The sequence below is a fragment of the Roseovarius gahaiensis genome, assembly GCF_011601345.1.
GTDB classification, from domain to species: Bacteria; Pseudomonadota; Alphaproteobacteria; order Rhodobacterales; family Rhodobacteraceae; genus Roseovarius; species Roseovarius gahaiensis.
The window spans coordinates 1-53,005 of the sequence record NZ_JAAORB010000017.1 but is presented as its reverse complement, the minus strand read 5'-3'; the positions used below and the strand labels follow the sequence as shown (position 1 = coordinate 53,005).

At 61.1% G+C, this 53,005-nt stretch carries 45 protein-coding genes; 19 read left to right on the top strand and 26 right to left on the bottom strand.

Translation table 11 applies throughout. The features are described 5' to 3' along the window. Positions 1-73: 73 nt before the first annotated feature. From HAT86_RS09915 to HAT86_RS09895, 5 genes are all read right to left on the bottom strand, one after another. Positions 74-439, bottom strand: coding sequence for a hypothetical protein (locus tag HAT86_RS09915; RefSeq protein ID WP_167196656.1), 366 nt, complete (start codon positions 437-439; stop codon positions 74-76). Between the two features lie 137 nt (positions 440-576). Further along, entirely contained in the window at positions 577-1,602 is a 1,026-nt protein-coding gene (gene choV / locus HAT86_RS09910) for a choline ABC transporter ATP-binding protein (RefSeq protein ID WP_167196653.1), read from the bottom strand. Next, positions 1,599-2,435, bottom strand: coding sequence for a choline ABC transporter permease subunit (choW, locus tag HAT86_RS09905; protein ID WP_167196650.1), 837 nt, complete (start codon positions 2,433-2,435; stop codon positions 1,599-1,601). The genes choV and choW overlap by 4 nt, the downstream gene beginning before the upstream one ends. Before the next feature lie 82 nt (positions 2,436-2,517). Further along, positions 2,518-3,441, bottom strand: coding sequence for a choline ABC transporter substrate-binding protein (gene choX / locus HAT86_RS09900; RefSeq protein ID WP_167196646.1), 924 nt, complete (start codon positions 3,439-3,441; stop codon positions 2,518-2,520). A gap of 101 nt (positions 3,442-3,542) precedes the next feature. Then, positions 3,543-5,099, bottom strand: coding sequence for an ABC transporter substrate-binding protein (locus tag HAT86_RS09895; protein ID WP_167196643.1), 1,557 nt, complete (start codon positions 5,097-5,099; stop codon positions 3,543-3,545). Between the two features lie 294 nt (positions 5,100-5,393). Between HAT86_RS09895 and betI the strand changes: the two genes are divergently transcribed. The 5 genes from betI (at position 5,394) to HAT86_RS09870 (ending at position 11,019) form a co-directional block, all read left to right on the top strand. Then, positions 5,394-5,975, top strand: coding sequence for a transcriptional regulator BetI (betI, locus tag HAT86_RS09890; protein WP_167196640.1), 582 nt, complete (start codon positions 5,394-5,396; stop codon positions 5,973-5,975). A 1-nt stretch (position 5,976) separates the two neighbouring features. After that, positions 5,977-7,491 carry a choline-sulfatase gene (gene betC, locus HAT86_RS09885; protein ID WP_167196637.1) on the top strand — a complete coding sequence of 505 codons (1,515 nt, stop codon included), beginning with the start codon at positions 5,977-5,979 and terminating at the stop codon, positions 7,489-7,491. Positions 7,492-7,531: 40 nt separating this feature from the next. Next, complete coding sequence (gene betB, locus HAT86_RS09880; protein WP_167196633.1) at positions 7,532-8,992, top strand: betaine-aldehyde dehydrogenase; 1,461 nt, start codon at positions 7,532-7,534, stop codon at positions 8,990-8,992. Positions 8,993-9,016: 24 nt separating this feature from the next. Then, positions 9,017-10,675 (top strand): choline dehydrogenase, encoded by a 1,659-nt coding sequence (gene betA, locus HAT86_RS09875; protein ID WP_167196630.1) that lies wholly within the window; start codon positions 9,017-9,019, stop codon positions 10,673-10,675. 107 nt (positions 10,676-10,782) lie between these two features. After that, positions 10,783-11,019, top strand: coding sequence for a YdcH family protein (locus tag HAT86_RS09870; RefSeq protein ID WP_167196627.1), 237 nt, complete (start codon positions 10,783-10,785; stop codon positions 11,017-11,019). A gap of 60 nt (positions 11,020-11,079) precedes the next feature. On the opposite strand, the gene HAT86_RS09865 is transcribed toward HAT86_RS09870, so the two are convergent. The 7 genes from HAT86_RS09865 to gpmI form a co-directional block, all read right to left on the bottom strand. Next, on the bottom strand, positions 11,080-12,480 hold the full coding sequence (locus HAT86_RS09865) for a helix-turn-helix domain-containing protein (RefSeq protein WP_167196624.1): 1,401 nt from the start codon (positions 12,478-12,480) through the stop codon (positions 11,080-11,082). 86 nt (positions 12,481-12,566) lie between these two features. Next, complete coding sequence (locus HAT86_RS09860) at positions 12,567-15,446, bottom strand: error-prone DNA polymerase (RefSeq protein ID WP_167196622.1); 2,880 nt, start codon at positions 15,444-15,446, stop codon at positions 12,567-12,569. Positions 15,447-15,505: 59 nt separating this feature from the next. After that, the gene (locus tag HAT86_RS09855) at positions 15,506-15,997 is read right to left on the bottom strand and encodes a hypothetical protein (protein ID WP_167196619.1); all 492 of its coding nucleotides are present in this window, start codon (positions 15,995-15,997) and stop codon (positions 15,506-15,508) included. Then, positions 15,994-16,476, bottom strand: coding sequence for an RNA pyrophosphohydrolase (locus HAT86_RS09850; protein ID WP_167196616.1), 483 nt, complete (start codon positions 16,474-16,476; stop codon positions 15,994-15,996). Before HAT86_RS09850 ends, HAT86_RS09855 begins: the two co-directional genes overlap by 4 nt. A 72-nt stretch (positions 16,477-16,548) precedes the next feature. Then, positions 16,549-17,886, bottom strand: coding sequence for a S41 family peptidase (locus HAT86_RS09845; RefSeq protein WP_167196613.1), 1,338 nt, complete (start codon positions 17,884-17,886; stop codon positions 16,549-16,551). Between the two features lie 3 nt (positions 17,887-17,889). Further along, positions 17,890-19,026, bottom strand: coding sequence for a murein hydrolase activator EnvC family protein (locus HAT86_RS09840; protein WP_167196610.1), 1,137 nt, complete (start codon positions 19,024-19,026; stop codon positions 17,890-17,892). Then, positions 19,023-20,540, bottom strand: a complete 1,518-nt coding sequence (gene gpmI / locus HAT86_RS09835; protein WP_167196607.1) for a 2,3-bisphosphoglycerate-independent phosphoglycerate mutase — start codon at positions 20,538-20,540, stop codon at positions 19,023-19,025. The genes HAT86_RS09840 and gpmI overlap by 4 nt, the downstream gene beginning before the upstream one ends. Positions 20,541-20,784: 244 nt before the next feature. On the opposite strand from gpmI, the gene lepB reads away from it, so the two are divergent. From lepB to recO, 6 genes are all read left to right on the top strand, one after another. Beyond that, positions 20,785-21,621 (top strand): signal peptidase I, encoded by an 837-nt coding sequence (lepB, locus tag HAT86_RS09830; protein ID WP_167196604.1) that lies wholly within the window; start codon positions 20,785-20,787, stop codon positions 21,619-21,621. Between the two features lie 10 nt (positions 21,622-21,631). Continuing rightward, on the top strand, positions 21,632-22,315 hold the full coding sequence (gene rnc / locus HAT86_RS09825; RefSeq protein WP_167196601.1) for a ribonuclease III: 684 nt from the start codon (positions 21,632-21,634) through the stop codon (positions 22,313-22,315). A 117-nt stretch (positions 22,316-22,432) separates the two neighbouring features. Then, positions 22,433-23,341, top strand: coding sequence for a GTPase Era (gene era, locus HAT86_RS09820; protein ID WP_167196596.1), 909 nt, complete (start codon positions 22,433-22,435; stop codon positions 23,339-23,341). Positions 23,342-23,343: 2 nt separating this feature from the next. Continuing rightward, positions 23,344-23,676 carry a DUF1491 family protein gene (locus tag HAT86_RS09815; RefSeq protein WP_167196593.1) on the top strand — a complete coding sequence of 111 codons (333 nt, stop codon included), beginning with the start codon at positions 23,344-23,346 and terminating at the stop codon, positions 23,674-23,676. A gap of 78 nt (positions 23,677-23,754) precedes the next feature. Beyond that, entirely contained in the window at positions 23,755-24,282 is a 528-nt protein-coding gene (locus HAT86_RS09810) for a universal stress protein (RefSeq protein ID WP_167196590.1), read from the top strand. Positions 24,283-24,817: 535 nt separating this feature from the next. Next, a complete protein-coding gene (gene recO, locus HAT86_RS09805; RefSeq protein ID WP_167196587.1) occupies positions 24,818-25,576 on the top strand; it encodes a DNA repair protein RecO in 759 nt (252 codons plus the stop codon). 21 nt (positions 25,577-25,597) lie between these two features. Here the strand turns inward: recO and HAT86_RS09800 are convergent, their stop codons facing one another. Together HAT86_RS09800 and HAT86_RS09795 are read right to left on the bottom strand one after the other, a co-directional pair. Beyond that, complete coding sequence (locus HAT86_RS09800) at positions 25,598-26,578, bottom strand: GlxA family transcriptional regulator (RefSeq protein ID WP_167196584.1); 981 nt, start codon at positions 26,576-26,578, stop codon at positions 25,598-25,600. A gap of 129 nt (positions 26,579-26,707) precedes the next feature. Continuing rightward, entirely contained in the window at positions 26,708-27,322 is a 615-nt protein-coding gene (locus HAT86_RS09795; RefSeq protein WP_231125875.1) for a TetR/AcrR family transcriptional regulator, read from the bottom strand. A 139-nt stretch (positions 27,323-27,461) separates the two neighbouring features. On the opposite strand from HAT86_RS09795, the gene HAT86_RS09790 reads away from it, so the two are divergent. Then, the gene (locus HAT86_RS09790; protein ID WP_167196581.1) at positions 27,462-29,960 is read left to right on the top strand and encodes a GcvT family protein; all 2,499 of its coding nucleotides are present in this window, start codon (positions 27,462-27,464) and stop codon (positions 29,958-29,960) included. A gap of 33 nt (positions 29,961-29,993) precedes the next feature. Here the strand turns inward: HAT86_RS09790 and HAT86_RS09785 are convergent, their stop codons facing one another. Then, entirely contained in the window at positions 29,994-30,881 is an 888-nt protein-coding gene (locus HAT86_RS09785; protein ID WP_167196578.1) for a LysR family transcriptional regulator, read from the bottom strand. Positions 30,882-31,006: 125 nt separating this feature from the next. Between HAT86_RS09785 and cuyA the strand changes: the two genes are divergently transcribed. Then, positions 31,007-32,029, top strand: a complete 1,023-nt coding sequence (gene cuyA, locus HAT86_RS09780) for a D-cysteate sulfo-lyase (RefSeq protein ID WP_167196575.1) — start codon at positions 31,007-31,009, stop codon at positions 32,027-32,029. Between the two features lie 48 nt (positions 32,030-32,077). Here the strand turns inward: cuyA and HAT86_RS09775 are convergent, their stop codons facing one another. The 8 genes from HAT86_RS09775 to HAT86_RS09740 form a co-directional block, all read right to left on the bottom strand. Further along, complete coding sequence (locus HAT86_RS09775; protein ID WP_231125874.1) at positions 32,078-32,689, bottom strand: DUF937 domain-containing protein; 612 nt, start codon at positions 32,687-32,689, stop codon at positions 32,078-32,080. A 203-nt stretch (positions 32,690-32,892) separates the two neighbouring features. Beyond that, positions 32,893-33,234, bottom strand: coding sequence for a carboxymuconolactone decarboxylase family protein (locus HAT86_RS09770; protein ID WP_167196571.1), 342 nt, complete (start codon positions 33,232-33,234; stop codon positions 32,893-32,895). 104 nt (positions 33,235-33,338) lie between these two features. Next, complete coding sequence (locus HAT86_RS09765; RefSeq protein WP_167196568.1) at positions 33,339-33,998, bottom strand: DUF938 domain-containing protein; 660 nt, start codon at positions 33,996-33,998, stop codon at positions 33,339-33,341. Between the two features lies 1 nt (position 33,999). Then, positions 34,000-34,932 carry an aldo/keto reductase gene (locus tag HAT86_RS09760; RefSeq protein WP_167196564.1) on the bottom strand — a complete coding sequence of 311 codons (933 nt, stop codon included), beginning with the start codon at positions 34,930-34,932 and terminating at the stop codon, positions 34,000-34,002. Positions 34,933-35,603: 671 nt separating this feature from the next. After that, positions 35,604-36,683 carry a BMP family ABC transporter substrate-binding protein gene (locus HAT86_RS09755; RefSeq protein WP_167196562.1) on the bottom strand — a complete coding sequence of 360 codons (1,080 nt, stop codon included), beginning with the start codon at positions 36,681-36,683 and terminating at the stop codon, positions 35,604-35,606. Positions 36,684-36,716: 33 nt separating this feature from the next. Next, positions 36,717-37,637, bottom strand: coding sequence for an ABC transporter permease (locus tag HAT86_RS09750; RefSeq protein WP_167196559.1), 921 nt, complete (start codon positions 37,635-37,637; stop codon positions 36,717-36,719). Beyond that, positions 37,637-38,725, bottom strand: coding sequence for an ABC transporter permease (locus HAT86_RS09745; protein WP_167196556.1), 1,089 nt, complete (start codon positions 38,723-38,725; stop codon positions 37,637-37,639). The genes HAT86_RS09750 and HAT86_RS09745 overlap by 1 nt, the downstream gene beginning before the upstream one ends. Positions 38,726-38,839: 114 nt before the next feature. After that, the gene (locus HAT86_RS09740; RefSeq protein WP_167196553.1) at positions 38,840-40,360 is read right to left on the bottom strand and encodes an ABC transporter ATP-binding protein; all 1,521 of its coding nucleotides are present in this window, start codon (positions 40,358-40,360) and stop codon (positions 38,840-38,842) included. 189 nt (positions 40,361-40,549) lie between these two features. Between HAT86_RS09740 and dnaE the strand changes: the two genes are divergently transcribed. Continuing rightward, entirely contained in the window at positions 40,550-44,053 is a 3,504-nt protein-coding gene (gene dnaE / locus HAT86_RS09735; protein ID WP_167196549.1) for a DNA polymerase III subunit alpha, read from the top strand. A gap of 3 nt (positions 44,054-44,056) precedes the next feature. Here dnaE and HAT86_RS09730 read toward each other — a convergent pair whose 3' ends face one another. Continuing rightward, a complete protein-coding gene (locus HAT86_RS09730; RefSeq protein ID WP_167196546.1) occupies positions 44,057-44,251 on the bottom strand; it encodes a SlyX family protein in 195 nt (64 codons plus the stop codon). 120 nt (positions 44,252-44,371) lie between these two features. Here HAT86_RS09730 and hisS point away from each other — a divergent pair, with 120 nt between their 5' ends. From hisS to hisG, 3 genes are read left to right on the top strand one after another with little or no spacing between them, the layout of a single operon-like run. Then, the gene (gene hisS, locus HAT86_RS09725; RefSeq protein ID WP_167196543.1) at positions 44,372-45,862 is read left to right on the top strand and encodes a histidine--tRNA ligase; all 1,491 of its coding nucleotides are present in this window, start codon (positions 44,372-44,374) and stop codon (positions 45,860-45,862) included. Further along, the gene (locus HAT86_RS09720) at positions 45,859-46,944 is read left to right on the top strand and encodes an ATP phosphoribosyltransferase regulatory subunit (RefSeq protein ID WP_167196539.1); all 1,086 of its coding nucleotides are present in this window, start codon (positions 45,859-45,861) and stop codon (positions 46,942-46,944) included. The genes hisS and HAT86_RS09720 overlap by 4 nt, the downstream gene beginning before the upstream one ends. After that, complete coding sequence (hisG, locus tag HAT86_RS09715; protein WP_167196536.1) at positions 46,941-47,636, top strand: ATP phosphoribosyltransferase; 696 nt, start codon at positions 46,941-46,943, stop codon at positions 47,634-47,636. The genes HAT86_RS09720 and hisG overlap by 4 nt, the downstream gene beginning before the upstream one ends. A 191-nt stretch (positions 47,637-47,827) precedes the next feature. On the opposite strand, the gene HAT86_RS09710 is transcribed toward hisG, so the two are convergent. Beyond that, positions 47,828-48,421, bottom strand: coding sequence for an outer membrane protein (locus tag HAT86_RS09710; RefSeq protein WP_167196534.1), 594 nt, complete (start codon positions 48,419-48,421; stop codon positions 47,828-47,830). A gap of 278 nt (positions 48,422-48,699) precedes the next feature. Beyond that, the gene (locus HAT86_RS09705) at positions 48,700-49,128 is read right to left on the bottom strand and encodes a DUF1489 family protein (RefSeq protein ID WP_167196531.1); all 429 of its coding nucleotides are present in this window, start codon (positions 49,126-49,128) and stop codon (positions 48,700-48,702) included. 96 nt (positions 49,129-49,224) lie between these two features. On the opposite strand from HAT86_RS09705, the gene HAT86_RS09700 reads away from it, so the two are divergent. Both HAT86_RS09700 and HAT86_RS09695 read left to right on the top strand, forming a co-directional pair. Further along, positions 49,225-51,504: an adenosylcobalamin-dependent ribonucleoside-diphosphate reductase gene (locus tag HAT86_RS09700; RefSeq protein ID WP_167196528.1), complete on the top strand. Its 2,280-nt coding sequence runs from the start codon at positions 49,225-49,227 to the stop codon at positions 51,502-51,504. Positions 51,505-51,845: 341 nt separating this feature from the next. Continuing rightward, entirely contained in the window at positions 51,846-52,244 is a 399-nt protein-coding gene (locus HAT86_RS09695) for a hypothetical protein (protein WP_167196525.1), read from the top strand. Positions 52,245-53,005: the final 761 nt, after the last annotated feature.

Here is a 53,005-nt window from a genome sequence, read left to right as displayed (position 1 = left end):
TATATGCCTCAAAAGCATGGAATCACAAAGCAAGCATCATGGGAATCCTGAATCTGATCAGGGGCGACACGCTCTAGTGCAGGGTCGTATTTCCGGCCGGGGTGTCTTCGAAAAACGGTGTCATCTGGGCGACGATCACCGCGTTTTCATCCAGGGCGCGTTGCATCAGGCCGCGTTCTTCCTCGCTGATATCGTGGCCTTCGGCTTGGCGCTCCTCAAGCGTGCCGTAGCCCGTGACATCCAGCGGTGCGGTGTCGGCCTGTTTCAAAACGGCCACTGTTTCACGCACGGCTTCTTCTTCGTCCACGCCCGAGGCATAGACCATTAGCGCCGCGCCCGTGGCCTTGTCGGGCAGGCCATCGCCGTCTTTGCGGCCGATCTCGACCAGAAGCGTATAGACTTGCTGCCGTTTGGGCGTTTTCGGTTTGCCGGTGCTCATGTGATGTCTCCGTGATCTGTGCCCTTGCCCTGCAATCCCCGGCGCGGGAAGTCAAGCGCGGTTGATCATCGGCGCACCTGCGGTTGCTGTTGGGCAGATTTGAGTATTTGAAGAACAATGAAGCGGGCAGGACGCTGTCAGCCGCGTGGGTCAAGTAGTTTGGCAAGGATGCCATTGCGGGTGATCTGCCCGACAAGCGCGTCACCGTCCGCCACGCCGATCGGGCCGTCATGGCCTTGGCTGGCTTCCATGACCTGCCGGATCGTGGTGCCGGGCGAGACGGTTTTATCGGGTTTACCGGTGGCCGTCTCCATCACATCGCGTGCGCACAGCACACCGAGCGGATTCATATGGGCCACGAAGTCCGCCACGTAATCGGTGGACGGGTTGGTGAAGATGTCTTGTGGGGTGCCGCATTGCACGATGCGCCCGCCCTCCATAATGGCGATACGGTCGCCCAGTTTGAACGCTTCGTCGAGATCGTGGCTGACGAAGATGATCGTGCGGGCCAGCTTTTGTTGCAGGTCCAGAAGTTCATCCTGAAGGTGGTTGCGGATCAGCGGATCAAGCGCCGAGAACGGCTCGTCCATCAAAAGGATCGGCGCCTCGGTGGCGAAGGCGCGGGCCAAGCCGACGCGCTGCTGCATCCCGCCGGACAACTCCCCCACCTTGCGGTCGGCCCAATCCGACAGGCCGACAAGATCAAGTTGATGGGTGATCCGTTCGGCGCGTTCGGTGCGCGGCAGACCGGCCAATTCAAGGCCCAATCCGACGTTGTCGCGCACGCTGCGCCATGGCAGAAGCCCGAATTGCTGAAACACCATGGCGACGTGGTTTTGCCGGATGCGGCGCAGGGTGGCGGCATCGGCCTTGGTGACATTGACCATGGCGTTGCCATCATTGACATGCACCGCGCCGCGCGTCACCGGGTTGAGCGCATTGACCGCCCTGAGAAGCGTGGACTTGCCCGAGCCCGACAGCCCCATAAGCACAACGATTTCGCCCTGACCGACCGTCAGGTTGCAATCATGCACGCCCAACACCTGTCCGGTGCGCGACTGGATTTCGGGGCGGTCCATCCCCTGATCCATCAGGGGCAGGGCGCGGTCAGGCCGATCGCCGAACACGATCGAGACGGCGTCGAACTGCACGGCATCGGTCATTTGTTGTCTCCCAGCCGCAGCATCCGGTCAAGGATCACGGCCACCACCACGATCATCAGGCCGGATTCGAACCCAAGCGAGATGTTAACGGTGTTGATCGCACGCAGCACCGGAACGCCAAGCCCGTCCGCGCCCACCAGCGCCGCGATCACCACCATCGACAGTGATAGCATGATCGTCTGGTTCAGCCCGGCCATGATCTGTGGCAGGGCGTAGGGCAATTCCACTTTCCATAGGGTCTGGCGTGGCGTTGCGCCAAAGGCCTGCGTGGCCTCAAGCAGGGGCTTGGGGGTGGAGGCAATGCCCAGATATGTTAGCCGGATTGGCGCCGGAACAACGAAAATCACCGTGGCGATCAGCCCCGGCACCATGCCGATCCCAAAGAAGACGATGGCCGGGATCAGGTAGACGAAGGGCGGCAGGGTTTGCATCAGGTCCAGCACCGGGCGTAGGCCCCGGTAAAAGCGGGGGCGGTGCGCGGCGGCAATGCCGATGGGCACGCCGATGGCCATGCAGAACACGCAAGCTGACAAAACCAGCGTGAGGCTTTCGGTCATTTCTTCCCAATAGTCTTGGTTGAGCACCAAGAAGAACCCAAGGGCCACGAAAACACAGGTCTTCCAGTTGCGCTGAAAGATCCATGTCAGCGCGACGAAAACCGCGATCAGGATCATCGGGTGCGGGGTTTGCAGCACCCAGAGAAAAGCGTCGATCAGCGCCTCCATCACCGCAGCCAGTTGGTCGAAAAACGCCGCCGCGTTGTCCTGCATCCATTCAAAGAAAACCTCGGCCGCGTTGCCGATTGGAATCTTGGTGTCGGTAAGCCAGGTCACGCGCTATCCTTTGAATGGGGGAACCGTTGGTCATGGCCGCGCCCCGAAAAGGGGCGGGCCGGTCTTTATGGCAAGTGAAGGATCACAGATCGAGGCTGGATTTGACCGCCGTCATGGCATCGCCACCGTCGCGGGTGGTCACGCCGTCCAGCCAGTCGTCCAGAACGCCGGGATTGGCGCTTAGCCATGTGGTGGCGGCTTCGGCCGGGTCGGTGCCATCGTTCAGGATCGCGCCCATGATCTCGTTTTCCATGGCCAGCGTGAACTCAAGATTTTGCAGCAGCTTGCCCACATTGGGGCAGCTTTCGACATAACCAGCCGTGGTATTGGTATAAACGGTCGCGCCGCCCAGATCGGGGCCGAACCAATCATCGCCACCGGTCAGGTAGGTCATGTCGTGGTTGGCGTTCATCGGGTGCGGTTCCCAGCCTAGAAAGATGATCGGCTCTTCGCGGCGGTCAGCGCGGCTGACCTGTGCCAGCATCCCCTGTTCGGAACTTTCCTTGACCTCGAACCCTGACAAGCCGAACGCGTCGGCCTCGATCATGTCCATGATCAGGCGGTTGCCGTCATTGCCCGGCTCGATCCCGTAGATGGTTTCTTCAAGCGCCTCGGCGTGATCCGCGAGATCGGCGAAATCGGCGATCCCAAGCGCGGCGCCCGCGGCGTTGGTGGCCAGCGTATACTTAGCCCCGGTGAGGTTGGCGCGCACGGTGTCCACTGTGCCGGCCTCACGGTAGGGGGCGATATCGCCTTCCATTGTGGGCATCCAGTTGCCAAGGAACACGTCGATATCGCCTTCGGCCAGCGACGTGTAGGTCACGGGCACCGAAAGCACCTTGATGTCGGTGTCATAGCCCAATGCCTCAAGCACCGATGTGGTGGCGGCGGTGGTGGCGGTGATATCGGTCCAGCCGACATCGGAAAAAGTCACGGTGCCACAATCGGCAAGGGCGGGGCCAGCGGCCACAAGCGCGGCTGCGGTCAGGGTGTATTTCATGGACATTCGAATCCTCCTGTTGGGTCGCGTATGGATTTGACAGTTGCGCCGACGCAATGGTCTGCGTCGGCGCGTTTCATGTCAAACGGGTTTAATACCGCTGAAAATCAGACGAACCACCAACGCTCGATAAAGCGCATGCCGTCCACATCCCAGTTCGAGCTCATCTGCTCGGTGTGGCCGACCTTGGTGGAATTGCCGAAGACCCAGTTGGCGAACATCGGGATGACAACCCCACCCTCGTTTGCCACCATATCCTGCATTTCCCAATACATCTCGCGGCGCTTGTCTTCGTCCAGTTCCGAGCGGGCCTTGACCATCAATTCGTCAAAGCGGTCATTGCACCAGAAGCTGTCATTCCACGACGCGCCACATTTGTAAGCGGTCGAGAACATCTGGTCTTCGACCACGCGGCCCGACCAGTAGACGGAGACGAAGGGTTTCTTCATCCAGACATCCGACCAATAGCCGTCGTTCGGCTCGCGCACGGGCTTGAGGTTGATGCCCGCGGCCTTGGCCGAGGATTGATACAGAACTCCCGCATCAACCGCGCCGACAAAGGCGGCATCTGCAGCCGACAGCGAAACATCAAGGCTGTCCAGCCCGGCCTGCTTGAGGTGATACTTGGCCTTGTCGGGATCGTAGGTTTTCTGCTCAAGCTCGGAATTATAGAACCGCTGCCCGCGACCAATCGGGTGGTCGTTGCCGACCGAGCCGTAGCCAAACAGGATCTTGTCGACCAATTCCTGACGGTTGACGCCGTATTTCAGCGCCTGACGCACATGATTGTCCGAGAACGGATCGGCGCGTGTGTCCATCGCAAAGGTATAGTGCTGCGTCCCGGCGACCGAGTTGATCTGGATGTTTTCGTTGCGGGCCAGCATGCTAACGGTTTTCAGGTCAAGCCGGTCGGCCACATCCACATCGCCCGAGACCATGGCCGTGGTGCGCGCGTTCTGATCGACGATGGCGAACACCTCGGCGCTGTCGAACCATGCGACATCATCACGCCAGTGGTTTTCGTGGCGTTCCACGGTGTAGGACACGCCGGGGTTGAAATCCATCAGCTTGTAGCTGCCGCAGCCATCGCCCGATTTCCAGTCGATGCTGTCACCGTCGGCCTTACAGATCGCGATGTGATAATCGCTGAGCGTGAACGGGAAGTCGGCATTGCCGCCATCAAGCGTGATAACGATGGTGTCGTTGCCTTCGGTCGCGATATCTTGAATCGGGGCCACGATGGGACCGGCAGCCGAGGTCGAATCTTCGCCGCGGTGGAAGTTGATCGAATTGACCACGTCCTGAAGCTCAAGGGTTTTGCCTGAATGGAAGGTCACGCCTTGGCGAATCTTGAAGCGCCAGACCTTGGCGTCGGGCGAGGCTTCCCAGCTTTCGGCCAGTTCCGGGATCAGCGAACCGTCCTGTGCAACCTCGGTCAGGTGGCCGTGGATGGTATAGGCCAGCGACGTGGTAAAGCTGTTTTCATATGTGCCGGGGTTCAGCGTGTCGGTTGTCTGGCCGTGGCCGATTGCGACACGCAGATGTCCGCCGCGTTTAGGGGCGGCCATGGCGCCGCCCATGGGCAAAGATGCGGCCATCGCGGTGGCTGCTGTGGTTTTCAGAAATCCGCGGCGATTTAACATGCCGTCTTTGAATAATGCCATCGTGTAATTCTCCCTATTGTCACTTGGCGTTCGAATGTCCCGTTCCCCGATATGCCGATCAAGCGACAGGGTGGGCTGCAAAATGTCGGTCAAGATTGCCGTTCAATTGGCCTCAATACGACACCTTCGATACATTTCCGACAGTATGATGACGTGGCGATGACGTGCAACGCTATAATTGCCGAGATTTCTTTTGGTGTTGCTTGGTTTCTCATTTCTGTCCGTTTTTATTGATTGACGAGTCAATTAAACATGAATACCCCCAACAGGGCAAGGCAGTTTGGAGACGGAATGATGCCCAAGCTCGGAATGGAGGGAATACGCCGCGCGGCTTTGGTCGAGGCGACGATTCACGAAATCGGCGCGCGCGGCACTCTGGATGTGACCGTCAGTCAGATCGCGCGCCGCGCTGGTATGTCCAGCGCCCTTGCGCATCATTATTTTGGGTCCAAAGAGCAGATTTTTGCTGCCGCGATGCGCCACATCCTGACGCTTTATGGCGCGGAGGTGCGCGGTGCGCTGACGATGGCCAAAACCCCGCGCGACCGGATCGAGGCGATCATTCGCGCCAGTTTCGGCCCGGCCCAGTTTCGGCCTGAAATGGTATCGGCATGGTTGAATTTTTACGTGCAGGCGCAGACCTCGCAACCGGCGCTCAGGCTGTTGCATATCTATCAGCGGCGCTTGCGGTCAAACCTGCATTACGCGCTGCGCCAGATTGCACCCGACCATGCCAATCACCTGACCCGTGGTTTGGCGGCGATGATCGACGGGTTGTATATCCGGCAAGCGCTCCGCGCCGAGGCTTTGGCCCCGGACGGGGCCATCGACGTGCTGCTGCACTATCTCGACACATCCCTGACAGCGGAGGCGTAACATGACGCGACCCAACATTTTGATTTTGATGGTTGATCAGTTGAACGGCACCTTGTTTCCGGATGGTCCGGCGGATTGGTTGCACACCCCCAACCTGCGCGCCTTGGCAGATCGTTCGACCCGGTTTGCCAACGCCTACACCGCCAGCCCGCTTTGTGCGCCGGCGCGGGCCAGCTTTATGTCAGGGCTTTTGCCGTCGCGCAGCCGGGTCTATGACAACGCCGCCGAATTCAGCGCCGATATCCCCACCTATGCCCATCACCTGCGGCGGGCGGGATACCAGACGAGCTTGTCGGGCAAGATGCATTTCGTCGGCCCCGATCAGCTCCACGGGTTCGAAGAACGCCTGACAACCGATATCTACCCTGCCGATTTTGGCTGGACCCCGGATTACCGCAAACCCGGCGAGCGGATTGATTGGTGGTATCACAACCTTGGGTCGGTCACCGGGGCCGGGGTGGCCGAGATTTCCAACCAGATGGAATATGACGATGAGGTGGCCTATCACGCGACCCGCAAGATTTACGATCTGGGCCGGGGCCATGATGACAGGCCATGGTGCCTGACCGTCAGTTTCACCCATCCGCATGACCCTTACGTCGCGCGGCGCAAATACTGGGATCTTTACGAGGATTGCGCGCATCTTGAGCCAACGGTTCCGGCGATGGACTACGACGATCACGATCCGCATTCCAAGCGCATTTTTGACGCCAATGACTGGCGGTCGTTCGAGATCACCGATGTCGATATCCGCCGGTCACGCCAAGCTTATTTTGCCAATGTTTCCTATCTGGACGACAAGATCGGCCAAATCATGGAGGCGCTTGAGGGAACACGACAACAGGACGACACCATCGTTTTGTTCGTATCCGACCATGGCGATATGCTGGGCGAGCGCGGTCTGTGGTTCAAGATGTCGTTCTTCGAAGGCTCCGCGCGGGTGCCCCTGATGGTGGCGGCGCCGGGAATGGAGGCGGGGCTTGTCACCGATCCGGTCAGCAATATCGACGTTTGCCCCACGCTGTGCGATCTGGCCGGCGTGTCGATGGACGAGGTCGCGCCGTGGACCGAAGGTCAGTCGCTGGTGCCGCTCGGGCAGGGGCAAACGCGCGCGGCCCCGGTCGCCATGGAATACGCCGCCGAGGCGTCATATGCACCGCTGGTTTCTCTGCGTCAGGGCCGTTGGAAATTCACCCGTTGCCCGCTTGACCCCGACCAACTGTTCGATCTTCAGGCCGACCCGCATGAATTGACCAATCTGGCCGCTGACCCGTCCCATGCCGAAACGTTAAAGCAGTTCAGCGACATGGCGGATGCCCGTTGGAGCCTCGATCAGTTCGACGCTGAGGTGCGCGAAAGTCAGGCCCGCCGATGGGTCGTCTACGAGGCGCTGCGCAAGGGCGGCTACTACCCTTGGGATTACCAGCCGCTGCAAAAGGCCAGTGAACGCTACATGCGCAAGCACATGGACCTGAACACGGTCGAAGACAGCCAGCGGTTTCCGCGTGGCGAATAGCCCTTTCATTGTTCCCCAAATACTCCCGCCGGAGGCAAACATGACCTATGCAACCCAACCCGAGGCCAGCCATTTCGTGAACGGGGCCTATCTGGAAGATAAAAACGGCCCCCCGATAGAGGTGATCTACCCGGCCACGGGCGCGGTGATCGCCACGCTGCACGAAGCCACGCCCGAGGTGATCGAACAGGCGATCAGCGGCGCGCAGGCGGCTCAAGTGGACTGGGCGAAACTGTCGGGCATGGAGAAGGGCCGCGTGTTGCGGCGCGCAGCCGATATCATGCGCGACCGCAATCACGACCTGTCGGTGCTTGAAACCTACGACACCGGCAAGCCGTTGCAGGAAACCTTGGTGGCCGATGCCACCAGCGGGGCGGATGCGCTGGAATATTTCGGCTCGGTCGCGGCGGGTTTGACCGGCGAGCATATTCCGCTACCGGGCGGGGATTGGGCCTATACCATCCGCGAACCGCTTGGCGTGTGCGTCGGGCTTGGCGCATGGAACTACCCAACTCAAATCGCGTGTTGGAAAGCTGCGCCTGCGCTGGCCTGTGGCAATGCGATGGTGTTCAAGCCGTCTGAAACCACGCCGCTATCGGCCTTGAAACTGGCCGAAATCCTGATCGAGGCAGGCGCGCCTGCGGGGCTGTTCAACGTCGTGCAAGGGGCCGGGACCGTCGGGGCACCGCTGGTCACCGATCCGCGCGTCGCCAAGGTGTCGCTGACCGGATCGGTGCCAACGGGCCGCAAGGTCTATGCCAGTGCGGCCGAGGGCATGAAGCATGTGACGATGGAATTGGGCGGTAAATCGCCGCTCATCATCTTTGACGATGCCAGCCTCGAAGATGCGGTTGGCGGGGCCATCCTTGGCAACTTTTATTCGTCTGGTCAGGTGTGTTCGAACGGCACACGGGTGTTTGTGCAACGCGGCCTCAAAGAGGCGTTTCTGACGCGATTGGCCGAACGCACGCAGCAGGCCGTGATCGGCGATCCGCTGGACGAGGCCACCAATTTCGGCCCCATGGTCAGCGAAGGCCAGTTGCAGATCGTGCTGAACTATATCGAGGCTGGCAAAGCCGACGGCGCACGGCTGATCAGCGGCGGCCACCGGATCGACGGGGCCGGGTGTTGGATTGAGCCGACGATTTTTGCTGATGTGACCGATGACATGACCATCGCGCGCGAGGAAATTTTCGGCCCCGTCCTCAGCGTGCTGGATTTCGACGACGAAGCCGAGGTGATCGCGCGCGCCAACGCCACCGAATACGGGCTGTCGGCCGGGGTCTATACCCGCGATGTGCAGCGCGGCCACCGCGTGATCGAGCAGTTGCAGGCGGGCAGTTGTTTTTTGAACTCCTACAATGACGCGCCGGTCGAAGTGCCGTTCGGCGGGGTCAAAGCGTCGGGCGTGGGGCGCGAAAACTCCAAGGCGGCGATCGAGCATTACAGCCAACTCAAATCGGTGTTTGTCCGTATGGGCGAAACCGAAGCGCCATTCTGAAGGCTTGTTTCAAGGAAACGTGACATGGAAGCGGATTACGTCATCGTGGGCGCGGGCAGTGCCGGCTGCGCCATGGCTTACCGGTTGGCCGAGGCGGGTAAATCCGTGCTGGTCATCGAACATGGCGGCACCGATGCCGGGCCGTTCATCCAGATGCCGGGCGCGCTCAGCTATCCGATGAACATGAAGCGCTATGATTGGGGCTATCAAAGCGAACCCGAGCCGCAGCTTGGCGGGCGGCGGCTGGCCTGTCCGCGCGGCAAGGTAATTGGCGGCTCCAGCAGCATCAACGGCATGGTCTATGTGCGCGGCCATGCCCGCGATTTTGACCACTGGCGCGATCAGGGGGCCGATGGATGGGGCTATGCCGATGTGCTGCCCTATTTCAAGCGCATGGAAAACTGGAGCGATGCGGGCCATGGCGGTGATCGCGACTGGCGCGGCAAGGATGGCCCGCTGCATGTCACGCGCGGGACAATGTCTAACCCGCTAACGCGGGCTTTTATCGAAGCAGGCGGGCAGGCCGGGTATCAGCTGACATCTGACTATAACGGCGAACAGCAAGAAGGGTTTGGCCCGTTCGAGATGACGGTCAAGGACGGTCAGCGTTGGTCGGCGGCCAAGGCCTATCTGCGCCCCGCGTTGCAGCACGAGAACTGCGATCTGGTGCGTGGTCTGGTGCAGCGTGTCGTGATCGAAGAAGGCCGCGCCGTCGGTGTCGAGATGCTCCGTAAGGGGCAGCGAGAGGTCGTGCGCGCCCGCGCCGAAGTGATTTTGGCGGCGTCTTCGATCAACTCGCCCAAGCTGTTGATGTTGTCGGGCATCGGGCCTGCGGCGCATCTGGCCGATCATGGGATTGATGTGGTGGCCGACCGGCCCGGCGTGGGCGGTAATTTGCAAGACCATCTTGAGGTCTATATCCAGATGGCGGCCAGCCAACCGGTGACCCTGTTTAAATACTGGAACCTACCAGGCAAGGCATGGGTTGGGGCGCAGTGGCTGCTTGGCAAGCGCGGGCCGGGGGCGTCGAACCAGTTTGAAAGCTGCGGTTTCATCCGCTCGGATGCGGGCGTGGACTATCCCGACATCCAGTTTCATTTCCTGCCGATTGCCGTGCGGTATGACGGCAAGGCCGCCGCCGAGGGGCACGGGTTTCAGGCGCATGTCGGGCCGATGCGCAGCGCGTCGCGCGGGCGGATCAGCCTGCGCAGTGCCGATCCCGGCGATGATCCGGTGATCCGCTTCAACTACATGAGCCAAGACAGCGACTGGCGCGATTTCCGCAAATGCATCCGTCTGACACGTGAAATTTTCGCGCAAGAGGCATTTGCCCCTTACCGGCGGCATGAAATTCAGCCCGGTGCGGATGTCCAAAGCGACGACCAGTTGGACAGCTTTATTCGCGAGCATGCCGAAAGCGCCTATCACCCCTGCGGCACCTGCCGTATGGGCCGCCGGGATGATCCCGATGCCGTGGTCGACAGCACGGCGCGGGTGATCGGAGTGGATGGGCTGCGGGTGGCCGACAGCAGCATTTTCCCGCGCATCACCAACGGGAATCTCAATGCGCCGTCTATCATGGTCGGCGAAAAGGCGGCGGATCATGTTTTGGGGCGGTCGCCATTGCCGTCGGATAACGCGCAGCCTTGGATGCACCCCGACTGGCAAACCGCACAACGCTGACAGGGCTGAAAATAGTCAAATGGCGTAGTGGTTTGATCCGGATCAAAGCCACACAGGGCAGCGCCCTTTAGCGTCGTGTCGGATGTAATGAAAAGGAACGCCGCGACATGTCCCATACCCCCCACGAACTACACGAAGAATTCCCTGAACTGGCTGACAAGATCACCGAGCTTAAAACCTCGGACGCGCATTTTGCCAAATTGGCGGATGAGTATCACGAGTTGAACCGCGCCGTGCACCGCGCTGAAACCAATGTTGAACCAGTCGAGGAGCTGGCCGAAGTCGAGATGCGCAAGAAACGTGCGGCCTTGAAAGATCAGCTTTACAGCATGCTCAAAGCCTGAAGCGTTCGACCTTTAGGGTTCGTGAGGCGGCGGTCGGATAGTCCGGCCGCCGTTTTTGTGTCAGCCGACGGTGTAGGGCAGGACATCGCGCTCATCCGGTTTGACTTGCAGGCGGCGTTCCAGTGGCGGAACCGAGCGTTGATGACAATCAGTGCGTTCACAGATCCGGCAGGAAATGCCGATGGGTTCATAGGCGCGCGCATTGGTCAGGTCCAGATCATCGGCATAGACCAACGCGTCGGCATGTTTGACCTCGCAGCCAAGCGCGATGGCAAACCGGCGCACAGGCGCGCCGAAACTGCCGCCCGCTTTACTGACATCCCGCGCCAGATTGATATATCGCACCCCGTCAGGCGTTTCGGCCAATTGGCGCAGAAAGCGGCCCGGCGTCTCGAACGCGCGATGCACGTTCCACAGCGGGCAGGCCCCGCCGAACCGGGCGAATTGCAATCGCGTGGCCGAATGCCGCTTGGTGATTGTCCCGGCCTGATCGACCCGGACGAAAAAGAACGGGATGCCCTTGGCGCCGGGGCGTTGCAAGGTGGACAGGCGATGGCAGACCTGTTCGATCGAGGCCCCGAACCGGTTGGTCAGAATTTCAAGGTCATGCCGGGTGTCCTGCGCGGCTTGCAAGAACGCGCCATACGGCATCAAGGCGGCCCCGGCGAAATAATTGGCCAGACCCATCTTGGCGATGGCGCGGGCGGCGTCGGATTGAAACCGTGCCAAATCCAGCGTGGCGTCCAGCAGTTTGTCCTGCGTCAGCAGCGCCAGTTGCAGAAGCATCTGAAAGGTGCGGGTTTCCGGCTCGGCCCGCGACGATAGATGCAAGGTTTTGGTGTCACGATCAAAATGGCGCAACTTGCCGCTGTCCGATCCTGTGACGGTGATGCCAAGATTGGCCAGTTTCTCGATGGCCAGATCGTGGATTGGGCGCTGCGCCCCCGCGGAGGTGGCAAAGCGTTCGGCGGCATGATCGACCGCGTCGATGTAATTGTCGCAGTAGTGAAAGAAATCGCGCACTTCGTCCCACGGGCTGGGTTGGGTCCGCGAATCTTCACGCCCCAAGGCCTCGTCCAGACTGGCCAGCCGTTCATGGGTTTGCCGATAGGTGCGGTGCAGTTGCAAAAACGCACGCGCCAGCGCCGGCGCGTTCGAGGCGGTCAGCCGCAGATCGGCCAGCGGTGGCGGGTCGTCGGCAAAAACCGGATCGGCCAGCGCCTCGCGCATGTCGCTGACCATGCGTTCGGCGTCACCGGTGGACAGTTCGGTCACGTCAAAGCCAAACTCCTGCGCCAAGGCCAGCACCACGGTTGTGCTGACCGGGCGGTTGTTGTTCTCCATCTGGTTCAGATAGGGCAGCGAGACGCCCAGTTTGATGGCGAAATCCTTTTGCGTCAGGCCAAGGCGTTGGCGCGTTTCGCGCAGTTTGGCCCCGGCATATAGTTTCTGTGTGGGCATGGGACTCCGGCTTGTGCAGATGTGGGCTTTGCAGATTTGCGGCTGCTGCATGGTATGTTTGCAAACCCATCTGTGCAAGCGGTGGATCAGCCTGATCCCGGCGGTGTCAGGTGATCGCGCAACAAGGCCATCGGATGCGCCTTGAGCGACAGGCGCATGGCCACGTAATCCTCGACCACTTCTTCGCCCAGTGTCATGGCGGGTAGATGCGCGGCGGGCTCGTCAATCGCTTCGCCATCCATGTCGCCCTCGAACAGCGGCAGGGGTTTGTCCCCGGCCAAGGCCTTGGCTTGCCACAACGCCTCGCGGCGCGACAGGCCAAGCGCGGCAAAGCTGTCGGCCTCGGCCAGACGGGTGACAGTGGCCGGGGAAACGCCCGCCCGGCGCCAGACATCGCCCACTTGCCGATAGCCATTGCCGCGCGCGGCGGTGATCCAAACGGCATCCTCTTCGGACAGGCCTTTGATTTGCCGAAACCCCAACCGCAGCGCCAAACCGCCCGCCTCATCGGGTTCCATCACATTGTCCCAGAAACTGGCATTGATGCAGACCGGGCGCACCGTCACCCCATGGTCGCGGGCATCGCGCACGATCTGCGCAGGCGCGTAAAAGCCCATCGGCTGAGAATTCAGCAGCGCGCAGGCAAAAATGCCGGGATGGTGGCATTTGATCCATGCACTGGCATAGACCAGCAGCGCGAAACTTGCGGCGTGACTTTCGGGAAAGCCATAGCTGCCAAAGCCTTCGATCTGCGAAAAGCAGCGTTCGGCAAATTCCATGTCATAGCCATTGCGTTTCATGCCGCGCAAAAACCGATCGCGAAATTCACTGACGTTGCCGTGTTTCTTGAACGTGGCCAGCGACCGGCGCAAGCGGTCGGCCTCATCAGGGGAAAACCCCGCGCCGGTGATGGCGATCTGCATCGCCTGTTCCTGAAACAGTGGCACGCCCAGTGTCTTTCCCAGAACCGCGCCCAAGGCGTCCGACGGAAAGCTGACGCGTTCCTCGCCATTGCGGCGGCGGATATAGGGATGCACCATGTCGCCCTGAATGGGGCCGGGGCGAATGATCGCCACTTCGATCACCAGATCGTAAAAACAGCGCGGCCGCATCCGGGGCAGGAAATTCATCTGCGCGCGGCTTTCCACCTGAAACACGCCGATACTGTCAGCGCGGCACAGCATATCGTAAACGCGCGGGTCTTCGGGGGGCAGGGTGGCCAGCGTGTCATCGCGCCCATGATGGTGGCGCAACAGGTCGAACGCTTTGCGGATGCAGGTCAGCATACCAAGGCTAAGAACATCGACCTTGAGAATGCCAAGCGCGTCGATGTCATCCTTGTCCCAGCAAATGACGGTGCGCCCGTCCATGCTGGCGTTTTCGATGGGCACCAGTTCGTCCAGCCGCCCCTCGGTCATGATGAACCCGCCGACATGCTGCGACAGGTGGCGCGGAAAGCCTTCGATCTCGTGCACCAGTTCCATCGTTTGGCGCAGGCGCGCATCATCCGGATCAAGCCCGATCTCGCGCATCCGGTGGCGTTCCAGTTGCCCGGCGGCATGAAACCCCCAAAGCTGCGAGGACAGCGCCGAGATAGTATCGCCGCCAAGCCCCATGGCGCGGCCCACCTCGCGGATGGCGCGTTTGCCGCGATAATGAATGACCGTGGCGCATAGCCCGGCGCGGTGTCGCCCGTAGCGTTCGTAAATCCATTGAATCACCTCTTCGCGGCGTTCATGTTCGAAATCCACGTCGATATCGGGCGGCTCGTCGCGGGCCTCGGAGACGAAGCGTTCAAACACCATTGTGCCGATCTCGGGGCTGACCGAGGTCACGCCGAGGCAATAACAGACAACCGAGTTGGCCGCCGACCCGCGCCCTTGGCACAAAATCCCACGCGACCGCGCAAAGGCGACGACGTCGTGGACGGTCAGGAAATACGGCTCATACCCCAGTTTGGCGATCAGAGTCAGTTCGTGTTCTAGAAGGGTATGCACCTTGTCGGGGGCCCCCTGCGGATAGCGCCAGTGCAACCCGTCCAGCGCCAAGCGGCGCAAGCGCTGTGACGGTGTTTCGCCTTGCGCCACCTCGCTTGGGTATTCATAGCGCAATTCGTCCAGCGAAAAGGTCAGCCTGTCGGCCAAGGCCCCGGCCCGGTGCACGGCGCTTTCGTGACCGGCGAACAGGCGCAGCATCTCGGGTTCGCTGCGCAGACGGCATTCGGCATTGGCCAAGGCCGCCCGGCCCAGATCGTCCACGCGCCGCCCCGTGCGAATCGCGGTCAGGACATCGGCGAGCTTGCGGCGTTGGCCATGATGCATCCGGGGGCAAGCGGTTGCGAGTGTGGGTAGGCCTAGGCCGTGGGCCAGATCGGCCAGACGATCAAAGCGCGCGCTGTCCTGCCCATCATAGCGCGGGGCCATCAGCAGATGCATCTGCCCACCAAGCTGCCGCGTCAGCCGGGTGGCCTGCGCCGTCCATTCGGCGGCATCCAGCCCCGCTGGCGGGTGCAGTAAAAGATGCACGCCCGCCGCGCCTGCCAGCACGTCATCCAGCGTCAGGTGGCAGTGCCCTTTGCTCGCACGCCGCTGACCAAGCGTCAAAAGGCGGCACAGGCTGGCCCAGCCGGTGCGATCTTGGGGCAGGGCCGTCAGCACCAGCCCGTCGTCCAGACACAGCCGCGCGGCCGGGATCAGGCGGGGGGTGTTGGTCCAATCCGGTGTGGTGGGGCAGGGCGACGGTGGGCCGATGGGGCCATCGCGCGCTTCGATCTTGCGGCGTTCGGCGACTTGCCGGGCAATCTCGCGCGCGGCGGAATGCGCGCGGACAATCCCCGCGACCGAATTGTCATCGGCAATGGCAATCGCGGGCAAGCCCAAGGCGGCGGCACGATGCACATAGTCTTCGGGGTGCGATGCCCCGGTCAGAAAGGTGAAATTCGAGGTGATGGACAGTTCGGCAAACATGATACGGCGACTATATATTCACGTTTTGTTCTATTGCGAGTCACATTTGAATTTTGTCGTCAGTGGGGGGCGTCCGGATCGCAAGCCGCGCCGCGAAAGCAGGCCTTGACCGTATCCAGCCTCACCTTGGACGGGGCCGCAAAGCCGAACCCGCCGCAGGGCGTGATCCTGAGCGTGAAGCCATCCGCGCGCTTTTCAAGAAACGCCAGATAATTCGCGCCTGATGTCGCCCCGGCACACCAAGGGCCAAAGCACTGTGCATTCAGCGTGATCTTGCGGTCAAAGGGAACCTCGAACCCGTCATGCGACAGGGCCTTGCCCGTGACCCGCGCCGCGATCAATGTATCGGATGGGGTTTGGTGTTGATTGGCCATGTCTACCTTGGGCAGGCGTGTTTCGTCGAACTGCAACGCACCATGCACCACGATATAGGCGGCCTCGGCCTTGGCGGCCTGTTGGAATGTCCGGGCCGCATCATGGGTTAGGCAAGACAGGGCAAGGGCCGGGCCAGACAGCCCCGTCAACAAGACGACAAGCAGCGCCCGGATCAAATCCTGTTTCCGAACTCGGCCATCACCTGTTCGTAAACGACCCGCTTGAAGGGCACGATGTTGGCGATCAGCTGATCCGGGGCCAGCCATTGCCATTTTGCAAATTCCGGGTGTTCGGTTTCGATGTTCACATCCGAATCCCGGCCATGAAACCGCAGCAGGAACCATTTTTGTTCCTGCCCCTTGTAGCGTCCTTTCCAGATGCGCGGCACAAGGTCATGCGGCAGCTCGTAAGGAATCCACCCGCTGGTTTCGGCCTCGACCGTGACCAGATCGGCGGATACGCCGGTTTCTTCCCACAGCTCACGCAATGCCGCATCGCGTGGCGCTTCGCCGGGGTCGATCCCGCCTTGTGGCATCTGCCAGGCTGTGGCGTCCTGATCAATGCGCTGGCCAACAAACACGCGGCCATCGGCATTGGCCAACATAACCCCGACACAGGGGCGATAGGGCAGCTTGGCGATGTCTTGGGGGGTCATCCGGGGCCTCCGCGGCAAGTGGGCCAGTACAGGCGGCGCCGCCCGATCAGGCGACGCCGCAAGCTTTATCGATCAGTCCTGCGGGCCAAGCGCGGACATGCCTGTCAGAATATCAATGGCGTAGGCCAGTTGATAATCTTCTTCGCGCAGCTTGGCCGAAGCCTCGGCGCGGTCGCGCTCTTCCTCGATCTGGCGAGTTTCATCTTCGGACAGGCTGTCGTTGTTCAGACTGCCGCGCAGGTCGGATTCAAAGCGGCCACTGGGGCGCGTTGTCTGCTCCTCCTCGGCGGTGTTGGGCGACTGGCGGGGCTGCTCGACCACGATGTCGGGCGAAACGCCAAGCGCCTGAATCGAGCGCCCGGACGGGGTGTAATAGCGCGACGTGGTCAGGCGCATCGCCCCATCGCCACGCAGCGGCATGACCGTCTGAACCGAGCCTTTGCCAAAGCTGTTGGTGCCCACAACGATCGCACGACGATGATCTTGCAGCGCACCGGCAACGATTTCTGACGCCGACGCCGATCCGCCATTGATCAAAACAACGATGGGTTTGCCGTTGGTCAGGTCGCCCGCCGTCGCGTTGAAACGTTCGCCACCCTCGGGATCGCGGCCCCGTGTGCTGACGATTTCACCCTTTTCAAGGAATGCGTCCGACACTTTGATCGCCTGCGTCAGCAGGCCACCGGGGTTGTTGCGCAGGTCTAGCACGATCCCGTCGATATTCTCGGCACCGCCAGCGGCCTCGAACTGTTCGGCCAGCCCACTTTCAAGATTGTCAAACGTCTGATCGTTGAAGGTTGTCACACGCAGAACCACCGTATCGCGTTCGGTGCGGGCGCGGACGGCCGTCAGTTTGATCGTGTCGCGGATGATCGACACATCGAACGGCTCGGCCTCGCCTTCGCGCACGACGGTGATGATGATTTCACTTCCGACCGGCCCGCGCATCAGATCAACCGCCTCGTTCAGGGTCAGGCCCAGAACGCTTTCGCCATCCACATGGGTGATGAAATCGCCAGCTTCGATCCCCGCACCGTCGGCGGGGGTGTCGTCAATCGGCGAGACCACTTTGACAAAGCCTTCTTCCTGAGTGACTTCGATGCCAAGGCCGCCAAATTCACCGCGGGTCTGGACGCGCATGTCGTCTGCGGCTTCGGGCGACATGTAGCTTGAATGCGGGTCAAGCGATGTCAGCATGCCGTTGATCGCGGCCTCAATCAAATCGGCCTCGTTGACCTCTTCAACATATTGCGACCGAATGCGTTCAAAGATATCACCAAACAGATCAAGTTGTTCGTAGACGCTTGTATTCTTCGTGGCTTCTTGCGCCAAAAGAGGTGCGGCCACCTGTGTGGTCACCACGACACCGGCCAGCGTTCCGGCGGCTGCGGCCATCAGGAATTTTTTCATTGGTCAGTTATCCTTGTCTGTCATGAACCACTCCAGCGGGTCGACCGGAGTATTATTTTCCCTCAGCTCTACATAGAGCGTTTCAGTCTGCCTGGCACCCGTTTCGGCCCCGTCGCCCGTATACAGCACATCATTGCCAGTCTCGGGCCCGCCCATCAACCCCACGGGGCTGCCGCCGGGCAAGACTTGTCCGATGTCACCATAGACCACGTCCAACCCGGCCAGCACCACCAAAATTCCGGCCTGTGGCTCCAGTATGATCACGTTTCCGTAATCCAGTAGCGGGCCGCGATAGCGCACGGTTGCCGCGGCGGGGGTCGTGACCAATGCGTTTGGGCGTGTGGCCAGCACGATGCCGGGCCGCGAAATGCCCGCCGCATCGGATTCGCCAGCGCGGCGCAAAATGCTGCCTTGCACGGGCATTGGAAGTTGTCCCTTGCGCCCGGAAATTCCCGGCAGGCTGCCGGGAACCTCATCCACCGCGATCTGGCTGAGACCGCTGGCAAAGCCCTCAAGGGTTTCGGTCGACGCGATCAGCAGCGCGGTTTTTACCCGATCTTCGTTGAAGCGGCGTGGCAAATCGGTGCGATCCGCAATCGCTTGGCTTAGTGCAGTGCGCGCTTGTTGTGCGCCGGTCAGCCCATCTTGTAACTTGTTCGCGGCGCTTTGTTGCAGCGCGCGCAACACGGTGACTTCTTCCAGTTTGTCGCGCAGGTCTTGCGCGCGGGCATCCAGCGCCGGCGCGACCTCGGCCATGATCATGCCCGAGCGGGCCGTTCCCACCGGGCCTGACGGGTGCAGCAGCAAGACCGGTGCCGGGGTTCCGCCCATGCCCATCAGCACACCCAAAAATTGCGCCACCTCGTCTTCGCGGGATTGCAATTCGCGGCTGAGGGTCTGTTCGCGGATCGCGGCGCGGCGTAGCCCTTCCCGCATGGCTTGCAGCCCGTCTTCATAGGCGCGCACGGTTTCTGACAGGGCTTTGACCCGATTGCGCGCGCTTTCCGCGCTGTCCAGCAGTTCGCTGGCGCGGCTTAATCGCTCGGCGGCTGCGCGCGCATCGGCTGCGGGATCGGCGGTTTGGGCCAAACCGCTGCTGGCCCAAACGCAGAGTGCCGTGACAGCCAAAATCCGTTTCATGAAATCAGGCTTTCCCCCGTCATTTCGTCGGGTTGCGGCAATCCCATCAATTGCAAAAGGGTCGGTGCCAGATCGGCCAGCCGCCCGGATTTGAGGCGCGCGCCATCCGGGCCGCCGACCATCACAACAGGCACCGGGTTCAGTGTATGCGCGGTGTGCGGCCCGCCGGTTTCAGGATCTACCATCATTTCGCAATTGCCGTGATCGGCCGTGACGATCATGGCCCCGCCGTGCGCCTGCAATGCGTCCAGCACTTGGCCCAAGCCCTGATCGACCGCTTCGCAGGCGGTCATCGCGGCGCGCAGGTCACCGGTGTGGCCCACCATGTCGGGATTGGCGTAATTCACCACGATCAGATCATAGCCCGCCTCAATCGCGCCAACGAATTGCTGGGTGACCTCTTCGGCGCTCATCTCGGGTTGCAGATCGTAGGTGGCCACCTTGGGCGAGGGGGCCATGTAGCGATCTTCGCCCGGTTCCGGCTCTTCCTTGCCGCCGTTCAGAAAGAAGGTGACATGCGGGTATTTCTCGGTTTCGGCCAGATGGAACTGCCGCTTGCCGTGTTTGGCCACCCATTCGCCCAAGGTGTTGACGATCCCGCGCGCCGGGAACACCGTATTCATGTAGGCGTTATGGCTGTCGGAATATTCGACCATGCCAAGCAGATCGGCCCATTCGGGCCGTGTGCCAGTGTCAAACCCGTCAAACTTGGGATCACCGATGGCGGCCAGAATTTCGCGCGCCCGATCCGCCCTGAAGTTCAAACAAAAAAGGCCATCGCCATCTTGCGCCCCGGCATAACCGCCGATCACGGTCGGGGCGATGAATTCGTCCGTCTCGGACCGGGCATAGGCATTGGTGATCGCGATGCGGGCGGTTTCCGCGCGGGGGCCTTTGCCGTGAATGATCGTCTCGAACGCCTCTTGCACACGATCCCATCGATTGTCGCGGTCCATGGCAAAGTAACGCCCGCAGACGGTTGCGATCTCGATGTTTCCGTGCAGGCCGTCTTCGAGGGTGGATAGAAATCCACGCGCGGATTTCGGCAACACGTCACGCCCGTCCGTTATGGCATGCAATGCCACGGGCACACCGGCGTCGGCAATGATGTGCGCAGCGGCGAGGATATGATCAAGATGCCCATGCACACCGCCATCCGACATCACGCCCATCAAATGCGCGGTGCCGCCGGTTGATATCAGACGGGCAATGAAACGTTGCAACGCATCGTTTTTCTGAAAACTACCGTCCTCGATCGCCAGATCGATCTGGCCCAAGTCCATGGCGACGACACGCCCCGCGCCGATATTCGTATGCCCAACCTCGGAATTGCCCATCTGCCCGGTGGGCAGGCCCACATCGGGGCCGTGGGTGATCAGCGTGGCATGCGGGCAGTCTGACCATATGCGGTCAAAATTGGGCGTATCCGCCAAGGCCGGGGCATTGGCGCTGGTTTGGTCGGACAGACCCCATCCGTCGAGAATGCACAAGACAACGGGGTTTGGGGTGCTCATTGATCTGCTCCTGCCTGATTGGGGGCGTTCTAGCGTTTTGAAGCACCGGGGTGAAGCGCTGAAACGGGTGACAAGGCGCGAAAAGACAGCCGACGCCCTGAATCTCGGGTCTTTTGGGGTGGCGTCCGCCTGTCAACCTGCGCTTGCGGCATCGTCTATTGCACGGCGCTTTGGCGTGGGGCTGACTTGACTCCCCGACACCCGCGCCGCATGAAGCGCGCAAATGCCAAGCAGCGGAGGCCCCATGGCCAGCGAAGCCAAATCCAAAAGCTCGATCTGGGAAACGATCAAAACCGTTTTCTGGGCCCTTGTGATCGCGGGCATTTTCCGCACCCTGTTTTTTCAGCCGTTCTGGATTCCCTCTGGCTCGATGAAAGACACGTTGTTGATCGGGGATTTTCTGTTCGTCAATAAAATGGCCTATGGCTATTCTTATGCGTCGTGCCCCTCTCTCAAAATCCCGGCGGTGGGGCTTGATATCGACGCGCGCGACATCTGCGGCTTTCTGGATGGAGACAACACGCGCCTGTTGGGCGGCGAGCCCGAGCGCGGTGATATCATCGTGTTCCGCCACCCTGTAACCGGCGCGGATTTCATCAAGCGCTTGATTGGTATGCCCGGCGATCGGGTGCAAATGCGCGCAGGGCGTCTGTATCTGAATGGTGACCCGGTTGCGGTGGAGCCCGCAGGAACCTTCGAGGAAGAGTTCCAGCCGCAAGGCCCGATGCGGATTCGCCCGCGCTGTGAAAATGGTGTGGTCGGCATGGGCGGAACCTGCGAGAAATCGCGCTTTATCGAGACCCTGCCGAATGGTCAGGCACATCAAATCCTGAACATCGGGCCGCAACGGTCGGATGATACCGGTGTTTATACGGTGCCCGAAGGGCATTACTTTTTCATGGGTGACAACCGTGACAACTCGACCGACTCGCGCTTTCCCCAAGCCGTTGGCGGCGTTGGGTTCGTGCCCTATGAAAACCTGATCGGTCGCGCGGGCCGGGTGGTGTTTTCATCTGCCGGGCGGTCGATGCTGTTCTTCTGGACATGGCGCGGTGATCGCTTCTTCAAGAAGTTGGACTAGGACAAGCGCGATGAAGCTGTCGGCCGAATTGAAAGCATTCGAGGAACGGCTTGGCCACCGGTTTGCACAGCCCGCGCTATTGGTGCGGGCGGTGACGCATTCCTCGATGGCGTCGGCCACCCGTGACGACAACCAGCGGCTGGAATTTCTGGGCGATCGGGTGTTGGGCTTGGTCATGGCCGAGGCGCTGCTTGAGCGTGATCCAGCGGCAGAAGAGGGGCTGCTGGCCCCGCGATACAATGCCTTGGTCCGCAAAGAGGCCTGTGCCGATGTCGCCCGCGAGATCGAATTGGGCGCGGTGCTGAAACTGGGACGTTCTGAAATGCTGTCGGGCGGGCGGCGCAAACTGGCGCTTTTGGGGGACGCGATGGAGGCGGTGATTGCCGCCGTCTATCGCGATGCCGGTTTCGATGTGGCCAAAGCGGTGGTTCTGCGACTGTGGGGCAGCCGGATCGACAAGGTCAAGGATGATGCGCGCGACGCCAAGACCGCCTTGCAAGAATGGGCCCAAGCGCGCGGCTTGCCGCCACCGGCCTATGTGGAAACGGCCCGCACGGGGCCTGACCACGCGCCACATTTCACAATCGAGGCACGGCTGGAAAATGGCGCGCGCGAAAGCGCACAAGCCGGATCCAAGCGACAGGCCGAACAAGCTGCGGCCAAGGCGCTTTTGGCGCGTCTTGAAGCAAGCTGAAGGTTTTGCCCTTTCAAAATGTCTTACACGTCCTTTGGACAGGTAAGCACAGTGGTTCTGGCGATCTGATTGGTTTTAAGCTAGGGCAGTCGGATTGACACACAGGAACACCAGATCATGACCACACGCGCCGGATTCATTGCCCTGATCGGAGAGCCCAATGCGGGTAAGTCCACTTTGCTTAATCACATGGTGGGGGCCAAGGTCAGTATCGTGACGCACAAGGTGCAAACGACCCGCGCGCGGGTGCGGGGTGTCGCCATGGAAGGCGAAAGCCAATTGGTCTTTGTTGACACGCCGGGGCTGTTCCAGCCGCGCCGCCGTCTGGATCGTGCGATGGTCGCGGCCGCATGGGGTGGGGCGGCGGATGCCGATATTATCGTCCTTCTGGTCGAGGCACATCGCGGTGTTACCGAAGGGGTCGAGCGTATTCTGGAACAGCTGGCCGAGGTGGCCACGGGCCGCCGGGTGGCCTTGGCGATTAACAAGATCGACCGGGTGAAATCCGAAGTGTTGCTGGGCCTGTCGGCCAAGCTGAACGCGCGCTTTAACTTTGTCGAAACCTTCATGATTTCGGCGGAAAAAGGTCATGGCGTTGCCGACCTGCGCAAGTGGCTGGCCAAGGAATTGCCCGAAGGACCATGGCTTTACCCCGAGGATCAGATCGCGGATTTGCCGATGCGGATGATCGCCGCCGAGGTCACCCGCGAAAAGCTGACCCTGCGTTTGCATCAGGAATTGCCCTATCAGTTGACGGTCGAGACCGAGTCTTGGGAAGATCGCAAAGATGGCTCGGCCCGGATCGAGCAGATCGTTTACGTCGCGCGTGACGGTCATAAGGGGATCATTCTGGGCAAGCATGGCGAGACGATCAAATCCGTCAGCAAGGCTGCGCGTGAAGAATTGCAAGAGTTTCTGGGCCGCAAGGTGCATCTGTTCTTGCAGGTCAAGGTCCGGCCCAACTGGCTGGACGAGTCGGAACGCTATTCCGAGATGGGCTTGGATTTTCGCGACGGGAACGGCTAATCATGGTGCGGCTGACCGCCGAATTCTGGGTGCAGGCCTATTTGGCGCGGCTGCGTCTTGCGGATATCCCGGCCTTTGTTGTGGCGCATGGTGACGATACCGCAGGCGCGGTTCTGGTCAAGCTCAACACCTTGGACGGATCGGCCCGGCTGTTTCAACGGGCGTTTGACCTGCAAAGCGGCGCGCGGAAATGGACCGTGCTGGCCGAGGGCTGCGAGGGTGCAGTGGACGAGGCCGTGGCGCGCCAGCGCGGGTTCGATCCCGATCTATGGGTGATCGAGGTCGAAGATCGTGCCGGGCGGCACCTTCTGGACGAGGATGGCTTGGCCGAGTAACGCGATTGATGCGCGTCAATGCGGCCTCCAAAGTCCCCTGTTTAGGATGGCTGTGGTCTGACAAGGGGAGACACAGTTATGAAAAAACATATTTTGGTGGCAACTGACGGTTCGGAAACAGCCGGCAAGGCGATTGATCTGGCTGCGGAACTTGCGGCCAAGTTCGATGTGCCTTTGACAATTGGCCACATTCTGCATTTCGGTCGCCCGCCCGAAGAGCTGGCGCATATGGCCCGCGTTGAACATCTGGTAGAATCCGTGCGCGAAAAATCGGGCGCGGATTTTCCAAATGTGCCCGGCAATATAATGAAGCTTTTTGACGACAGTCGGCCGGGCGACAACGCGGTGCGGATCATAACCTTGATCGGGGATGAAATCCTAAAGCGTGGGGCCGACCGGGCCAAAGAATTGGGGGTGGATCAGGTGTCTACCCGCAGTGGTCAAGGCGACACCGCTGACACGATTTTGGACATGGCCGAAGACGTTGGCGCGGATATGATCGTGGTCGGGCATCGCGGATTGGGCCGGGTGCGGCGGATGGTCATGGGCAGCGTGGCGCAAAAGGTGGTGCAGCAGGCCGAGTGCACAGTCATCTCGGTGCGCTAGTGTTCTGCACCTGACGCAAGATGCCCGTGTGACGGCAAGCTTGAGGTCAGGAGGCAAGTTTTCCGAGTGGAAAGGTCCGATGACGGCTTTCCAGCCGCGGCGCAGACGTTGGAATGCGAAGCGCCTGCGCGGAGTCGAGGGCGAAGCCCGCCGCGCATCGCCGACGCGCCCCCACGCGGCGGCGATTTGGTGAGGCTGGGCGCATAGCTTTGATTTCGTTCGGATTTGGCTGATATAAAGTGCCCAGCCCCATCGTAGGTTCGCCACCGCGCGCGTCGGCAATGCGTGGTTTTATCCGGCGTCTGATCCATCCCGCAAAAGGTCCGCGGTGGCGCCACTTTGCATACCCCGCTCCCTGCGCACAGCTGACGCTCGTATCTTTGCTAAACGGTTGAAGCGCATCAGGGGCGAGCGGGGAAACTTGTGTCAGGTGCAGAACACGAGGGTCACATGAACGGGCGCGACCCGTCTGGTTCGGCTTGGCATGGCGGGCGTTCTGGTGTCACATGCGGCAAAGACCGGGCAGGAGGGGCGCATGGACTGGCGCGATCAGGGCATATTGCTAAGCGCGCGGACGCATGGCGAAACATCCGCGATCATCGAGGTGTTCACCCCCGAGCAGGGGCGGCATTCCGGGGTTGTGCGCGGCGGCACCTCGCGCAAACTGGCACCTGTGCTGCAGCCCGGTGCGCAGCTTGATCTGGCATGGCGCGCGCGGCTGGAGGACCACATTGGCACCTTCACGGTAGAACCTGTCCGCTCGCGCGCGGCGGCGTCGATGGGCGACCGGCTGGCACTTGCAGGTTTAAATTCCGTCTGTGCGCTATTGTTGTTTTGCCTGCCCGAACGCGAGGCGCATCGCAGGTTATACGATAAGACCGAGCAATTGCTGGACCTTCTGGGGCAATCCGATATCTGGCCGCTGGCCTATCTGAATTGGGAATTGGCCCTGCTGGAAGAAATGGGCTTTGGCCTTGATCTTAGCACCTGTGCGGTCATGGGCGCGCAGGCCAACGACCTAAGCTATGTGTCCCCGCGCAGCGGGCGGGCGGTGTCGCGGGCCGGTGCCGGAGACTGGGCAGACCGCTTGCTGCCTTTGCCGGCCTGCCTGTTGGGGGCGGGGCCTGCCCCGGATACCGAGGTGTTGGAGGGGTTTCGCGTGACGGGCCATTTTCTACAGAGCCATTTGGCCCCCGAACTGGGCCACAAGCCGCTTCCGGCCGCGCGGCAAAGGTTTGTAGATCGGTTTTGCCGTGTTGCGGGGCTTGATGCCGGGGGGGCAGCGGTGCCGTAGGCGGGCGGCGCGGTGGTCAGGTCACGTGCTGGGCCAAACAAGTTTGGTTCCGGCAGATTCTTCGCGCGGTGTCAGGCCAAACGCGGCGCGATAGCTTTTGGAAAAATGCGACGGTGACTGGAACCCACAGGCAATGGCCACGTCGATGACCGGCAAATCGGTTTGCATCAGCAATTGCCGGGCCTTTTCCAGCCGCAGTTGGAAATAATGCTTTTTGGGCGAAGTTCCTAGGTATTTGGAAAACAGCCGCTCCAGTTGCCGGGTCGAAAGTTCGACACAGGCGGCGATGTCTTGGGGGGTGATGGGCTCTTCCAGATTGGCCTCCATCAGCTCGACCGCTTGGGCAAGTTTCAGGTGTTTGACGCCGGTTTTGTTCAGCACTGAAATCCGCTGCGCATGCTGGGTGCTGCGCGGCATGGTATAGATCATCTGGTCGGCCACCCATCCGGCCAAGTCCTCGCCATAGTCGCGCAGGATGCGATGCAGCATCAAATCCATTGAAGCCGCACCCCCCGCACAGGTGAAAATCTTACCATCTTCGGTAAAGACGTTGTCGACCAGTTTGACCTGCGCCATGATTTCCGACAGCGATGCGTGATATTCCCAATGGGTCGTCACCTGACGCTCGTTCAGCAGGCCCGCCTTGCCAAGTGTATAGACCGCCGAGGATATCGCGCCGATGGTCACGCCAGACCGGGCTGCCCGGCGCAGCCAGTTGATCACAGGGGGCGTTGTGGCCTCGTCGATGTTTTCCCCGCCGACCACCACAAGCACATCATCACGCTTAAGAGGGATCAGCCCGGCATCGCAGGGCACGCGAAACCCGTTCCAGCCAACGGCATGGGTTTCACGTTCGTGCAGGATGTTCCACGTGTAGTAGGTGACATCGGAATGGTGGCGGTTGGCGTGGGCCAATGTTTCGACAGCGCAGTGAAACCCAAGCGGCGAAAATCCATCGAGCAACAGGAAAACGTAGTTTTTCGGGATCACATCGGCAGTCATCTAAAGGCACCTTGGCTGGCTCGCTGTGGCGTGGTGTCGCAGCGCTTAGCATGGCTGCCCCAGCCATGCGGCGTTGAATGCGGCATTCAATGCGTCTGTCACCGACATCCGGCGGCACCTGTGCGGGTATCACCGCAGCGCCAGAACCAAATCCACCAGCGATCCGATAGCTGCGCGATTGTCGTCGCGGTGGATTTCGCCCATCGACGCCATGCCCACCGCAGCCGCGCAAATGATGCGCGCCATCTCGGGATTGCCGATGCCGGTGTCTGCCAGCAGGGATTGGGCAAGCGACAGTCGCCACGCGTCAACCCGCGCAATCGCTTGCGCGGCACCCGTGTGCCCGGTGGCCCATGCGCGTATTGCCGGTTCGACCGCGAGATTATGTTTCGGGTCGGCAATATTTTGTGCCAGTGCGCGCAATTTGCTGACCGGTGTGGCCTCGCGGTCCAGTTGCGCCTGTGCACTGCTTTGGTCTTGGTCTTCCCATGCGCTCAGCAGGGCGGCGTGATAGTCTGGCACATCCTTGAAATGCCAATAGAAAGAGCCTTTGGTCGTGCCCAGTTTGCGGGCCAGAGGCTCGGCCTTGAGGGTGTCGGGGCCCGCCTCGGCAAGGGCAGTGAACCCGGTGGTCAGCCAGTCTTGGCGATCAAGGCGTTTTGAGGTTGCGGTCATGCGTCCACGATACGCCCCCGACCAAGGCGGGCGCAAGCCTGCGGTTGTCACAGTGGCGTGGTGGGCCATTTTGTCTTTCGTATGATGTTTAAAGGGGCAAGTGTCGGCAAACGCGTCGGTTTTGCGCATTCTTGTGTCGGCTGGACCCTGCGCGCTGAAACAGGCCTGATAAACAGGTGCTAACTGGCTACCCAAGGAGTCGCAGCCCATGAAGACCCATGTCAAAGCTCTTATCATCGGTGGCGGCGCCATCGGCACGTCAATCGCCTATCATCTGGCCAAGTTCGGTTGGGATGATGTCATGTTGTTGGAACGCGACGAGTTGACCAGCGGGTCAACCTGGCACGCCGCCGGATTGCTGCCGCTGTTCAACATGTCTTATGCGGTGACGCATATCCACGACTACTCGGTCAAGTTCTACAAGACGCTTGAAGAAGAAACCGGGCTGAACGCCGGGTTTTCGGTGGTTGGCAACCTGCGCATGGCGCAGACCGATGAACGCATGGACGAATACATGGTCTATGCGTCAACCGCAGAAACCGTCGGCGTCCCGTTCGAATGGATGACCCCGGCCCAGATCAAGGACCGCTGGCCGCTGGTCAATTGCGATGATCTGAAGGGCGCGATCTATCACCCGACCGATGGTTATATCAATCCGGCCGATGTGACGATGGCCATGGCCAAAGGCGCGCGCCAGCGTGGCGTCGCGATCGAACGTAAGTGGCAGGCCGATGCCTATCACTGGAACGGCGAGGCATGGGAAGTCACCTGCACCAAGATGGTGGAAAAGGGCGGCAACCTTGTGCCGTCGGAGGAACAGATCGTCATCACCGCCGAACATGTCGTCACCGCCACGGGCAACCACGCGCAGCGCACCGCGCGTCTGCTGGGCATCAAAAGCGCGGTCATCCCGGTCGAGCATCAGTTCATCGTGACAGAACCCGATCCGGCGTTGGTTGACTATCGCAAGACACATGGCGAACATCCGGTGCTGCGCGACGCGGATTCCAAATGGTATGTCCGCGAAGAGCGTGGCGGGTGGATCCTTGGCCCGTATGAGCTGAACGCGCCGGCTTGTTTCGAATATGGCGTGCCCGACAGTTTCCGCGCCGATCTGTTCCCACTGGATCTGGAGCGGATCGAAGAAGAATACATGTCGATGATCCACCGGATTCCCTCCTCGGAAACCGTGGGTCTGAAAGACGATTACAATGGCCCGATCGCCTACACGCCGGATGGTAACCCGGTTGTCGGTCCGGCGCCCGGCCTGCGCAACATGTGGCTGGCCGAGGGCTTTAGCTTTGGGATCACCGCCGCCGGTGGCACTGGCTATTACATGGCGCAGATGATGGTCGAAGGTGAGGCCGAGATCGACATGGCGTCGCTTGACCCCAAACGCTTTGGCGGGTGGACGACCACCGAATGGTCGGCGCGCAAATCCGAAGAAGCCTATGAGCACGTCTATATCCTGCATCACCCGGATGAAGAGCGTGAGAAGTGCCGCCCGCTGCGCACGGCCCCCAGCTATGACCGCCTGAAAGCACGCGGCGCACAGTTCGGTGTGGTCAACGGCTTTGAGCGGCCCAACTATTACGGCCCCGTCGATGCCCCTGCCGATTTCGACCACAACGCCCGCAGCTTCCGCCGTGGTGGTTGGTGGCAATATGCCGTGGACGAGGCCAAGGCCGTGCGCGAAGGCGCGGGCCTGATCGACGCGACGGCCTTTACCAAGCACACGGTCAAAGGGCCGGGCGCCACGGCGTTTCTGGATTGGTTCACCTGCAACAAGCTGCCCAAGGTCGGGCGGATCAACCTGACCTATGCGCTGACACCTGCGGGAACCACGCGCACCGAATACACCATCGTGCGTCTGGCCGAAGACAGCTATTACCTTGTGTCCTCCGGCGCGCTGACCGATTATGACGGGGATTACCTGCGCAAATGCGCCGAGGATAAAGCGCCCGAGTTCGGTTATATCGCGGTTGAGGACGTGACCACGCAATGGGGGGTCTTCGCCATTGCCGGGCCAAAATCGCGCGATGTGCTGAAAGAGGTGATCAAGGACGCCGACCCTGACACCGCCCTGTCGAACAAGCGGTTCCCGTGGCTCAGCCAGCGGGATATCGAACTGGGCATGTGCCCGGTGCGTGCGATCCGTGTGGCCTATACCGGCGAGTTGGGCTGGGAATTGCACCACCCGATCGAAATGCAGAACTACCTGTTTGACTTGCTGGAAGACGCTGGCAAAAAGCACGGCATGAAACTGGTGGGCGTGCGCGCTCAGAACTGGCTGCGCCAAGAGAAATCCTATCGCGCCTTCGGCAACGAGTTGGGCCGCGACGCCACCCCGCTTGAGGCTGATCTGCCGCGTTTCGTGGACCAGTCCAAAGAGTTTCAGGGCAAGGACGCGATGAACGACATCGGCGTGCGGTTCAAATGCATCACGGTGTTGATTGACGGGCCCGACGATGCCGACCCATGGGGCGCCGAGGCTCTGTATGATGGCGACACGCGCGTGGGCCGTCTGACATCGGGCGGCTATTCGGTGGCCTTTGGCAAGTCCATCGGCATGGGCTATGTCAGCCCCGAAAAGGCCGAACCGGGCACCAAGTTACAGGTCAAAATCCTCAACCAGCTTTGGGATGCCGAAGTCACCGAAGACAGCCCTTATGACCCCAAGAACGAGGTCATCCGAGTCGACGGGTAACCATGCACAGGCCGGGCCAAGCGCCCGGCCTTTTCATTCCGGCGCGTGCAATGCGTTTTGCAACGTGTCCCAACACTCCAGCGCCGCAGGCCGGATCGGATCGGCCAAGCGGATCATCCGCACATCCAGCATCAGGTCTGGCGTCTTCAGATCGGCGTGGGCCAGATGCCCTTGGGCCAAGGGCTGTTCTGCCACCGATTGCGGCAACCATGTGATGCCAAGCCCGTCCAGCGCGTATTGACAGGCGGCAAGGGTCAGCGCGGTTTCAACCTTCCGCACAACCGATGTTCCCGCAGGAAGGCGCGACAGAATACCCCGATCCAAAACCTGCCCCAGAAACACATCGGCGGGGTAGGCGATGATCGGCGCGGGCTGGCCCGGTTGTGTCTCGGCCAAACCCGGTGCGCAGACCGCAATCAAGGGTTCGGTGCCAATCGAAAGCTCGACAAAGGCACGGCTGTCGGCGCGGGGCGGGCCATGCGGTGAATCGTAGATCACCGCGATATCGACGTCACCCGTTACAAGTTGCGACAGGCAGTCCTCGCGATTGCCCGAGCGGATGCGCACCGTGTGCTCATCCGACAGGATCTGCACCAAGCGCGGCGAAACGGTGGTGGTGATGGCGTGCTGACAGGCCAACGCCACCTCGTGCCCAGTGCCGGTGGCCGATTGCCGCAACCCATCGCGCAAATGGCGCAGATCACGGACCATGCGGCGCATGTCGTCTTCGTAGGCGCGAATGTTTGGCAGCAGTTGCACCGGCTTGCGCGACCGGTCAAACAAGGGCGCGCCAACCCCGTTTTCGATGCTGCGAATGCGCCGGGTAAAGGCGGATTGGGTCAGGTTCCGGGCCTCTGCCGCGCGGGCAAGAGAGCCGGTATCAAGCACTGCGAGTATATCTTCCAGCCAATCCAGTCGCATGGGGTTTGTGTAGGGGGAGTGCCTATAAATTGCAATATTTGCACTTTGAGTTGCGAATTTCGAATTTGATGCCGGAACAAATGCCGGTTTACATGAGCGTAACGCATTATAATGAGGTCTGACCAATGCATCTTGCCCGCTTCCCACGCCACTTTCTGGCCCATCTGCCCACCCCTTTGGAACGTCTTGACCGGCTCAGCGCCGAATTGGGCGGGCCCGAGATTTGGATCAAGCGGGATGATTGCACCGGGCTTAGCACCGGCGGCAACAAGACCCGCAAGCTTGAATTCCTGATGGCCGAGGCCGAGGCGCAGGGCGCGGACATGGTGATGACCCAAGGCGCGACGCAATCGAACCACGCGCGCCAAACTGCGGCCTTTGCGGCCAAGCTGGGGATGCCCTGCCATATTCTGCTGGAAGATCGCACCGGATCGAACGATCCGAATTACAATCACAATGGCAATGTCTTGCTGGATCATCTGCATGGGGCCACCACCGAAAAACGCCCCGCTGGCGGTGATATGAACGCCGAGATGGAGGCCGTGGCCGACACGCTGCGCGCGGATGGCAAAAAGGTGTATACCATTCCCGGCGGTGGCTCGAATCCGACAGGGGCTTTGGGCTATGTGAATTGCGCGTTCGAGTTGCTCTCGCAAGTCAACGGCACGGGGCTGAAGATTGATCATATCGTGCACGCCACCGGCAGCGCAGGCACGCAGGCCGGTCTGATCACGGGCCTACAGGCGATGAATGCGCAAATCCCGCTTTTGGGCATCGGCGTGCGGGCCCCCAAGCCCAAGCAAGAGGAAAACGTGTATAATCTGGCCTGCGCCACCGCCGAAAAACTGGGCTGCGCCGGCGTGGTGCAGCGTGAAGACGTGGTGGCCAATACCGACTATGTCGGCGAGGGCTATGGCATCCCCACGGCAAGCGGGCTTGAAGCGATCCGCATGTTTGCCGAGCTTGAGGCGATTTTGCTAGATCCGGTCTATTCGGCCAAGGGCGCTGCGGGGTTGATTGACCTGATCCGCAAAGGCCATTTCAAGAAAGGCGAACGCGTGGTGTTTCTGCACACCGGTGGTGCGGCGGCGCTGTTTGGCTATGACGCGGCGTTTGATTTTTCGGATCGCTGGCACGCCCCGACCTGACCTGCCAGCAATCGAAAGGGCAGGCCAGTGGCCTGCCCGATCCTTGGTTTACTTCATGAATTTGCCAAGAATGTCGTCCATGACTGATCCGTCGCCATCGGCATCAAGCATATTCGTCAGCATGGACAGGTCCGGCCCGGACGTTTCACCGCCCTTGTTGCCGCCCAACAGGCCACCGATCATTCCCATCAGGCCGCCGCCCGAACCAGAGGCTGCCCCGCCGCCCAACATACCGTCGATGGCACTGTCAGGCATTTGCTTTTGCAATCCGCCTTGGGCCATCGCCGCCAATGCGGGCAGGAACTGGGCCACGGTGCCTTGATCCACTCCGGCACGGTCCGCCGCCTCGGCGGCCAGTCCTTCGGTGGCGGCGCGGTCGCCCAACAGTTGCTCTAGAAAGGATTGGCCCTGTGCCATCGCTTCGGGCGCGGCGGCCGCGCTTGGGGTGTCAAATAAGCCCGCCTGCGCCTCGCCTTTCATGGCCCCCAGAACGGTGTCTGTCTGGCCCTGTTCGGCGCGTTTCTTGGCCGCTTGACCAATCGCCGGGGCCAGCATCTTGGTCAGTTCCTGCGCCTTGCTTTCGTCCAGTCCAAATTGGCCTGCCAGCTGCGCAAGGCCCTGACCGCCGCCAGCCTGTTCCAACAATTTCATGATCGACATTCAAATTTCCCCTGTGCACTTTTTAAACTACGGGCACTCAACCAAATGCAGCCGCGCTTTATAAGGGGAAAAGGCACGGCCATCCTGCAAACCTGCGGCAAAGGCCACATGGTTACAGGGCGTAGCGCAAAAGATCGGCCACCGCGTTCGGGGCCAAAGGGCCATGGCCCCGTGCGTTTGCCTGTCGGCTTAGCGTGAGGGGCTTAGCTTTGTGCGCTGAGTTCGTCGTAGCAGGCCAAGGCTTTGGCCGCATACATCATCGACGGCCCGCCGCCCATCTGAAGACACATGCCCAAAACATCGCTGATTTCATCGCGGGTTGCACCGCAGCGGATCAGCGCCTCGATATGCAGGGCGATACAATCCTCGCATTTGGTGGCGACGGCAATCCCAAGGGCCACGAATTCCTTGGTTTTGAACTCCAGCGTGCCGCCTTCCTTGACCGATTTGCCAAGTGCGCCAAACGCCTGCGCTGTGTCGGGGATTGCCTTGTTCAAAGCACGCAAGTTTTGTCGCGTGTCGTTCAGTGTGTCAGACCATGTCATATTCGATCTCCAATATGTATTTACGCCCTCCTATCATGATCGCAGGCTGACACATTGATACAGATCAGAGTTTTCGCGTGGTCGGGTATTTTGGCGCGAACGCTTTAAAACGCTTTCTGGCTGACCAAGGCCAGATTGTTGGCGGGCATTTCCACAACGTCCACCAAATCCAGCCCGGCCTCGTGCAGCCAGTCGATGACGTCAAAATCGTCCTTGTAGCCGATCTCGGGGTCTTGCGCCCGCAGGCTGGCGTCAAAACGGGCGTCGCCTTCTGATGTGGCGTCACCATCGCGCAGGAACGGGCCATAGAGGATAAATCGGCCTTGCGGGGCCAAGGCTTTGGCGACCTCGGCAATCACGGTCTTGGCTTCGGGCGTGCTGATCAGGTGCATCAGGTTGACCAACAGGATCATATTCTGCCCGGCTTGTGCCGTGCCCCAGCCGGGGGCGGTGGCATCAAGTTCGATCGCCGGTCGCAGATTGGGGGCGTTGGCGGTGGTGGCCCATGCGTCGATGCTGGCGCGGCGGTCTGGATCAATATCCGAGGGCTGCCACTCCAGCCCCGGCAGGGCGGCGGCAAAGATGGCGGCATGTTGCCCGGTGCCCGCGGCCAGTTCCAGAACGCGGCCGGTTTCGGGGCCTTGATGGCGCAACAGATCAAGAATTTGCGCGGCGTTACGTTCGGCCGCTGGCGCGTGCAGCCGCGCGCCGTCACCCGGTGTCGCGGTCGAGGCCGTCTCGGGCAAATCACGACGTTGTGGCATATCAGACCTCTTCCAGTCGGTCGGTGGCTGGCGGTGGCTTCGGGCTCAGCGCAGAGAGCTGCGCATACAGATCGTCATTCATCGCAAAGTTAATCGCGTCCAGCGACGGCTGCAATTGCTGCGCGGATCGCGCCGACAGGATCGGCATGGGGCAGGCGGGGTGGCGGGCCGCCCATGCGGCGGCCAAGGTTGCAGGGTGGGTGTTCATATCCGCAGCCAGCGTTGCAAGGCTGCGCGCGGTGTCGTGCATCCAGTTTTGGCCATAGCGTGCGGCATAGCGGTCATCCTCGGTTAGGCGCCCGCTGCCGCCTGTTGCGTATTTTCCTGTCAATAACCCGCCCGCCAGCGGCGAATAGGGCGCGACGGCGATGCCTTCGCTTTGGCACATCGGCAGGATTTCAACCTCGGCCTGACGTTTCACAAGGCTGTACATCGGTTGCAAGATGGCGGGCTGCAGTCCGAATTCAGCCCCGGTGCAGGCGGCTTTCATCACTTGCCATGCAGCGAAATTCGACAGGCCCATGTAACGGATTTTTCCCTGATCGCGTAGGCCTGCGAAGGTCTCTAGCGTTTCGCGCAGGTCGGTGTCAGGATCGAACCGGTGCAGATACAGAATATCGACTTGGTCCATGTCCAGCCGCTTGCGCGACTGTTCCAGTTGGTCCAGCAGGTTCGCCCGCCCCGCGCCGCCGGTATAGCCCGCCTTGGTGGCAATGATCAGCCGGTCGCGCATCAGGGCCGCGAAACGGCCCAGCATCTGTTCGGCTGCGCCGTCGGTATAGACATGGGCGGTGTCGAAATGCGTGATGCCGGCATCAATGCAGGCGTCAAACATAGCGCGGCTTTCGGCCTCATCGGCGCGGCCACCAAATTGCATGGTGCCAAAGACAAAGCGGCTGGAAGGCGTGCCATCAGGCGAGGTGATCTGGGTCATGGGCAGAAAGTGGCACGGTTTCGAGAGGTTGGAAAGAGGGGGCTGTGAAAAGGGGTTAAGAGTTGGTTTTGAAATGACAAACCCCTGTATGCAACAGATTGGTAAACGTTGGTATTGCGTCGGTACTTTTCACTGCCTTTCGGCAGGCTAACAGAGCACACGGCTGGTTTTCTGCGGATTTGGGTTTTCGGGGGCTGGTAAATTGCCAGTTTCAGCCCCGGAGGGGATATTGGAATGCGAAGCGCCTGCGCGGAATCGGGGCGAAGCCCGCCGCGCATCGCCGACGCGCCCCCACGCGGCGGCGATTTGGTGACGCTGGGCGCATCGCTTTGATTTCGTTCGGATTTGGCTGACATAAAGTGCCCAGCCCCATTGTAGCGTCGCCATCGCGCGCGTCGGCAATGTGCGGCTTGATCCGGCGTCTGCTCCATCCCGCAAATGGTCAACCACGGTGCCACTTTGCAAACACTCCTCCCTGTGCATTGCGGCCCGTAGATGCGCGGCACGCTGCAAAGGTGGGCATGAATGCGCACCCTACGGGGTGTTGAGATCGCTGCCCTGTACCGCGCGGCCTAGCCTTTGGCGGTTGTGGGCAAGGGGGAGGGTTGGCTTTGTACCCCAATAAAAAGGCCCCGGTGCTGCACCGGGGCCAGAATTTGTGACCGGCGGCCTTACTGAGGGATTTCGGCGTTCAGACCTTCGACGTAAAAATCCATGCCCAGCAATGTGCCATCGTCCGCGGTTTCGCCGTCAGCCAACCAATCCGATCCGTCCTGCTTTTTCAGCGGGCCGGTGAACGGATGATACTCGCCCGAAGCAATTGCCTCTTTCAGGGCCAAAGCCTCGTCGCGGACATCCGCCGGGACGGCCTCGGTGATCTCACCGATGCCCACCATGCCGGGGCCAATGCCATCCCAGACTTGCTGGCTTGTCCATGTGCCGTCGATCACCGCTTGGGTGCGGGCGATGTAATAGGGCTTCCAATCGTCGATGATCGAACTCACCCGCGGGAAGGGCTTGTATTCGGCCATGTCCGACGCTTGCCCAAAGGTCACAACATCGCCGGCTTTTTCGGCGGCAGCCTGCGGCGCGGTGGAATCGGTGTGTTGCAAGATCACATCGGCACCCTGTTCGATCAGCGCGGTCGCGGCGTCGGCTTCTTTTGCGGGGTCGAACCACGTGTAGGCCCAAATGATCTTGAATTCGACATCGGGGTTGACCTTGCGGGCGTGGATGAACGCCGCGTTGATCCCACGGATCACCTCGGGGATCGGATACGAGGCGATGTAGCCGACGATATTCGACTTGGTCATCTTGCCCGCGATATGGCCCTGAATGGCGCGGCCTTCATAAAAGCGCGCCGAATAGGTCGAAACATTGGGCGCGGTTTTATAGCCGGTGGCGTGCTCGAATTTCACGTTGGGAAACTTCTTGGCCACGGCCAGTGTCGGATCCATGAACCCGAACGAGGTGGTAAAGATCAGATCGGCCCCGTTCAGCGCCATTTGCGTGATCGCGCGCTGTGCATCGGCGCCTTCGGGCACGCTTTCTTGATACACTGTTTCCACCTGATCGCCGAAATGCTCTTCGACGGCCAGACGCCCCTGATCGTGTTCATAGGTCCAGCCGCCATCGCCGATGGGGCCGACATAAATGAATCCGACCTTGGTTGTGTCGTCTTGGGCCTGTGCGCCCGCGGCGGTCAGGCCAAGCGCCATGACGGCGCCGGTCAGGATGGTTTTAAGGGTCATGTGTGGTTACTCCCGTGGTTGGTTGGCAGCGCCTCATTGCGAGGCATGAAAGATGCGGCCTAGCGATGCAGGCGCGCGGGACTTGTCGGCCGACATGATGACAAGAACCAAAATGGTGATCACATAGGGCGACATTGAAAGGTATTCGACCGGAATGGCCACGCCAGCGGCTTGCAGGTTCAATTGCAGCACGCTGACCCCGCCGAACAGCCACGCGCCCAGCAGGACACGGCCCGCCTTCCAACTGGCGAACACCACCAGCGCCAGCGCGATCCAGCCGATCCCGGCGGTCATGCCTTCGGTCCATTGCGGCACGCGCACAAGGCTAAGATAGGCCCCGCCGAGCCCCGCGCAGGCCCCGCCAAAGGCAATCGCCGCGATCCGCACGCGCACCACCTTGTAGCCAAGGGCATGGGCGGCATCGTGGTTTTCGCCCACAGCCCGCAAGATCAGGCCCGCGCGGCTGTATTTCAGCATCGCCCAAACCCCGGCGACCAGCGCCAGCGCGACATAGACCATCAGATCATGGGAAAACAGGATTGGCCCCAGCAGCGGGATATCGCCCAAGACCGGGATATCAAGTTTTGGCGTCGGCGGCGGTTTGACCCCGACATAGCCCTGCCCCAGCAAAGAGCTAAGGCCCAGCCCGAACAGCGTCAGCGCCAGCCCCGACGCGACGTGATTGGCCAGTGCCACCTGTGTCAGCAGCGCAAACAAAAGCGACAGCAGCGCGCCGCCGACGGCCCCGCCGATAAATCCAATCGCCGGAGAGCCTGTGCCTACCGCAATCGCGAACCCACAGATCGCGCCGGTGATCATCATGCCTTCGACCCCAAGGTTCAAAACGCCCGAGCGTTCAACGATCAACTCGCCAATCGCGGCCAGCAGGATCGGGGTCGAGGCTGCCATGATCGAGGCCAGCAACAGGATCGGGTTGATCGAGGACAGATCCATCACGCGGCCTCCGGTCGGCGCAACAGGCGCAGGCGGTAATTGGTCAGCACATCGACCGCCAAAAGGAAAAACAACAGCATCCCCTGAAACATCTGGATTGCAGCGGCGGGCAGGCCCAGATTGCCCTGTGCAATCTCGCCGCCGATATAGGTCAGGGCCATCAATAGCCCCGCCAATGCGATGCCCACCGGATGCAACCGGCCCAGAAAGGCCACGATGATCGCGGTAAAGCCGTAGCCCACGTTGAAATCAATGCTGACTTGCCCGGCGGGGCCGGAGACTTCGAACATGCCCGCCAGCCCGGCCAGCGCGCCCGATGTGCCAAGGCAGAACAGGGTCAAAAGCCCCGGTTTGACCCCGGCAAACCGCGCGGCGCGTGGGGCCTCGCCGCTGAGGCGGATTTGGTAGCCCAGCATGTGACGCCCGAGCAGGATATAGGCCGCGATCACCGCAACCAGTGCTGCAACCACACCCCAATGCAGCCCACTGCCGGTGATCAGGTCGGCGTTATGGGCGGCGGGGTAGTCTTGCAGGTTGCGGCTGCCGGGAAAGCCCATGCCGTCGGGGTTTTTCATCGGCCCAAGCGCCATGGCCGCCAGCAGTTGCTCGGCGACATAGACCAGCATCAGTGACACAAGGATTTCATTGGTTCCGAACCGCAGTTTCAAGACGGCGGGGATCATCCCCCATGCCCAGCCGCCCAAAGCGCCGGCCAGAGCCATCAGCGGGAAGACAAACCATGCGTCGAGCGGATAAAACGCCAGCGCCACGCCCGCCCCGGACAGGGCGCCGATGATATATTGCCCCTCGGCCCCGATGTTCCAGATGCCCGCCCGAAACCCGAGGCTGAGGCCGATTGCGATCAAGATCAGCGGCGCGCCTTTTACCAGAAGCTGGGGGCGGTAATAGAAGGCAAACTCGCCAAAAAGCGGCTCCCAGAAAATGGTGGCGATGGCCTCGACCGGGTTTTTGCCCAGCGCTGCGAACAAGGCCCCGCCGACCAGCATGGTGATGACTACCGCCAAAAGCGGCGAAAGATAAATCCAGCGGCGCGAGGGCTGGGGACGCTTTTCAAGTTGCAGCTTCATGGCAGGCGGGCCCGGATTTGGCAGGCGGGGCAGGGGGGCGCTGCCCCCGTCGCGCAGGGCGCGACTCCCCCGGAGTATTTTTGGAACAATGAAGCCCGGGCGATGCGTGATGGATCAGACATGGGCCACCTCCATGCCATGCGCGCCGCCCATCATCAGGCCGATCTGATCAAGGCTGAGATCGGCGGTGGGGCGAATATCGGACAGCCGACCTTCGTTGAGGGCGCCGAAGCGGTCGGAGATTTCCATAAGTTCGTCAAGGTCTTGGCTGATACATAGAATCGCGGCACCACCGGCGGCCAGATCCAGCAGCGCCTGCCGGATCGCGGCGGCGGCGGCGGCATCGACGCCCCAAGTTGGCTGATTGACGATCAGAACCTCGGGGTCTTGCAGCACTTCGCGACCGATGACGAATTTTTGCAGGTTGCCGCCGGACAGGGCGCGCGCGGCGGTGTCGGGGCCGGGCGTGCGCACATCGAAGCGGTCGATGATTTTTTGCGCGAAGGCTCGGGTTTCGGGCCAGCGGATGAAGCCGCGTGTCAGCAGGCCGCGCCGTTGTGCCCCGGTCAGCAGGGCGTTTTCGGTCAGGCTGAGATTGGGGGCGGCGGCGTGGCCAAGGCGTTCTTCGGGGGCGGCCAAAAGGCCAAGGCGGCGCCGTTGTGTTGGCGACAACTGGCCAATCGCCTGTCCCTTGAAGCGGATCGCACCCGGCGCGGTGCGCAATTCGCCCGACAGGGCGGCCAGCAATTCGTCCTGTCCGTTGCCAGCGACCCCGCCGATGCCCAGAATTTCGCCCCGCGCGACAGTCAGGTGAATGGTCTTGAGCGCGGTGCCAAAGGGGCTGGGCGAGGCCACCGATAACCCTGAAACGTCCAGTATCACTTGGCCATGCGCGTCGTGGCGTGCTTTGGCGGGGGCGGCAAAACTGGCGCCGACCATGATCTGGGCCATGTCGCGGGCCGAGGTCTCAGCCGGAACACAGGTGCCCACATTGCGCCCGTGCCGCAAGATCGTGGCACGGTCACAAAGGGCGCGGATTTCCTCCAGCTTATGCGAGATATACAGGATGGCCACGCCCTCGGCGGTCAGTTTGCGCAGGGTCGTGAACAGGATGTCCACCTCTTGCGGGGTCAGCACGCTGGTCGGCTCGTCCATGATCAAAAGGCGCGGCTCTTGCAGCAGGCAGCGCACGATTTCCACCCGCTGACGTTCCCCCGCCGACAAATTGCCGACCGCGCGATGCGGGTCCAGCGGCAGGCCGTAGGTTTCGCTGACCTCGCGGATGCGGCGGGCCAGATCGCGCATTGGGGGCGGGGTTTCCATGCCAAGGGCGATATTTTCCGACACGCTGAGCGCATCGAATAGCGAGAAATGCTGAAACACCATCGCCACGCCCGCAGCCCGCGCGGCGCGCGGTTCGTACGGGGTGTAGGGTTTGCCACGCAGGGTCATCTGGCCGCTGTCGGGTTTGACCAGTCCGTAGATCATCTTGACCAAGGTGGATTTGCCCGCCCCGTTTTCGCCCAGAAGCGCATGCACCTCGCCCGGCGCGATATCAAACGACACTTCGTCATTGGCTTTGACCCCGGGGTAGGCCTTGGTCAATCCCGAGATGGTAAGCAAGGCGTCGGTCACGCGGCGATCCCCTGATGGCGCGAAGTGCGGTTGATGTCACTGACTAGCGCAGGGATGGCATGGGGGGCAATGGGGGGCAGGGCTTTTGCGCGCGCTAAAGCGGCATGTGCTGCCCAGTTGGGCAGAATATAACAAATCCATGTCCGCCGGATCTTCCGCCCCGTCGCGCCTGCGGTTACTCTGTCGGACATGAGCACCGATCCCCGATTCATTCATCTGCGCGTCCACACTGAATATTCCCTGTTGGAGGGGGCTATTCGGCTGAAAAAGCTGCCCGGTCTTTGCGAAGCGGCAGGTATGCCCGCCGTGGCCGTCACCGACACCAACAATATGTTCGCCGCGCTGGAATTTTCCGTCACGGCGCAGGCGGTGGGATTGCAGCCTATTATGGGCTGTCAGGTTGATCTGGAATATGTGCAGGCGCAGCCCGGTGAGCGGCTCAAGCCGCCCGCACCGGTGGTTCTGCTGGCCCAGAATGAGCGCGGCTATGAAAACCTGATGAAGCTGAACTCGTGCCTGTATCTGCGCGGGGATGGCCAATTGCCGCATGTCACGCCCGAGGATCTGGAGCGCCACGCCGAGGGGATCATTTGCCTGACCGGTGGCCCCGACGGGCCGGTGGGCCGCCTGTTGCGCGCGGGCCATCGCCCGGCGGCGCAAGTACTGGTCGACCGGCTGCACAGCGCCTATGGCGACCGTCTGTATATGGAGTTGCAGCGCCACCCCGGCGAAAGCGGCGCGCCCGAGGCCGAGCGCCAGACCGAGCGTGGGTTTATCGAAATGGCCTATGCCATGGACATTCCGCTGGTGGCCACAAACGATGTCTACTTTCCCACATCCGACATGTACGAAGCGCATGATGCGATGTTGTGCGTGGCTGATGGCGCCTATGTCGATCAGGCAGACCCGCGCCGCCGCTTGACCGCGCAGCATTATTTCAAAACGCCGCAGGAAATGGCGACGCTGTTTGCCGATTTGCCCGAGGCGTTGGAAAATACGGTCGAAATCGCCAAGCGCTGCGCGTTTGGCTGCTACAAGCGCGACCCGATTCTGCCCAAGTTCGCCGATGACGAGGTGAACGAATTGCGCCGTCAGGCCAAGGCTGGGTTGCAGGCACGTCTGGCGGTGATTCCGCATGCCACCTCGGTGGAGGACTACGAAAAACGGCTGGAGTTCGAACTGGGCATCATCGAGGGGATGGGCTTTCCGGGCTACTTCCTGATTGTGGCCGACTTTATCAAATGGGCCAAGGATCATGATATTCCGGTTGGGCCGGGGCGCGGGTCGGGGGCGGGCAGCCTTGTGGCCTATGCCCTGACCATCACCGACCTTGACCCGCTACGCTATAGCCTGCTGTTCGAACGGTTCTTGAACCCCGAACGGGTTAGCATGCCCGATTTCGACATCGACTTTTGCATGGATCGCCGCGAAGAGGTGATCCAATACGTGCAAGAGAAATACGGGCGCGACAAGGTGGGGCAGATCATCACCTTTGGCGCGCTGCTTTCAAAGGCGGCGGTGCGCGATATCGGGCGGGTGCTGCAAATGCCCTATGGGCAGGTCGACAAGCTGTCCAAGATGATCCCGGTGGAAGGGGTCAAGCCGGTTTCGATTTCGCAAGCGCTGCAACAGGAAGATCGTCTGCGACAGGCCGCGCGCGATGAAGAGGTGGTGGACCGGTTGCTGAATTACGGCATGAAGGTCGAAGGGCTGCTGCGCAACGCCTCGACTCACGCCGCCGGGGTGGTGATTGGCGACAGGCCACTGGACGAGCTGGTGCCGCTGTACCAAGACCCACGGTCAGATATGCCCGCCACCCAGTTCAACATGAAATGGGTGGAGCAGGCGGGCCTTGTAAAGTTCGACTTTCTGGGCCTGAAAACCCTGACGGTGATCCAGAACGCCATTGAACAAATCCATGCCGAGGGGCGCGATCTGCACGTCGCACAAGATGGCAGCGCGATCTATGAGCCGTTCGAGGGGGCCGAGAACGATATCGGGCAAATCCCGCTGGACGACGAAAAGACTTATCAGCTTTATGCACGGGCCAAGACGGTTGCGGTGTTTCAGGTTGAAAGCTCGGGCATGATGGATGCGCTGAAGCGTATGAAGCCCACCTGTATCGAGGATATCGTGGCCCTTGTGGCGCTGTATCGTCCGGGGCCGATGGAAAACATCCCCACCTATTGCGAGGTCAAGAACGGCCAGCGCGAGATTTCATCGGTGCACCCGCTGATTGATTATATCCTTGAGGAAACCCAAGGCATCATCGTCTATCAGGAACAGGTGATGCAGATCGCGCAGGTTATGGCGGGTTACAGCCTTGGCGGCGCCGACCTGCTGCGCCGCGCCATGGGTAAAAAGATCAAAGAGGCGATGGACGCGGAGCGGCCCAAGTTCACCAAGGGCGCGATGGACAACGGCGTGGATGAAGCCAAGGCGAAAGAGGTCTTTGACCTGCTGGAAAAATTTGCCAACTACGGCTTCAACAAATCGCATGCGGCGGCCTATGCGGTGGTTTCGTATCAAACCGCATGGCTCAAGGCCAATCACCCGGTTGAATTTATGGCCGGGGTGATGAACTGCGACATTCACCTGACCGACAAGCTGGCCGTCTATTTCCAAGAAGTTAAAAAAGGGCTGAAACTGCCCTATGCGCCGCCGTGCGTGAATCGCTCGGACGCGGTGTTTCAGGTGCGCGGCGGGGTGCTGCATTACGCGCTTGGCGCGCTCAAAAATGTGGGCGTCGAGGCGATGCGCCTGATCGTCGACGGGCGCGGCGATAAACCCTTTGCCACGCTTTACGATTTCGCCCGCCGGGTCGACCTGAAGCGGATCGGCAAGCGCCCGCTGGAAATGCTGGCCCGCGCCGGGGCCTTTGACGAGCTTGACCGCAACCGCCGCCGGGTGTTCGACAGCATCGAGGCGCTGATGAATTATTCGGCGGCCATCCATGACCAAAAAAACTCCAATCAGGTGTCCTTGTTCGGTGAGGCGGGCGACGATCTGCCCGAACCGCGTCTGTCGCCGGTCGAGGATTGGTTGCCCGCCGAACGCCTGACCGAAGAATTCAAGGCGATCGGGTTTTATCTGTCGGGGCACCCGCTGGATGACTACATGGGCGCGCTCAAGCGTCAGGATGTCAAAACACTGGACGAGGTGACAGTGTTGGCCGCACAAAAGGGTGCGGTGCTGGTCAAGATGGCGGGCGTTGTGGCCGGACGGCAGGAACGTAAATCAGCGCGCGGCAATCGCTTTGCCTTTGCGCAATTGTCCGACACGACAGGCGGCTACGAGGTGACGCTGTTTTCCGAAACGCTGGAAAAATCGCGCGAGTATCTTGAGACCGGAACGCAGGTGGTTCTGACCGCCGAGGCGACGATGGAAAGCGACCAGTTGAAATTGCTGGGCCGCTCGGTCCAGCCGATCGACGGTGTCGTGGCGGATGCGGGCGCGGTCGGCTTGCGTATTTTTGTCGAAACGGAAACGGCTATCCCGTCGGTGGCCTCGGTTCTGCAAGGCGCGGCGCACGCGGCCAAATCTGGCGGGCGCGGACCGATCCGCTTTTGCCTGATGGGCAGTGGTTTGCCCGGCGAGGTCGAAATCGACGCAGGCGAAGACTACCCGGTGACCCCGCAACTCAAGGGCGCGATCAAAAGCCTCAGTGGGGTTTTGACCGTGGAAGAAATTTAGGCTTTACCAATGCGGCGGCGGTTGATCGCCCAAGGCGATGCTGCCACCTTGGTCTTGTTCCCGCGTCGCCTCGCGTTCCAAAAGCAGTTGCACCCGGTGCGTCAATAGGGCGATCTCGCGCTCTTGGCGCGTGACAACGTCGGACAGGTCATCGACGGTGCGGGTCAGGTGGGCAATCTGTTCTTCAAGCGCGTCCATGCGGCGATCTAGCGGGTTTGCGTGGCTTTCGTCAATCGCCGATCCCTTGCCACAGCTTGCCCCCGCTGGCCCCATCCGCTAGACGCTGCGACAAACAGCACATGGCGATGGACCCGAACAATGGCCAAGCAGAAAAAACAGCCCCGCCCCAAGGCCGAAACGCCCAAGGGCTTTCGCGACTATTTTGGCGCGGAAGTGACCGAACGCGCCGAAATGCTGCAAAAAATTGCGCAGGTCTACCACCTGTATGGCTTTGAGGCGCTGGAAAGCAGCGCGGTCGAAACCGTTGAGGCGCTGGGCAAGTTCCTGCCCGATGTGGACCGCCCGAACGAAGGCGTTTTTGCGTGGCAAGAGGATACCGAGGGCGACAAGCCCGGCGATTGGCTGGCGCTGCGCTATGACCTGACGGCACCCTTGGCGCGGGTTTATGCGCAACACCGCAACGACCTGCCCACACCTTACCGCCGCTATGCGATGGGGCCGGTCTGGCGGAATGAGAAGCCGGGGCCGGGGCGGTATCGGCAGTTTTATCAATGCGATGCCGATACCGTGGGCGCGCCCTCGGTCGCCGCCGATGCCGAGATTTGCGCCATGCTGGCCGACACGTTGGAGCAGGTGGGCATCCCGCGCGGCGATTACATCGTGCGGGTGAATAACCGCAAGGTGCTGAACGGTGTGCTTGAGGTCATGGGCCTTGACGAAGGCGCGGCGCGCGATGCCGTGCTGCGCACCATCGACAAGTTCGACAAGGTGGGCGAATCCGGCGTGCGCGAATTGCTGGGCAAGGGGCGTCTGGATGCCTCGGGGGCGTATATCGACGGCGTGGGGCTGAGCGATGAACAGGCGGGGCCGGTCTTGGCCTTCCTGACGTCGAAAAGTGACAGCGCGGCACAAACGCTGGAAAACCTGCGGGCTGCTGTCGGGGATAGCGTTGTAGGCCTTGAAGGCGTGCAAGAGCTTGAAACCATTTCCAATTTGTTGGCGGCCCAAGGCTATGGCCCGGATCGCATCGTCATCGACCCCTCTGTTGTCCGCGGCCTTGGCTACTACACCGGCCCGGTGTTTGAGGCGGAACTGACCTTTGAAATCTTTGATGAAAAAGGCCGCAAGCGCCAGTTTGGCAGTGTTGCGGGCGGTGGGCGTTATGACGATCTGGTCAAGCGCTTCACCGGGCAGGCGGTGCCCGCCACGGGCGTGTCCATCGGGGTGGATCGCCTGTTGGCCGCGCTGCGTGAAAAGGGCCGGATTGGCGGCACTGTGCCGGGGCCTGTGGTGGTCACGGTGATGGATCGCGACCGGATGGCCGAGTATCAGGATATGGTGGGCGAGCTGCGCCGCGCGGGCATCCGTGCCGAGGTGTATCTGGGCAACCCTAAGAATTTCGGCAACCAGATGAAATATGCCGACCGGCGTGGCAGCCCGGTCGCGGTGATTGCGGGCAGCGATGAGTTCGACCGCGGCGTCGTGCAGATCAAAGACCTGATCCTTGGGGCCAAGATTGCCGAAAACGCCACCCTAGAAGAATGGAAAGAGCGCCCCAGCCAGTTTGAGGTGCCGCGCGCCCAGCTGGTTGAAAAACTGCGCGACATGCTGGACGGGCAGGACCAATGACCGATCGCGCCGCCATCCGGGCCGAGGCCGCGCGCCTGCGCGCCATGTTCGAGGCTGAGGGCGCGCAGCCGGTGGAAACCGCCGTGCTGCAACCTGCCGAAGTGTTGTTGGACCTGTATGGCGAAGATATCCGCGCGCGGGCCTATATCACATCGGATGCCTTGCGCGGCGAACAGATGCTGCGCCCGGATTTCACCGTGCCGGTGGTGCAGATGCACATGGAGCACGGCGCGGAACCGGCCTGTTACACCTATTCCGGCGAGGTGTTTCGCCGCCAAGAGGACGACCCCGACCGCGCCAATGAATATATGCAGGTGGGGTTCGAACTGTTTGACCGCGCCGCGCCACAGACGGCGGATGCGCGTGTTTTTTCGCTGCTTTACAACACGTTGAAGCCACTGGGCCTGCGTGCCGCTACCGGAGATATCGGCATCTTGATGGCGGCTGTGGACGGGTTGCGCACGACCGAGCGGCGCAAGAACGCCCTGCGCCGCCATATCTGGCGGCCACGCCGGTTTCGGGCGTTGATGGACCGCTTCTCGGGCCGGATGGCGATGCCCGAAAGCCGCGCGGCCCTGTTGGCGATGGCCGACCCGCTGGCCGGTGCCGCACCCATGATCGGCATGCGGCGCGAAGCAGAAATCCTCAGCCGCATCAAAGCCTTGCAAGAGGACGCGGTAAGCGATCCGATCTCGGAAAACGAGGTGGCGTTGATCGACGCGATCTTGTCGGTGCGCGAAACCTCGGACAATGCGTTGGAACATTTGCGCGATATCGCCGTGGATTTGTCGGCGATCGGGCCTGCTGTGGACCGTTTGGCCGAGCGGCTTGAGGCGTTGGAGAAGCGTGGCATAGACACAACCAAGCTGGATTTCGAGGCCAGCTATGGGCGCACCAACATGGAATATTACGACGGGTTCGTCTTTGGATTCTACGCTGAAACCCGGCCTGATCTACCGCCCGTGGCCACCGGTGGGCGTTATGACGCGCTGACCCGCCAACTTGGGCGGGGTCGTGAAATTCCGGCTGTGGGGGGCGTGGTGCGTCCCGGGCTGGTGGTGGAATTGGAGGGGCTGACATGAGCCTCAAGCTGGGTGTGCCGTCCAAGGGGCGGCTGATGGACAAGACCTTTGACTGGTTCGGCCAACGCGGCATCGAACTGGGCCGCGCAGGATCGGAACGGGAATATGCCGGATATGTCCAAGGCATTGATAATATTGAGCTTGTTTTGCTGTCCGCCGGGGAAATTCCGCGCGAATTGGCGGCGGGGCGGATTCATCTGGGCGTGACCGGCACCGATCTGGTGCATGACAAGCTCGGCCAATGGGACCGCACGGTCGCGGAATTGGCGGGGCTTGGCTTTGGTCAGGCCGATCTGGTGCTGGCGGTGCCCCGGTGTTGGGTCGATGTGAACACCTTGGACGATCTTGATGCCGCCGCCGCAGCATTCAGGATAACCCACGGGTTTCGTTTGAGAATTGCCACCAAATATCACCGTTTGGTGCGCGAGTTTCTGCGTGAAAACGGGGTTGCGGATTACCAGTTGGTCGACAGCCAAGGCGCCACGGAAGGCACTGTGAAGAACGAAACCGCCGAAGCGATTGCCGATATCACCTCGACTGGTGACACTTTGCGCGCCAACCATCTGAAAATATTGGAAGACGGTCTGATCCTACGATCACAGGCGACGCTGTTCCGGGCGCGCAAAGCGCCGATGGACGACGCGGACCGCAAGACGCTCAAGACCCTGTTGAAGCAGTTGGAATTGGACTGAGCCGTCGGCAGCCACACCCCGGTTAAGTGCCAGATTTCGTCTGGGGTGTCCCCGGCCTTTTGACCCGCGCGTGACTGTGCCCGGATTAGACTGTTCTAGCACCGTGCATATAAACGTGCATACAAAACAGGCGCGCCATTGCAGACGCGCCCGTAATGATGTCTGGCCCGGATGGGCCACCCGCCAAGCCCTTAGAACCGGAACGTGCCGCGAACCTGAACGGTGGTAGCATCAAGATCGGTGGTGCTGGTGCCGAAATTCGAGAACTCGTGATAGAGCGCCTCGCCACCCAATGAAAAGTTCTGAGTGACCATATGCTCATAGCCGGCACCCACGAAATACCCGTCGTCATCGCCCAGCGTGTCGGTATCGGCCTGTGCCCAGCCACCGGTGCCATACAGCAGGCCATTGCCGATCTTGTAGCCGCCGCGCAGTTTGACGCGGAAGATGTTTTCAAGGTCGGGATTGCCCGCGCCAAGGCTGATATCGGCCCAGTCGTAATCAAGGCCGCCGCCGATGACCCACTGACCGAAATCATAGTCATAGCCTGCGGTCAGGCCGCCGATGGCGCCATCCCCATCAACGCCCGGTGCGTTTGTGTCGGCATTGCCATAGCCGAATTGCCCGCCGACATATCCGCCGGTCCAGTTGGGGCTGGCCGGGGCGGGCGCGGGGGCAGGGGCCGTGATCTCGGGTTCGGGGGCGGGGGATGTGGCCGATCCTGCTAGGGCCGGGCCCGAGGCCGTGGCCAATGTAGCGGCGATCAATGTGCTGTATTTCAACATGGGATCAAATCCTTTTGCGTTTGTCCTGCTATATCCGCTGAACTGCGGTCTGCTCGTTTCACGTGTCGCCTGCAGTGTCAGCAGGCCGTGCGTGGCAAGTGATGAGGTCTTGCCAGCATTCCAGACCTGAGCATTCGTGGATAAATGTTCAACCAACGGTCGTGATCCCGGCACGTTCCCGCCATGTGAACGTTGGGTCATGCGCTGAAAAATGCCGATTTATCAGTGTTTTCCCCGCAATCAGCACAGGGGTCGGTCACATCCCTGTGAGGTGGGTGTCAGATCACGCCGATATCGGCCAGCGCCGCAGACAGGTCAGGCGGCAGGCTGTCTTCGGATTGGCGGCTGCTGGGCAGATCCGCGGGGGCATCGCCGGGTTTCAAGTAGCGCCAGCCCTGAAACGGGCGTTTCTGCGCAGTGGTGGTGCGGATGATTTCAGGGTCCAGCACAAAGGCACAGCGCCGAATGCCGTCGCTGCCTGTCACTTCGTCAAACCGCAAAAGGCGCTGGCGACATTGCACAAGGCCCTGCACCACCCAATAGATCGACCCACCATCCAGCAGTTCGGCCGCACGTTTGGGCCACATGCGCGTGATATGGCGCGGTAAGCCATCTGCGCCTTTGGCGCGGTTGGACGATTGCCATGTGATCAGGCTTTCGATGCTGTCCGAGCCGACGCTGAGCTTGATGAGGTGGAGTTTGGCCATGCCCTGCGATTCCTATTGTGATGGGCACATAGGGTAGTGGAAATGCGCCGGGCTTCAAGCTATTGTGTGTGTTCCCTTCCAAACAGGATTCGCGCCATGACCCGTTTCGCCGCCCCTATTGCCCAGTCCATCTGGGATATGAAATACCGTCTGAAAGAAGCCGATGGCACAGCGCTTGACGAAACGGTCGAGGATACGTGGCGGCGGATCGCCCGTGCGTTGGCGCAGGTTGAGGCCGAGCCAGCCAAGTGGGAAGAGCGGTTCTATAGCGCGCTGGAGGATTTCAAATACCTGCCTGCGGGGCGGATCACCGCAGGGGCGGGGACGGCCCGCAGCGTGACCCTGTTCAACTGTTTCGTGATGAGCACCATCCCCGACAGCATGGGCGGCATCTTCGAGATGCTGAAAGAGGCCGCGCTGACCATGCAGCAGGGCGGCGGCATCGGCTATGATTTCAGCACGATCCGTCCCAAGGGGGCCGAGGTGCATGGCGTGGCCGCCGACGCCAGCGGCCCGCTAAGCTTTATGGATGTCTGGGATGCGATGTGCCGCACCATCATGAGTGCGGGCAGTCGCCGGGGCGCGATGATGGCCACCATGCGCTGCGACCATCCCGATATCGAGGATTTCATCGCCGCCAAATCCGACTCCGCGCGGCTGCGCATGTTCAACCTGTCGGTTCTGGTGACCGATGATTTCATGGAGGCCGTCAAGGCTGACGGCCCGTGGGAATTGGAGTTTGGCGGCAAGGTCTACAAAACCGTGCAAGCGCGCGATTTGTGGAACACGATCATGCAGGCCACCTATGATTACGCCGAGCCGGGGGTGATTTTCATCGACCGGATCAACGCCGCCAACAACCTGAATTACTGCGAGACGATTGCCGCGACCAATCCCTGCGGCGAACAGCCCCTGCCGCCGTATGGCGCTTGCCTGCTGGGGTCGATCAACATGGCGCGGCTGGTGCGCGACCCGTTCGGCAAAGGTGCTGAACTAGACGAGGCCATGCTGGATGATCTGGTGGCCACTGCCGTGCGGATGATGGACAACGTCGTTGATGCCTCGAACTTCCCGCTGGAGGCGCAGCGCCAAGAGGCCCGCAACAAGCGGCGCATCGGTCTTGGGGTCACAGGGCTGGCTGACGCGCTGCTGATGGTCGGCCTGCGCTATGGCAGCGACGAGGCCGCCACGCAAACCGAAGCCTGGCTCAAACAGATCGCCCGCGCGGCCTATCTGGCCAGCGTGGAACTGGCCAAGGAAAAGGGGCCGTTTCCGCTGTTCGAGGCCGAAGCGTTTCTGGCATCTGGCAACATGAAGGGCATGGATGACGATGTGCGCGCGGCCATCGCCCAACACGGCATTCGCAACGCCCTTTTGACGAGCATTGCGCCCACCGGCACGATCAGCCTGTATGCGGGCAATGTCAGCTCGGGGATCGAACCTGTGTTCGCCTATTCCTACACCCGAAAGGTGCTGCAAAAAGACGGCTCGCGCACCGAAGAAGAGGTGGTGGATTACGCGGTGCAGATGTGGCGCGAAAAATTTGGCGACGCGGACCTGCCCGAGCATTTCGTCAACGCGCAAACCTTGGCCCCTCTGGACCATGTGAAAATGCAGGCCGCCGCGCAGGCTTGGGTGGACAGCAGCATTTCCAAGACGATCAACTGCCCGGCCGATATTTCCTTTGAGGCGTTCAAGGATGTCTACATGCAAGCCTATGAAACAGGCTGCAAAGGCTGCACCACCTATCGCCCCAATGATGTAACGGGCAGCGTGCTGAGCGTGTCCGAGGCCACCGATGAAACCCCCGGCGAAACCGGCGCGCCAGTGCCGCAAGAGGGCGGCGAAGTGGTGTATATGTCCGAGCCGCTAGACCGACCCACGGAACTGGAGGGCGCGACCTACAAGCTGAAATGGCCCGACAGCAACCACGCGATCTATATCACCGTGAACGATATCGTCCTGAACGGCCATCGCCGCCCGTTCGAGGTGTTTATCAACTCCAAGAACATGGAGCATTACGCGTGGACGGTGGCGCTGACTCGGATGATCTCGGCGGTGTTCCGGCGCGGCGGCGATGTCAGCTTTGTGGTCGAAGAACTGAAGGCGGTGTTCGATCCGCGCGGCGGGGCATGGATGCAGGGAAAATACATCCCGTCGATCCTTGCGGCCATCGGTGGCATTCTGGAACAGCACATGATCTCGATCGGATTTCTGGAGGGCGAGGGGCTGGGCCTGAAAACCGACCCGACGCAATCGGTGGTCAACCTCGACGCCCCGCGCGGCCCGTCCTGCCCCGCGTGTGGCAGCTACGACATGCGGATGATCGAAGGCTGCATGACCTGCGCCAGCTGCGGGCACTCTAAATGCGGCTAGACGGATCGGGTTTGAAACTGTCGTTGCGGGCATAGTTATGCCAAATCGGCCGATTTTTCTGCCACGCGTCGGCGGTAGTTTTGCCAAGGGAGTCTAGGTATCTGTAAAGCAGATACTTTTTGAGAACTCCCTTGGCAGGCCCTGAAAACAGACCTTCTGGTCCAGAATATGACCGAAGCTGGGTGGGGCTGCCTGACGCGGCCCTCCTGATGAGGCCGCGTCGGACAGCCCCCACCCTGGCCGGTCTCACTTACACAAACATCTACACAATCTAACCGGAGCAGGGATCTTCTGACGCGCCCCATGACGGGGTGCGCATTTCCACAAGGAAAGGTGATCCCTTGAAGCATATTCCCGACATCCATGCCCTGCTCCGGCACATGAACAAGCTTGGTGATTTTCTGCGCTGGCTCCGCACAGAGGGCGACAGTCTTGTCGCCTCGGCCGAGCTGCTCGGTGGCCAGAAATGGGCCAAGCGCGCCCGCAGTATCGTTGCGATCGTTCAGAATGGCCACGACCTCGGCGCCCGCCGAGGAGAGCTCCTTGCCCTGCATAGGCTATTGAGCCTCGATTTTACCACCGTACTTGGCAGCCCAGAGGCCAAGCGCTTTGCGGCCATCCATCCGGATGATCCGCGGGCCGATGTCGCGCGACGATGCTCCGAGGCGCTTTGCCAAGGCCTGCGGGCACTTGAAGCCCTGCGACTGGCCGGGGTCGTCAACGTGCGGGAGGCGGTGTGATGCAGGGCAGTCAATCGACAAAGCTGGCGCAAGCGCGTGTCTTGACGCTCTATGCCGGCCGGTGGCTGGATCTGCTCGATTTTCAGGCCCATGAGACAGCGCCAGTCTTTTCCCCCAGCGTCTCCACTTATCACGACATGCTGGACCCGGGCGGGACGGATGCGGCCCGACTTGCGGCTTGTTGGGCTATGCGTCCGCATGTTTTGCGCCGCGTGGGCGCCGAACGCTTGCGCGGAGAAGCGACTCACGCGCGCAACCGTCCTGTTGATCCATACGGCCAACGCTGGCGCACGACGCGAGACGGTGCGGCGCTTGAGACGATCGCTTGTATGCTCTCAACGGCAATCGAGCTCTTTGGTAGTACTATTCATGAGGGTGATAGGTAGGAGCAAAGTGGGGTCGCTTCGTTGCGGCCCCATTCTGCTGGAACCGTCACGCCATGTCCTCAGGTTTGGATCCAGCAGGCCGTTTCATGGCGGGATCTCAGCCGCCACAGCGCTCAAAGAAAAACGCCGCCCGAAGGCGGCGTTGATCTATCTCTTATCTGTTCCGGTTTACGGAGTGCAGTTCGAGAAATTGGGTGGTGTGAGAGCTCCAGCGGCATTATCGAAGTTTGCGCATGAAATAACATTCGGATTGACAGTCCATCCGGACAGATCCTGGTTGAAGGCGTCGGCGCTGGCGTGTGAATCGGCGTGCAAAATTGACCCACTTGGGTGGGTTATGAGCGAGTAAAATTGACCCACCTGTTTCGTTAACAT

What these genes read in the sequence shown, in the direction of transcription:
- HAT86_RS09915 (WP_167196656.1), bottom strand. Translation starts at nt 439, where the DNA reads ATGAGCACCGGCAAACCGAAAACGCCCAAACGGCAGCAAGTCTATACG.
- choV (WP_167196653.1), bottom strand. Translation starts at nt 1,602, where the DNA reads ATGACCGATGCCGTGCAGTTCGACGCCGTCTCGATCGTGTTCGGCGAT.
- choX (WP_167196646.1), bottom strand. Translation starts at nt 3,441, where the DNA reads ATGTCCATGAAATACACCCTGACCGCAGCCGCGCTTGTGGCCGCTGGC.
- HAT86_RS09895 (WP_167196643.1), bottom strand. Translation starts at nt 5,099, where the DNA reads ATGGCATTATTCAAAGACGGCATGTTAAATCGCCGCGGATTTCTGAAA.
- betI (WP_167196640.1), top strand. Translation starts at nt 5,394, where the DNA reads ATGCCCAAGCTCGGAATGGAGGGAATACGCCGCGCGGCTTTGGTCGAG.
- betC (WP_167196637.1), top strand. Translation starts at nt 5,977, where the DNA reads ATGACGCGACCCAACATTTTGATTTTGATGGTTGATCAGTTGAACGGC.
- betB (WP_167196633.1), top strand. Translation starts at nt 7,532, where the DNA reads ATGACCTATGCAACCCAACCCGAGGCCAGCCATTTCGTGAACGGGGCC.
- betA (WP_167196630.1), top strand. Translation starts at nt 9,017, where the DNA reads ATGGAAGCGGATTACGTCATCGTGGGCGCGGGCAGTGCCGGCTGCGCC.
- HAT86_RS09870 (WP_167196627.1), top strand. Translation starts at nt 10,783, where the DNA reads ATGTCCCATACCCCCCACGAACTACACGAAGAATTCCCTGAACTGGCT.
- HAT86_RS09865 (WP_167196624.1), bottom strand. Translation starts at nt 12,480, where the DNA reads ATGCCCACACAGAAACTATATGCCGGGGCCAAACTGCGCGAAACGCGC.
- HAT86_RS09860 (WP_167196622.1), bottom strand. Translation starts at nt 15,446, where the DNA reads ATGTTTGCCGAACTGTCCATCACCTCGAATTTCACCTTTCTGACCGGG.
- HAT86_RS09850 (WP_167196616.1), bottom strand. Translation starts at nt 16,476, where the DNA reads ATGACCCCCCAAGACATCGCCAAGCTGCCCTATCGCCCCTGTGTCGGG.
- HAT86_RS09845 (WP_167196613.1), bottom strand. Translation starts at nt 17,886, where the DNA reads ATGAAAAAATTCCTGATGGCCGCAGCCGCCGGAACGCTGGCCGGTGTC.
- HAT86_RS09840 (WP_167196610.1), bottom strand. Translation starts at nt 19,026, where the DNA reads ATGAAACGGATTTTGGCTGTCACGGCACTCTGCGTTTGGGCCAGCAGC.
- gpmI (WP_167196607.1), bottom strand. Translation starts at nt 20,540, where the DNA reads ATGAGCACCCCAAACCCCGTTGTCTTGTGCATTCTCGACGGATGGGGT.
- lepB (WP_167196604.1), top strand. Translation starts at nt 20,785, where the DNA reads ATGGCCAGCGAAGCCAAATCCAAAAGCTCGATCTGGGAAACGATCAAA.
- rnc (WP_167196601.1), top strand. Translation starts at nt 21,632, where the DNA reads ATGAAGCTGTCGGCCGAATTGAAAGCATTCGAGGAACGGCTTGGCCAC.
- era (WP_167196596.1), top strand. Translation starts at nt 22,433, where the DNA reads ATGACCACACGCGCCGGATTCATTGCCCTGATCGGAGAGCCCAATGCG.
- HAT86_RS09815 (WP_167196593.1), top strand. Translation starts at nt 23,344, where the DNA reads ATGGTGCGGCTGACCGCCGAATTCTGGGTGCAGGCCTATTTGGCGCGG.
- HAT86_RS09810 (WP_167196590.1), top strand. Translation starts at nt 23,755, where the DNA reads ATGAAAAAACATATTTTGGTGGCAACTGACGGTTCGGAAACAGCCGGC.
- recO (WP_167196587.1), top strand. Translation starts at nt 24,818, where the DNA reads ATGGACTGGCGCGATCAGGGCATATTGCTAAGCGCGCGGACGCATGGC.
- HAT86_RS09800 (WP_167196584.1), bottom strand. Translation starts at nt 26,578, where the DNA reads ATGACTGCCGATGTGATCCCGAAAAACTACGTTTTCCTGTTGCTCGAT.
- HAT86_RS09795 (WP_231125875.1), bottom strand. Translation starts at nt 27,322, where the DNA reads ATGGCCCACCACGCCACTGTGACAACCGCAGGCTTGCGCCCGCCTTGG.
- HAT86_RS09790 (WP_167196581.1), top strand. Translation starts at nt 27,462, where the DNA reads ATGAAGACCCATGTCAAAGCTCTTATCATCGGTGGCGGCGCCATCGGC.
- HAT86_RS09785 (WP_167196578.1), bottom strand. Translation starts at nt 30,881, where the DNA reads ATGCGACTGGATTGGCTGGAAGATATACTCGCAGTGCTTGATACCGGC.
- cuyA (WP_167196575.1), top strand. Translation starts at nt 31,007, where the DNA reads ATGCATCTTGCCCGCTTCCCACGCCACTTTCTGGCCCATCTGCCCACC.
- HAT86_RS09775 (WP_231125874.1), bottom strand. Translation starts at nt 32,689, where the DNA reads ATGTCGATCATGAAATTGTTGGAACAGGCTGGCGGCGGTCAGGGCCTT.
- HAT86_RS09770 (WP_167196571.1), bottom strand. Translation starts at nt 33,234, where the DNA reads ATGACATGGTCTGACACACTGAACGACACGCGACAAAACTTGCGTGCT.
- HAT86_RS09765 (WP_167196568.1), bottom strand. Translation starts at nt 33,998, where the DNA reads ATGCCACAACGTCGTGATTTGCCCGAGACGGCCTCGACCGCGACACCG.
- HAT86_RS09760 (WP_167196564.1), bottom strand. Translation starts at nt 34,932, where the DNA reads ATGACCCAGATCACCTCGCCTGATGGCACGCCTTCCAGCCGCTTTGTC.
- HAT86_RS09755 (WP_167196562.1), bottom strand. Translation starts at nt 36,683, where the DNA reads ATGACCCTTAAAACCATCCTGACCGGCGCCGTCATGGCGCTTGGCCTG.
- HAT86_RS09750 (WP_167196559.1), bottom strand. Translation starts at nt 37,637, where the DNA reads ATGGATCTGTCCTCGATCAACCCGATCCTGTTGCTGGCCTCGATCATG.
- HAT86_RS09745 (WP_167196556.1), bottom strand. Translation starts at nt 38,725, where the DNA reads ATGAAGCTGCAACTTGAAAAGCGTCCCCAGCCCTCGCGCCGCTGGATT.
- dnaE (WP_167196549.1), top strand. Translation starts at nt 40,550, where the DNA reads ATGAGCACCGATCCCCGATTCATTCATCTGCGCGTCCACACTGAATAT.
- HAT86_RS09730 (WP_167196546.1), bottom strand. Translation starts at nt 44,251, where the DNA reads ATGGACGCGCTTGAAGAACAGATTGCCCACCTGACCCGCACCGTCGAT.
- hisS (WP_167196543.1), top strand. Translation starts at nt 44,372, where the DNA reads ATGGCCAAGCAGAAAAAACAGCCCCGCCCCAAGGCCGAAACGCCCAAG.
- HAT86_RS09720 (WP_167196539.1), top strand. Translation starts at nt 45,859, where the DNA reads ATGACCGATCGCGCCGCCATCCGGGCCGAGGCCGCGCGCCTGCGCGCC.
- hisG (WP_167196536.1), top strand. Translation starts at nt 46,941, where the DNA reads ATGAGCCTCAAGCTGGGTGTGCCGTCCAAGGGGCGGCTGATGGACAAG.
- HAT86_RS09710 (WP_167196534.1), bottom strand. Translation starts at nt 48,421, where the DNA reads ATGTTGAAATACAGCACATTGATCGCCGCTACATTGGCCACGGCCTCG.
- HAT86_RS09705 (WP_167196531.1), bottom strand. Translation starts at nt 49,128, where the DNA reads ATGGCCAAACTCCACCTCATCAAGCTCAGCGTCGGCTCGGACAGCATC.
- HAT86_RS09700 (WP_167196528.1), top strand. Translation starts at nt 49,225, where the DNA reads ATGACCCGTTTCGCCGCCCCTATTGCCCAGTCCATCTGGGATATGAAA.